This is a genomic window from Pseudomonas sp. URIL14HWK12:I6 (assembly GCF_000514195.1).
GTDB lineage: Bacteria > Pseudomonadota > Gammaproteobacteria > Pseudomonadales > Pseudomonadaceae > Aquipseudomonas > Aquipseudomonas putida_A.
Window position 1 is genome coordinate 168,597 of the sequence record NZ_AZVL01000013.1, and the last position, 44,637, is coordinate 213,233.

Genomic DNA, 44,637 nt, shown 5'->3' on the forward strand with positions numbered 1-44,637 from the left:
GATCCAGTTCGACCAGCGCGCTGCCGTCGTCGCTGCCATCGGCGCCACGGTTGCCGGCGTACTCGGCGGCGATCCGTACCAGTCGCACGGCTTTGCCTTGCAGGGCGTTTTCCACCTGATGGCGCAGATCCGGCTGCGGCTCATCGAGGGTCACGCGCACTTCCAGCCATGGCTGGCGCTGGGTTTCGGCGAGCAGATCGATGTTCGGCAGGTCGGCCAGTTGCAGCAGGATCTCCGCCAGCGGCGCCGGGCCGATGCGTTGCAGGTTGACCGAGCGCGGGATCAGTTTCGGTTCGACGCTGACCAGGGTTTCGCCATCGAGGGTGACGTCGAGAATCTGGTGCTGATAACCGATCTCCGAAAACGACAACGGAATCGGCGAGCCGCTGTAGCGAATGCGTTCTTCACCGTTGACCTTCTGCGGCTTGTGCAAATGGCCGAGGGCGACGTAGCTGATGCTCGGCCCGAACAGGCTGGCGGGCAGCGCTTCGGCGTTACCGATGATCAGGCTGCGCTCGGAGTCTTCCGAGACCGAGCCGCCAGCCATGTGCGCGTGGCTGATGGCGACCAGCGCCTGACCGGGTTTGCGCTTGGCGTTGGCCGCTTCGATCAGCCATTCATGCACCTGACCGATGCCGCGCAAATAGTTGTCGCCCAGATGCGCACCGGTCACCTCGGCTGGACGCAGGAATGGCAGCGCCAGGCACCAAGCGGCGATTTCGCCTTGGGCATTCGGCAGTGGCAGCAGCAGCCGTTCGGCGTCGAGCTGGCCGTCATCCAGCCACAACACCCGCCCCAGCGCATGGGTGCGCAAGCGGCGCATCAACGGCGCCGGCAGTTCGATGCGCGAGCCGGAATCGTGGTTGCCGGCAATCATCACGATGGTCAGCAACGGCTGCTGCTCGTGAGCGCTGACGATGAAGTCGTAGAGGCGTTCCTGGGCTTTGACCGGCGGATTGACCGTGTCAAAGATGTCCCCGGCAATCAGCAGCACATCCGGCTGCGCCAGTTGCAGTTGGCGCAGCAGCCATTCGAGAAAGCACGCATGCTCGAAATCGCGCTCCTGGCCGTGCAGGTTTTGCCCAAGGTGCCAGTCGGAGGTGTGGAACAGACGCAAGGTGGACTCCGCTACATAAACAGGTGATGGCCGCGGGGAAATGATGGGCGGCTAAAGAGGGGGGAGTTTACTGGCAAACGGGCGGACTTGCCCAAAGGCTTGAGAGATCAGGAGGTCGTGGCGGATGCCGTCTGTCGCTACTGTCAGATCTGACAGTAGCTGGCCGGCAGCTTCGGGTGATGGGATACCGCAGTCGCCAAGGCGTGAGGCCGGGGCTTTCAGTCACTTGAGGATTTGCTTGTATGAAAACGCAATCACCAACAGCCTCTACGTCTTCTGATCCAGGCGTGAGCGCGCTCAAGCCCATAAGGATCACCAAACTCAAGACTCCCGTGCAGGGCTATGACGGTGGTTTGCCGGTGGCCGCCGTGGAGGGAGGCGTCGAATTTCTGGTTCCTCCCTGGCTGGTTATGGAGGCGGGTGATCTGCTTGAGGTGTTCTGGGGCGACCTGCAGGCGCCGGTCTGGAGTAAAGACATCGAGCCGGAAGATGAAAACGAACTCATCAAAGGGGTTATCGATGAGGGGCATATCCGCAGAGGGGAGGCCTATCCGGTTTTTTATCGAGTGACCCGGCCGTTTCAGGAACCTGAGTCAACACCGCTGCAAAGGTTCTTCGTCAAACTGGATCGCCCCGGCGGCTTCGATGACGACCAGTCAACGCCCGGCAACCAGAACCTGTGCTACCACATTCTCCAAAGCATCATCGACAACGGCGTCGGCCCCGGGGAGGCCGCGGCGGGTGTGCCGATCACGATCCTGCCGTACCCCTTCATGCGTATCAACGACCGTGTCAAAGTGGCGTGGGGCAGCGTAGAGAAAAACGTCCTTGTCGAGCAAAAACATATTGGCGACCCTGACGACCCTGACTACAGCCCGCTGGTCGTGACCATCGATCAAGCACTGATCGAGGAGGCGGGCGACAGCGCCGGGGTGATCGTGGTGTACCAGGTGATCGATGAGTGTGGCAATTATCCGGATCCACGGTCACCGTGGTCGGCGGAAACCCGCATCTTGGTGGATCTGAAAGGAAGTCGTCTGGATGCGCCTATCGTGCTGGAGGCCGATCCTGTCAGCAATGTCATCGATCTCGACGAGTTGCAAGATGACGATGTGAACGTTCTGGTCAATACCCCCGCTAGCGTCTTCAAGTTGCAGGACATTGTCGCATTGACCTGGCAAGGCACTAACGCCGAGGGCGCGCCGATCAATCATGGCCCGCTGGAGTTGCCGGTGACGCGAGTCGGCGTTGCGCTGACGTTCACTGTCCCGAACGACAAGGTGTGGGCCATCGCCAAAGGCCGGGCCAGTGTCTCTTACGTACTCAAGCGAACAGGCGAGGCTGATCGGCCGTCGAAGAGTGTCGGTATCTCGGTAGAGGGGGAGGCCATCCGTCTGCCGGCTCCTACGGTGGATGAAGCCCCCGCCGGTACGCTGGACCCGAACGAGCATTGGGCCACCGTGCGCATTCCATGGTTTGCGGGACGCGCCGCCAGTGACCTGTTGACGCTGATCTGGGAGGCCACGCGTCCCGGCGGCGGCATCGTCTATTACGAAGACCCGCGCCCGGTTGGCGATGTGCCGGATGACGAGCCGGTGTTGCGCAATGTCTCGAACGCGGAGATCCAGCGTTTCGACGGCTTGCAGGTCTCGGTGTTTTACACCGTTGCCAATGATGATGAGGCGACACTCAACGTGCGCGAGTCGTTGCGGTTCGAGATGCAGGTGGGCGAAGTGCAACCGCTGTTCGTGACGCCGCGCGTGGAGGAGGCGGTGCCTGGCACGTCGTTGATCGATCCGGAAGCCGTCCCGCCGTTGGGCTGTAAATTGATTGTGCCGTATCTGCAGACACAGCCCGAAGACCTGGTGAATTATCGCTGGCGCGGTACGGGCGGTAACGGCAGCACCAGTGGTTCACTGCGTCTTACAGCGCAAACTGCGGGTAAGGAAGTGCCGTTCACGGTGCCGAAACAGTTTGTGACCAACAACCTCAATCGCCGGATCGTCATCGACTATTTCATCGTGCGTGACGGCAAGACCCTGGGTTACTCCTTTCCACTGACCTTGCGGGTCGGCAATACCCTGCTGGATTTCGATCCGCCCTCAATTGACGACGCGCGCGGCGACCAGATTGATGCGAGCGCGGTGCCAGCGGTAGGTGCAACCGTGCGTCTGGCTGCGGCGTATGGCCTGAGGGCGGGCGACAGCGGCGAGATCCGCTGGATCGGCGTTGCCGGCGGCGGCACGGCCATCGTGCCGTTTCGCGTGGAAAGCGGAGAAGCGGGGCGCGACAAACTGGTCAGCGTGCCGCAGTCGGTGGTGTTGGCCAACGTCGGGCGGGAGATCTCGCTGGACTGCACCGTGGTGCGTCAGGCCGGTGGTCGCCAGTATTCGCGCGTGGCGGTTTATGACGTGCGTGCATCGCTGGGGACAGGCCGGTTGCTGGTGATGGGCGCGCGCTCGCGGGGTAATTACCAGATGTATGGCGGCGGGACTGCGTGGTTGACCGCGCTGGATGCAACCACCCGGCAGCCGGTCAAGGCCTGGTGGCGGTATAACGGCGAGGAGGGCGAGGTCAGTGGCACGACGTTCCGTGACACTCGACCGGATCGGCTGCTGCATGTGCGGATCAGTGATGATCAGGTGACAATCAATCCGCAGAACCTGTGCGGGAACGGGAATTTTATAGCCAGCCAAGAAGAAAATAGCGCCGCCTTTGCGGCGCGCACCGAACGTGGAGCCCTGGTGGCATGGGGTAAGCCTGCCCGTGGTGGGGATCTGGGGGATTCGTTACCGGCCATTTCTGATGCCATATCGCTGAGTGCTTGCGGTTATGCCTTTGCGGCACGACAGGCCTCGGGTGCGGTAGTGGCTTGGGGGCTGAGTGGAAACGGAGGAGAGGTGTCGGAACCCATCAGTCCTTTGCGGGATATCGTAGCGGTAAGCGGCAACGGTTATGCGTTTGTCGCGCTACGTCGTGATGGGAGTCTGGTGGCGTGGGGAAGCCCTACTTGGGGTGCAGCACTTCCAGAGCCGGTAGCTGCACTGAGGGATGTCGTCAGAGTGATTGGCAACCTCCACGCCTTTGCTGCGCTTCGGGCTAATGGTTCGGTGGTGGCTTGGGGGCACCAAACCCATGGAGGTAATGTGCCTGCGGCCATCGCGGCGTTGATTGACGTTGTTGATGTAGTCGCTACCGACTACGCCTTTGCAGCCCTGCGTGCCAATGGTGCTGTAGTTGCATGGGGAGACTACGGTTACGGGGGATCCGTGCCTGGCAGGATCAAACTGCTTACAGACATTGTGGAACTGAGTGGGGCCGAAGCAGCCTTTGCCGCACGACGCAGCAATGGAAGCGTTGTTGCTTGGGGGTACCCTTCAGCTGGCGCAAGCGTTCCTGCGCCGATCGCCTTATTGACAGACATCCGCACGGTAACGGGTAACGAATGGATCATTCGTTGCACTGCTCGGCAGCGGGCGTGTCGTGGGATGGGGACGTCAGGCAATCCCAACACCGATTGCATTACTGGCTGACGTCGTACAGGTGGTATGCGGGGGAGTTGCTTTTGCTGCGCTGCGAGCCAACGGCACCGTTGTAGCCTGGGGGACCGCTGATCGAGGTGGTGAGATCCCGGATTACATTGCCGCAAGACTGGTCAACGTCCGCGCCATTTATGGCAACACCCATGCCTTCGCCGCACTGACCTCCAGCGGCGAGGTCGTGACCTGGGGCCGTGGCCCGGCCGGCGGTAACAGCGATGCCGTCGCCGACCAGCTCAACGGCAAAATCTTCTACGAAGCTACAGCGCTGTCCCGTGGTTTGGGAATGCGTGAGACACGACTGCTTGAAGCGGCGGAAAGTGAACAAACCTCATAACACCGTCAACGCCTGAAAGATCGCAGCCTGCGGCAGCGCCTACACGGACTAAATATAGGAGCTGCCGCAGGCTGCGATCTTTTGCTTTTTACTTCGGATAAAGCGGCGGCAACCCACTGTCACCCACCGGATCCTGCACCCGCTCCGCCGCCGGAATGGTACGAATCGCCCGCCACAAATCCTCACCCTGCCAATGCTGCCCCGTCTCGCTGTACAGCGCGCCATTGAGCCCATCCAGCGCGTCCGACAACGGCACAAACCGCGCCGCCATATCGGCCAGTGTCTCCGGCTGCTGCCGCGCCCATGCATCCAGTGCCTGCCGGGTCGCTTGCGGATCATTCGCCTGGCACGCCCGTTTGATGTCGTCCAGCAAGGTGCGCGGGCTCGGCCCGGTTTGTGCGGCGCGATGCACCGCCGGTTGCCAGCGCGCGCGCCACCACAGGCCGAAGCCGAGCAGGGTAGTGCAGGCGAGGATCAAGGTGCTGAGTTTCCACCACCACAACACATCATTATCGGCGGCGTTCGCTTGTAATGTGCCGGCCGGGGTGTCGACCTGCAGGCTCGGGTTGTTCGCCACTTGCAGGGTGCGCGCCGGCAGGCTGGTGTGTTCCAGATGATCTTCGAAGGTGTTCCACCAGATCACGTCGACGGTCGGCAACTCGATCGCGCCGCTGCGGCTGGGCACCAGCGCTTCGCGTTCTTCACGGCTGCCGATCAGGCCGCGCTCGCCGCTCTGGTTGCTCAGCACCGGTTGATCCGGGTAGCGGCGCAGGCCATTGGCTTCGGTACCGGGCAGGGCCGGCAACTGCGAACTGGCCAGGCCTTCGGCTTTCAGGGTCAGGCTGCGGGTCAGGGAGTCGCCGACCTGAAGATGATCCGGCTCCGGGTTCCAGCTTTCGCTCAGGCTCAGGCTGCGTGCGGGCAACCACGGCGCATCGGCCGGGTAGGTCAGCGGTTTCGGTTTGACCGTCAGCGGAATCTCTGAGGAGCTGACGTGCAGCAGCTTGCCCGGTTTCGGGCCCTGCGCGGTCGCGTCCTGAGCGGGTTGGGTATCGACCAGTGTGGCGCTGAAGGTCTGCGGGGCGATGGTCAGCAAACCGCTGTGCTGCGGGTAGATCGCATAGCGCATCTCGATCACGCCATGGCGCACGCCGTTGATGTCTTTCTCGTAGGTGCGGGTGTCGCCCAGTTGCTCGATACGCGCGTCGGCGATCTGCAGCGGGGTCAGGCTGCTGTCGTCGTACAGCGACACCGAATGGTAGATGCGCAGGGTCAGGATCGCCTGGGCCTGCACGTAAACGCTGGACTGGTCGAGACTGGCCTCGATGAACACCGGGTCCAGGTTGTTTTTCTCTTCGCGGGTGTCGCTCTCGACCACTTGCACGGTGATCGGCTGGCTCTGCACCTCACCCAGTTGCAGCGGTGGAATGACCACGCTGCCATTCTCTTTCGGCAGCAGGGTGATGATCCAGCGCGTGGTGGCGCGGCTGTCGCCATTGAGGGTGTTCAACTGGTTGACCTGACGTGTGCCGCGCACCTCGAACAGCGGTTCCAGCGGGGTCAGGTCGGGTTTGCCGAACTGCGTGACATCACTGGTTTCAAGAGTGAGTTCGACCGTCTCGCCGGAGTTCAGGCGACTGCGATCCACGCTGGCCGTCAGCTCGGCCGCCTGGGCGGTGGCCGTGCAGAGCAGCAGGGGCAGCAAGAGAGCGGTGAAACGGGTCATCGAGTTTTTTCCTGATCCTGATGTTGTTGCTGTTCGTACCAGAATTTGCGTCGCAGCAGTTCGCCCGGGTCGTCGGGAATCTTGCCCAGCCATTGTTCCAGTGCCTGACGCTGCTCGCCTTCGAGGTTGTCTTCGCTCGGGCGCAGCGTTGGCACGGTGTCGGTTACTTCCGCGTCATCGCTGCCCGGCACTTCGTTGGGGCCTGGCTGCGGCGGGGTGGTCGGTGGCGGTTCGCTGGCCGACTCGCCGGGCTGGGCCTCGCTCGGGGTGTCACTTTTCACCGCGGGTGGTGGCGCGGTCGCTGGTGGCGATTCATCGCCGGGCACATTCGGCTGCGCCGGTTGTGGCTGTGGTTCGGCCGGTGGCGGGGTGTTCTTCTGCTTGAGCAGATTTTCCACCAGGGCCTTGTTGGTCAGCGCCGGGCGCAAATCCGGTTGCAGTTCCAGCGCCTGTTCATAGGCATCGATCGCCGCTTCCAGCTCACCACTTTTTGCCAGCGCGTTGCCACGATTGTAGTGGGCGCGGGCATCGCTGCCTTCGGCGAAACGCTGAGCGGCGCCACTGTAATCGCCGGCCTCGTACAACGCCACCCCTTGCCACTGATGATCTTCGAAGTGTTCGGCAGCCTCGGCCGGGCGTTTCTGCTTGAGCAAGTGCAGGCCCTGTTGATCGGGGCGCAGCCACAGGTCTTCGAAGTCAAAAGCGTAGCTCGGCTGCGGCAGGCACAGCAGCAATGGCAGGCAGAATAACCATCCACGTCGTCCGGCGCAGGCAGCCAGCAGCAATAGCGGCAATAGCAACCAGTAACCCTGATCGGCCCAGGTGTCGAGGCGCACGGTCTGGCCATCGTCGCGCAGGCTGCGCGGGCCATCGAGCAGGCCGAGGGCGCGCAAATCGGACTCGTCCAGTCGCGCGCTGTGGTACTCGCCGCCGACGCTGGCGAGGAATGCGCCAAGGCCCGGGCTGTCGAGTTGCGGCACGCGAATCGCGCCCTGTTCGTCCTTGAGGAAACTGCCGTCCTCCTGAGCGATCGGCGCGCCTTCAGCGGTGCCGATGCCGAGCATCAGCAGTTGCGCCGATTGCTCGCCGAGGGCGCGGCGGATGCCTTGGCGTTCTTCTTCGGTCAGCGAGGAGCCGATCAGCAGAATCCGTCCCTGACCGAGGGCGCCTTGCTTGAGCAAGGCCAATGCTTTGCTCACGCCGAGATCAGCGCGATGGCCGCTTTCCGGCATCAACGAGGGCTTGAGGGCGTCGAGCAGATTGCGACTGGTCGCCAGGTCATCCGACAGCGGCACCAGCGTGTGCGCGCTGCCGGCGTAGACGACGATCGCGGTCTGCGCATCGCTGCGCGCCTGCAACAAGTCAAACAGCTTGCGCCGGGCCTGTTCCAGTCGCGTTGGCGGCGAGTCGGTGGCGAGCATTTCCGGGGTCAGCTCCAGCACCACCACCAATGGATCGGCAGGTTTCTGGCTGGTCTGCTCGACGCGTTCCCAGCTGGGGCCGAGCAGGGCGACGATGGTCAGCAGCCACGCCACGCCGAGGGCGACCCACGGCAGTTTGCTGGTGCGCCCATTGCCTCCGCTGAGCAGCGTCGAGTGGAACGCCGGCGGCAGAATCATCTGCCAGCGTCCGGCGCGTTTCTGCCGGTGCCAGAGTTGCCAGATCAGCCAGCCGAGCAGCGGCAGGAGCAGCAGCCACCAAGGGCGGAACCAGTGCGGCCAGAGCGCGATCATCGGCGCCTCCGCAGACGCAGGCGCTTGAGACGCTCGCGCCAGTCAGGCAACGGACTTTGCAGATACAGCTCCTTGGTAAACAGGCGTTGCAGCGGGTTGTCCGGCCACAATTCGCGGGCGACCAGCAACAGGCTCAGCAGCAGGGCCAACGCCAGCGGCCACTGATACAAGGCTTTGGCAGGGCGCGCCTGGGTCGGTTGCTGGGTCACCGGTTCGAGTTGATCGAGGGTGTCGCGGATCGCTTGCAGCTCTTTGCCGTCGCGGGCGCGGAAGTATTGGCCGCCGGTGGCGTTGGCGATCGCTTTGAGGGCCGGCTCGTCGAGGTCCAGGCTCGGATTGACCCCAAGCAGGCCGGTGCTGCCACTGTCTTCGGGGTCGGCGCCGATGCCGATCGGGTAGATTTTCACCCCTTCGCTGGCGGCCAGTTTCGCCGCAGTCAACGGATCGATTTCGCCACCGTTGTTGGCGCCGTCGGTGACCAGAATCAATACCCGGCTTTGCGCCGGACGCATGCGCAAGCGCTTCAGCGCCAGACCGATCGCATCGCCGATGGCGGTGTTCTTGCCAGCGATGCCGATGCGCGCTTCATCGAGCCAGACGCGCACGGTATGCCGGTCGAACGTCAGCGGTGCCTGCAGATAGGCCTGACTGCCGAACAGGATCAGACCGACGCGGTCGCCATCACGGCTTTCAAGGAAATCCCCGAGCAGATGCTGAACCAGCGACAAGCGACTGACGTCTTCGTCCTGCCACTGCATGTCGGGAAAGTCCATCGAGCCGGACACGTCCACCGCCACCAGCAGATCGCGGCCGCTGGCGGCAATCGGCAACGGTTCGCCGAGCCATTGCGGACGCGCCGCGGCGCTCAGCAGCAACAGCCACAGCAGCAGGAACGGTGCTTGCTGGCGCCACGCCGGCAGGTTGGCGCGGGCCCGGCGCCGTGCCAGACCTTCGAGGTCGGAGAGGAAACTCACGCGCAGCGCCGGCTCGCCGCTGTCGGCCACCGGCAGCACCAGACGCATCAGCCACGGCAGCGGCAGCAGCACGAAGATCCACGGCCAGGCGAACTCAAACATGCTTGCGAATCCAGGTGTCGACGGCTTGGGTCAGGCCGGCGATGGCTTTGTCGTCGAGTTTGCATTCGGGTTTATAGGCGCCTTCGACCAGCACCATCCAGCGCGTCAGGCCGGCGGCCGGGCAACGGTTGTCGAGAAACGCCAGCCATTTGCGGCCATTGAGCGTGTGGCTCTGGCTGTAGGGGTAGTGGTTGCGGCACAGGCGTTTGAGCAGACCGTTGAGCTGCTGCAGCCAGGCCCCGGCCGGTGCGCCGTCGTAGGGTTTGGGCATCTGCGCCAGTTCGGCCAGTGCGGCGATGCGCACGGGGTCGAGCGGTTGTTCGGCGCGCACGATCGGGCGTTTCTTGATCGGAATGAAGCGGCGCAAACGCCACACGGCGAAGCCCAGCAGCGGCAGCAATAACAGCAGCAGCCACCAGCCCGGCGCCGGTGGCCAGAAGTCGATCGGCGGCGGGGAAATCAGCGGTTGCAGTTGTTCGAGGCCGTTCATCGACTGCTCCCCGGGCGCTGCGGATTGAGGAACTCGCGCATCTGCTCGACCATTTCGCTTTGCGTGCTCAACGGCATCAACAACACCCGCAGTTTTTGCGCGAGCAATTCCCAGCGGGCGATGCGTGCTTCGGCCTGAGCGCGATAGGTCTGGCGCAGCTCGAAATTGAGCGTGTCGAGTTCCAGTTGTGCGCCTCTTTCCGCGAATCTCAGCAGCCCGGCGGCAGGCAGGGCGTGGTCCAGCGGATCGGACAGCGGCAACAACAACAGATCGCAATGACGCGACAGCAGGCTTAGTTGCTGCTCGGCGCTGTCGGACAGCGCGCGCTCGTCGCAGATCACGATCACCAGGCTGCCCGGGCGCAACACCTCACGCGCCCGGCGCAGCGCCACGCCGAGGGCATCGCGGTCCGGTTCGCGTTCGCTGTGCAGCGACTGATTGACTTTCACCAGGCGGTTGAGCAATTGCAGCAGGCTCTGCTTGCTGCGACGCGGTTTGATTTCGTAATGCTCGTTGTCGCCGAACACCAGCCCGCCGACCCGGTCGTTGTGCCCCAGCGCGGCCCAGCCGATCAACGCCGCCGCTTGCGCTGCGAGCACTGACTTGAACATCAGCCCGGAGCCGAAAAACAGCCGCGTGCTTTGCTCGACCATGATAAAAATCGGTCGCTCGCGTTCTTCATGGAACAGCTTGGTGTGCGGCTCCTGCGTGCGCGCGGTCACGCGCCAGTCGATGGTGCGCACGTCGTCGCCGGCCTGATAGACCCGCACCTGATCGAAGTCCACGCCACGCCCACGGAATTTCGAGTGATGCAGACCGATCAGCGGACTGCGCTGACTGGGTGTGGAAAACAGCTGCACTTCGCGCACACGGTGGCGCATCTCGATCAGATCGGTGAGGCTGATGCGGATGCCCGGTTCGGACGGCAGGGGGGCGTTCATGGGGGTCAAGCGACGGCTACGACGTCGAGAATCCGCTGCACCACCCGATCCTGATCGATGCCGGCGGCTTCGGCTTCAAACGACAGAATGATGCGGTGACGCAACACGTCGAACAGCACCGCCTGAATGTCTTCCGGGCTGACGAAGTCGCGCCCGGCCAGCCAGGCGTGGGCCCGGGCGCAGCGGTCGAGGGCGATCGAGCCACGTGGACTGGCGCCATAGGCGATCCACTCGGCCATTTCCGGGTCGAACTTGGCCGGGGTGCGCGTGGCCATGACCAGTTGCACCAGATATTCCTCCACGGCGTCGGCCATGTACAGACCGAGGATTTCCTTGCGCGCGGCGAAAATCGCCTGCTGGCTGACTCGGCGTTCCGGTTTGGTTTCGCCGTTGAGCGCTTCGCCACGGGCCTGCTGCAGGATCCGGCGTTCGACGGCGGCGTCCGGGAAACCGATTTTCACGTGCATCAGGAAACGGTCGAGCTGCGCTTCGGGCAACGGGTAGGTGCCTTCCTGCTCGATCGGGTTCTGCGTGGCCATCACCAGAAACAGCGGCGACAGCTCGTAAGTGCTGCGCCCGACGCTGACCTGACGCTCGGCCATGGCCTCGAGCAGCGCCGATTGCACCTTGGCCGGGGCCCGGTTGATTTCGTCCGCCAGCACCAGGTTGTGGAAGATCGGCCCTTGCTGGAACACGAAACTGCCGGTTTCCGGACGATAGATCTCGGTGCCGGTGATGTCGGCCGGCAGCAGATCCGGGGTGAACTGGATGCGATGGAACTGGGCTTCGATGCCCTCGGCGAGTTCTTTGATCGCTTTGGTCTTGGCCAGACCCGGAGCGCCCTCGACCAGCATATGGCCGTCGGCGAGCAGGGCGATGAGCAAACGCTCGATGAGTTTTTCCTGGCCGAGAATCTGCGTTGAAAGAAAGGTTCGCAGCGCCAGCAGCGCTTCACGATGTTCCATCGGTGACTGTTCCTGGAAAGGGTGGCCGCAGGCGTTCGGATAACGCCGGGGCTGGGGGCGTTACTTTAATCCATCGAGGGGGGCGGCGACTAACGGCATTTTGCGCAAAGTGCGGGAAATGACTGGGGGATTTGTTGGAATTTTGTAGCCGGAGAAAGGTGCAGTGTTCTTTCGGACGCCTTCGCGAGCAGGCTCGCTCCCACATTTGAACGGCGTACACCCGTCAAAGTGGGAGCGAGCCTGCTCGCGAAGGGGGCAGTCCAGACAACGTCAAATTTCGCCTCATCGCTGGCAAGCCAGCTCCCACGGGTATCAGAAGTGCGAATGCGATTTGTGCAACACATCGGCCACTGTGGGAGCTGGCTTGCCAGCGATGAGGCCAGTCCAGTCAGCATCAAATCTGGCTGATATACGTTCCGGTGCCATCCAGGATGTTCTTCAGGGTTTCTTCAACTTCAGCCAGATCAACCATGTCCGGGTTGAAGGTGATCTCCAGCACATCATCGCCATTCAACGCATCGGCATCTGCCGCAGCGATTTCGATCTTCAGCAGGGTCTTGGACAGGGTGACTTTCACGCCGTCGAGCGTCGAAGGCTCGCCATCCAGGGTGATCTCCAGCTCGTCCTCGTCCGGGTAGCGGCTCATCAGAAACATGTCGCCCTTGTCGCTATGGCAGCAGAGCATGGCCATGTTGTCTTCTTCGTCGTCGCACGGGTTGACGATCAGTAGGGCGGTGGTCATTTGCATGGGGGAATTCCTGGCCGACGGGCGCTAAGTGCAATCGAAAGCGCGATTTTGCCAGCCTTGGCGCATTTGCGCTGCTCTCTTGCGTGGGTTGCTTTATTGACGACTGCAACAAGAGGGTGCGTGAAACCTGGCGGAATCAATGAAAAAGGAAAATTCCGACAGATGAATTCTGGGTTGAGGGTTGAAATTTCCGAGGACGCCGCAGGGAAAATTACTTGTTTGAACTTGGCAGCCATTTTCTGCTTTTTCGCTTGTTTTATCGCCACGATTGTCATTATTTTGCGGTTCGAACGCAAAGGAGTGCGTCATCTCAAACCGAAAAAGGGACCTCTTTCAATGCATCCGTATTTCGAACGCGCTGAGGAAATTGCACACCTGTCCGACGATCAGATTGAGCAGATTTATCAGCGATATCTGGACGGGGAAAAAAGCGCTGCGCTTCTGGTCGAGTATCAGATCCCTGCCACTGTCCGCAGCTTGCTCAAGGTTTTGCCGCCGATTGTCAGTCAGGATCTGAAGTGCCCTTATTGCGATGTGCCGATGTGGGTACGTCGGCACGCCCGGGGCACTCCGGTCTCGCAGCGTCATCCTTACAAATGCATACGGTGCGAGCACCGATACTCAGCATCCGCCCGCCATGGCCGACGCATGGCGTGTACTTGCCAGGCATGTTGCCAGGTTCATCAGCAACAATTGGCGGCGCAGGCCGAGCGTGATCGACGCGAACTTGAATCGCGCTTCGGTGTACCGAGTCCCGCGGTGCCGTATTCGACCCTTGGGTTTGTGCAGAAACTGACGTTGCTGGCCTTGCTTGACGATGGCAATGGCAGCCATCCCGAATGGATCGCGCCGTTGAGCGCGACATCCCGAAGCGAACATCTGGCACCGAGCGTCGAGGCCAGCGAGGAAAGATTGAAGAGTCTGCACGAGGCTGGCGTGTTAACGGTCGCGACGAGCTCTGATATCAGGGCCTTCGATCGCACTGAGGGTTGCAGTATCAGTGACTATTCTGCAGTGCGCTGGCAGCCTAATGTGGCACTCGGCGGAGTTGCGCGCTGTAATCGGGAAAGCCTGTACCTGACGCTATATCAGGAGTTATCCGGCGAGATTCAGGTCGCCTGGAAGAGCGAACTCTACGGGCTGATTTTCGATCTGGCCCGAGAAGAATCGCTTCAATACATCCGTGTGCTGGCCAACGAAGTCAGTTTTTCGTTCACGGCCGAGGCGCGTGCCGAAACGGTTGTGGGGCAACTCCTGCAGGATTTTTCCGTAAGCCAGCTCTACTACTTCGCCCGCCTGGCAGTAAAAAACGCTGCGCACTTCTACGCCACCGACAACTCCAAAGGTCGCAATCACGCGTCCAACACCATCCCGCGCAACATGCTCGGGACCGCTCAGGATGCCCTGACTCGGAACTGGCGCAAAAACGCACACCGTGATTCGCGGGTACCGCAATCGGCGTTGCATCGGCTGTTGTACGACGTAGTGCTCAAGGACAGCGGTGCCGGGTTTTCCAAGTCGCCGGGAATGTATTGGCGCGATGAACTGGTGCCGCAGTTCTTCTCCCGTGCAGCTTTTGACAGCGATCTGCTCGGTCATTTGAGGCTGTTTTGCCGAGAGTGTGACTCCAGCAATATCGACGCCAGCATGGATAAACTGGTCCTGAAAACCCTGTGTTACGACTGTGCCACGGTTAGTAAATTCAGGGCGTTCGAGGAGCTGCCTGACTGATGTTAATGGGGGCTGTAAACAGCTCAGGAAAAAGGGAAGGCATAGCGCTCAATGAGAGTGGCGGCGTTCCCTTTTTTCCTTCCAGTTCTTGATCAGCAAGTACGGAAAGTAAAAAAAGATTCGATGGATCAGAAATGGGATGACAAAGAAGAGTATCAACATGCCTGAAGAGAATATCGAGTAAAACAATATGTTTTGTCCAAACAGGTTTCCATATTTTCCGGTGCCTTTTCCAAGATCTGTTTCGGTTAAATAAAAAGCTAATATAAAAAACATAATCATAAAGGCTGTAAAGAATATTCCGGTGATGAATCGAGTTAAAATCCTGTTTTTGTACTGGGCCGGGTCAATCTTCATTGTTTTGTAAGTTTTGTAGAATAGAATTGGCGCAAATATTGGCCCAACAGTCGCTACATAGTTTGCGGTTGCTTTGGAGCTGAAGGGGAATAAGGAAGACCAGAATCCGCTCAAGCCGAAAAGCTGGTTGTCCAGGAAGTCGTTGATGGCAAAATCCAGGCTGCTTTGCGGGAGTGCAGGAAGAAGAAGGTTTATAAAAAAGATCGGCGCGCAGAAAAGGGAAATCAATAATGGAGGTACAGTCAGTTCAGGCGGGTTTTTATTCATCTTGGTGTTCTCCAGTAGGCTGGCTGTGTTGTCTGTTTAACAGAGCCAGCCGGAAGGCTGGCCCGTTACAGATGTTTGCTATCCGTTTGAGGACGCGCTATTGAACTGATCAAGAATCAGTGTATTTATTTTTTCCACGTTATCAGCGCTCAAGAAGGCTGCTGCCAAGGCAATCAATAAGCCGACTACCACGATGCCGGGTACGGTGGTGAGCAGGGCTGGGGAAAAGCTGGCGGCGGTCACTGCCAGTAGTGCGCCTGCCCCCATACCAGCCGCAATACTCTCAAGCTCCAGCATCAACGGTTTCCAATTGCCTTCTTGGAAACCAATCGCAGTTTTCTCGATCACCGAGTGCACCTGCACGATTTTTCCGGTTACGCCAAATCCTTTGGCGAGCCGATTGACACTGTCCATGTAGGTCGCCTTGTCCAGCGCGTTCAGTGCGTCGACAACCGCACGGGTATCCTGCGGGCTGAGCCTTGCATTCGGGTTGGTTCGCACCTGCTCGAACGTTCGCAGCGCCTCGTTGTAGCTCCTGATCTTTTTCCCTGATACATCCTTTTGAAGATCCATCACCACTTGATGCAGCTTGACGCCGTATTTCTCGAGGATGAATTTGTTCGCGTCGGCGACGTAAGCCACCGCGCGTTTGTAGTCATCAATACGTTTGGCCTCCGCTTCGGCAGCGATCCGCTGTTTTTCTTCCTCCAGTCGCAGAGCAGCCTGAAGCGCCTGCTCTTGTCTTTGCGCCTCTTCAGCTTGTCGCGCCGCTTCGGCGGCCTGCTGTTGGGCGAGGGCCTCGGCCTGTCGCCGAGCTATTTCGGCATACAGTCTGGTCTGGCGGTCTTGAAGATTTGCGATTTGTTCGTTCAGAAGCATGGCGTCGTAAGTGGCTTGTAACTTCGCATATTGTTGCGACGTTTTAATATCCCTTAATTTTTGCTGCAGCTCGGTGTTTTTTTGAAAAAGTAATTCATTGACAATATTGGTGGCTTTGTTTAGCCATGTATCGGGAGTAGGGTGGGTCAGCGGTGGGTGCCTGCTGTCTATAATATTCAACTCAGTTTGCAAGCCTTGCTCTAAATTGTGCTTTTTTTCAGATAGTCACTTTCTATCGCCAGTGTGAGCCCATGCATCGGGTTGCCCAGCGGATAGTTCTTGAGAATATCTCCGCGAATGCTGCCAGGGTTCAAATTGATAATTTCCCAAGGGCCATCGCCGTAGATTATCGTTGTCGGAAGTTCAAGTTTTCGCATGTGCTGATTCCTTTCTTTGATGGAGACCCGTTCCGTGGGTCAGGTTGACAAATGATGTCTGGTTTTTTATGGGGTGCGCTTATATAGATAGCACTGCAGATTTTTGCGTTCAAATCGTGCTGTAGGAATTCGGTCTTCAAATTATGTGAGACATTTCTTGTCAGTTTGTAAGCATTCTTTAGTGTGTTTCTACTTGTTGTTTTTATTGGTTTTTTTAGTGCGAACAATCGAAGGCTGTGTAAGCTCTGGCTGGGTGATTTTCCAAGGAGGAAAGGTGTGGCAGGAACGAATTTCAGGTAATCGGTCATTTCAGGTGCGCTTGCCTGTTGAACGGCCACCTGAAGCGCGAGAATTCTCTTTCGCTGCTAATGTTTACCGGTGCGCGGGCCCGCGTTTACGTGCCAATGACCGAATATGTCGCAGCACCGCAAGCAGACACATTGTCGCACCCATTAAGCTGCGCAACGGATGAGCACCCGTAAAGACATTGTCGGCGGCCTCGACAGTCGTTTTTGCAGATGCCCATTCAATGGAAGGTGAATGTGACCTGAGTGTCTCGTCCAGCTTCACCCACCTGTCCCCCTGTTTCCTCTGCCCGAGAATCAGGAACAGGGCGACACAAGCCCCGAAAGGGGTGTTGCACGCGACGCTTTCCATCAATAACAAGCTTAAGCGGAGTACCACAGATGGCGTTCTTCACCGCAGCCAGCAAAGCCGACTTCCAGCACCAACTGCAAGCGGCACTGGCGCAGCACATCAGTGAACAGGCACTGCCACAAGTGGCGCTGTTCGCTGAACAATTCTTCGGCATCATTTCCCTGGACGAGCTGACTCAACGTCGCCTCTCCGACCTCGCTGGCTGTACTCTTTCCGCGTGGCGCCTGCTTGAGCGCTTCGATCACGCGCAACCGCAAGTGCGCGTCTACAACCCCGATTACGAGCGTCATGGCTGGCAGTCGACCCACACCGCGGTCGAAGTCCTGCACCATGACCTGCCATTTCTGGTCGACTCGGTCCGCACCGAGCTGAACCGCCGCGGCTACAGCATCCACACCCTGCAGACCACCGTGCTCAGCGTACGTCGTGGCAGCAAGGGCGAGCTGCTGGAAATCCTGCCCAAGGGCAGCACTGGCGAAGGCGTGCTGCACGAGTCGCTGATGTACCTGGAAATCGACCGCTGCGCCAACGCGGCCGAACTGAATGTGCTGAGCAAAGAACTGGAGCAGGTGCTCGGTGAAGTGCGCGTCGCGGTCGCTGATTTCGAGCCGATGAAGGCCAAGGTGCAGGAGATCCTCACCAAGCTCGATCACAGCGCATTCGCCGTCGATGCCGACGAAAAGACCGAAATCAAGAGCTTCCTGGAATGGCTGGTGGGCAACCACTTCACCTTCCTCGGCTACGAAGAGTTCACCGTTGTCGATCAGGCCGATGGCGGCCATATCGAATACGACCAGAATTCCTTCCTCGGTCTGACCAAACTGCTGCGCACCGGTCTGACCAACGAAGACCGGCACATCGAAGACTACGCGGTGAACTACCTGCGCGAACCGACCCTGCTGTCGTTCGCTAAGGCTGCGCACCCGAGCCGCGTACACCGTCCGGCCTACCCGGACTACGTGTCGATCCGTGAAATCGACGCCGACGGTAAAGTCATCAAGGAACACCGCTTCATGGGCCTGTACACCTCCTCGGTGTATGGCGAGAGCGTGCGGGTCATTCCGTTCATCCGTCGCAAGGTCGAAGAAATCGAACGCCGCTCCGGCTTCCAGTCCAAGGCTCACCTGGGCAAGGAACTGGCGCAGGTACTCGAAGTGCTGCCGCGTGACGACCTGTTCCAGACCCCGGTCGACGAACTGTTCAGCACCGTGATGTCGATCGTGCAGATCCAGGAACGCAACAAGATCCGCGTGTTCCTGCGCAAAGACCCGTACGGTCGCTTCTGCTACTGCCTGGCCTACGTGCCGCGCGACATCTATTCCACCGAAGTGCGCCAGAAGATCCAGCAAGTCCTGATGGAGCGCCTGAAGGCTACCGACTGCGAGTTCTGGACCTTCTTCTCCGAGTCCGTACTGGCTCGCGTGCAGTTGATCCTGCGTGTTGATCCGAAGAACCGCATCGACATCGATCCGCTGCTGCTGGAAAAAGAAGTGGTACAGGCCTGCCGCAGCTGGCAGGACGACTACGCCGCACTGACCGTCGAAAGCTTCGGCGAAGCCCACGGCACCAACGTGCTGGCGGATTTTCCGAAAGGCTTCCCGGCGGGTTACCGCGAGCGTTTCGCGGCGCATTCGGCCGTGGTCGACATGCAGCACCTGCTGAGCCTGAACGAAAAAAATCCGCTGGTGATGAGCTTCTATCAGCCGCTGGGCCAGGTTTCCGGTCAGCGCGAGCTGCATTGCAAGCTGTACCACGCCGACACCCCGCTGGCGCTGTCCGACGTATTGCCGATTCTGGAAAACCTCGGCCTGCGCGTGCTGGGTGAGTTCCCGTACCGTCTGCGTCACACCAATGGCCGCGAGTTCTGGATTCACGACTTCGCGTTCACTGCCGCTGAAGGCCTGGACCTCGACATCCAGCAACTCAACGACACCCTGCAGGACGCGTTCGTCCACATCGTCCGTGGCGATGCCGAGAACGATGCGTTCAACCGTCTGGTGCTGACCGCCGGTCTGCCATGGCGCGACGTGGCGCTGCTGCGTGCCTACGCCCGTTACCTGAAGCAGATTCGTCTGGGCTTCGACTTGGGCTACATCGCCAGCACCCTGAACAACCACACCGACATCGCTCGCGAGCTGACCCGGTTGTTCAAGACCCGTTTCTACCTGGCGCGCAAGCTGGGCAGCGATGATCTGGAAGACAAGCAACAGCGTCTGGAGCAGGCGATTCTGACCGCGCTGGACGACGTTCAGGTGCTCAACGAAGACCGCATCCTGCGTCGTTACCTGGACCTGATCAAAGCCACTCTGCGTACCAACTTCTATCAGACTGACGCCAACGGCCAGAACAAGTCGTACTTCAGCTTCAAGTTCAACCCGCACGCGATCCCTGAGCTGCCGAAGCCGGTACCGAAGTTCGAAATCTTCGTCTACTCGCCACGCGTCGAAGGCGTGCACCTGCGCTTCGGCAACGTGGCGCGCGGTGGTCTGCGCTGGTCCGACCGTGAAGAAGACTTCCGTACCGAAGTGCTTGGCCTGGTAAAAGCCCAGCAAGTGAAGAACTCGGTCATCGTGCCGGTGGGCGCGAAGGGCGGCTTCCTGCCGCGTCGCCTGCCACTGGGCGGCAGCCGTGACGAGATCGCGGCCGAGGGCATCGCCTGCTACCGCATCTTCATTTCCGGTCTACTGGACATCACCGACAACCTGAAAGACGGCGCGCTGGTGCCGCCGGCCAACGTCGTGCGTCATGACGACGATGACCCGTACCTGGTGGTGGCAGCGGACAAGGGCACTGCGACCTTCTCCGACATCGCCAACGGCATCGCCATCGACTACGGCTTCTGGCTGGGTGACGCGTTCGCCTCCGGTGGTTCCGCCGGTTACGACCACAAGAAAATGGGCATCACCGCCAAGGGCGCGTGGGTCGGCGTACAGCGCCACTTCCGCGAGCGCGGCATCAATGTCCAGGAAGACAGCATCACTGTGGTCGGCGTGGGTGACATGGCCGGTGACGTATTCGGCAACGGCCTGTTGATGTCCGACAAGCTGCAACTGGTTGCCGCGTTCAACCACATGCACATCTTCATCGATCCGAACCCGAACCCGGCGACCAGCTTCGTCGAGCGTCAGCGCATGTTCGACCTGCCGCGTTCGGCCTGGACCGACTACGACACCAGCATCATGTCCGAAGGCGGCGGCATCTTCTCGCGCAGCGCGAAGAGCATCGCCATCTCGCCGCAGATGAAAGAACGCTTCGACATCAAGGCCGACAAGCTGACCCCGACCGAACTGCTGAACGCCTTGCTCAAGGCACCGGTGGATCTGCTGTGGAACGGCGGTATCGGTACTTACGTCAAGGCCAGCAGCGAAAGCCATGCCGACGTCGGCGACAAGGCCAACGACGCACTGCGCGTGAACGGCAACGAGCTGCGCTGCAAAGTCGTGGGCGAGGGCGGTAACCTCGGCATGACCCAACTGGGTCGTGTGGAATTCGGTCTGAATGGCGGCGGCTCCAACACCGACTTCATCGACAACGCCGGTGGCGTGGACTGCTCCGACCACGAAGTGAACATCAAGATCCTGCTGAACGAAGTGGTTCAGGCCGGCGACATGACCGACAAGCAACGCAACCAGTTGCTGGCGAGCATGACCGACGAAGTCGGTGGTCTGGTGCTCGGCAACAACTACAAGCAGACCCAGGCCCTGTCCCTGGCGGCGCGTCGTGCCTACGAGCGCATTGCCGAGTACAAGCGTCTGATGAGCGATCTGGAAGGCCGTGGCAAGCTGGACCGTGCCATCGAGTTCCTGCCGACCGAAGAGCAGATCAACGAGCGCGTTGCGGCAGGCCATGGCCTGACCCGTCCCGAGCTGTCGGTGCTGATCTCGTACAGCAAGATCGACCTCAAGGAACAGCTGCTGAACTCGCTGGTGCCGGACGACGACTACCTGACCCGCGACATGGAAACGGCGTTCCCGCCGACCCTGGTCAGCAAGTTCTCCGAAGCCATGCGTCGTCACCGTCTGAAGCGCGAGATCGTCAGCACCCAGATCGCCAACGATCTGGTCAACCACATGGGCATCACCTTCGTTCAGCGACTCAAAGAGTCGACCGGCATGAGTCCGGCGAACGTGGCTGGCGCCTACGTGATCGTGCGTGACATCTTCCACCTCCCGCACTGGTTCCGTCAGATCGAAGCGCTCGACTATCAGGTCTCCGCTGACGTGCAACTGGAGCTGATGGACGAGCTGATGCGTCTGGGCCGCCGTGCTACCCGCTGGTTCCTGCGTGCCCGTCGCAACGAGCAGAACGCTGCCCGTGACGTCGCGCACTTTGGTCCGCACCTCAAGGAGCTGGGGCTGAAGCTCGACGAACTGCTGAGCGGCGAAATCCGTGAAAACTGGCAGGCGCGTTATCAGGCTTACGTCGCGGCCGGTGTGCCGGAGTTGCTGGCGCGTATGGTGGCGGGTACCTCGCACCTGTACACCCTGCTGCCGATCATCGAAGCGTCCGACGTCACTGGTCAGGATCCGGCTGAAGTGGCCAAGGCCTACTTCGCCGTGGGCAGTGCGCTGGACATCACCTGGTACCTGCAACAGATCAGCGCGCTGCCGGTTGAAAACAACTGGCAGGCCCTGGCCCGTGAAGCGTTCCGTGACGATGTGGACTGGCAGCAACGTGCGATCACCATCTCTGTCCTGCAACAGGGCGACGGCACTCAGGACGTGGAAGCACGCCTGGCGCTGTGGATGGCACAGCACGAAAGCATGATCGAGCGCTGGCGCGCCATGCTGGTGGAAATCCGTGCTGCGAGCGGCACTGACTACGCCATGTATGCAGTAGCCAACCGTGAACTGCTTGACCTCGCGTTGAGCGGTCAGGCGGTAGTGCCTGCGACTGCTGCGAATGCCGAGCTTGAACTGGCCTGAGTAGTGGTTGAATGAAGAAGCCCCGGTGTCGTGAGATGCCGGGGCTTTTTTGTGTCTGTTGGTTTTGTGGTGGTCGGGCTGGCCCCTTCGCGAGCAGGCTCGCTCCCACATTTGAAATGCATTCCCCCTGTGGGAGCGGGCTTGCTCGCGAAGAGGCTCTCTGGATCAATACAACTTATGTGCTTGTTTGTTATCCAGCATCGACACTTTATCTGTCGGTCTGGTCAATAAATTACTCAGCGACTGATCAAACTTCTGCAACGCCCGAACTTGCACCTCCTGCTGTTGATTAATATCAGCGACGATCTCTTCCGAACGTTTGAAGTCCGCCCAAACCGGTGTCAGTTCTTTGGCCTCCGAACCTTTCGCCGTACCGATGTAATTCAACTTCGCATCATAAAAATCCGCACTCACATCAGCCTTGATGTCGGAACTGCGCGAGGTGATCAACTGGCTGTGGGTGTCGACGATCGCCACCACATCGGGGTGCGCCGCGCGCAGGCTCTGCATGTCCGGGTACACCGTGACCGAACCGAACTGCCGTTGCAGCGAGGCCTTGACCCAGTCCACGGCCATGTCCGGTTTCGAGGTGTTGACGTAGGCGTCGTGGATCGGCTGCACCAGCAGGCTCTGGCCGAAACCGGTGCCGGCGTTGGCCTGATAGTCACGCAGATATTCACGGTTGGTCTGGGTACTCGGGCTGTAGACCACGCCCAGTGACACGCCGGGACCGCTTTTCACCTGCGCGGCGCTGCTACGGCCGACCGGTTGGGTGAACAGGGTATCGAGGGACGACACCGCTTTCGACGCGGTGGGTACTGAACAGGCGGACAAGGCTAAAACCGATATCGCCAAGGTACTGGCAAAAGCAAGTTTCATGATGAGTCTCCCGTGAAGCAACTTCAGTCGGAAAGTCAGAATTGTCGCGGCTGTGGGTGACGGGCGCACGACAGTTGATTCAGACTAAACCCGCCAACCTGTAAATAAGCTGACAATTTTTCCAGTTATGGCGATGCATTAGTTTTATTGGCTTTAAGGCAAATCGGTTAATTGCCTCGGGAAATAAAAAGGCGAAAAACGGTGTTTTGCGCCTTTTTATTTATGGCTGTGCAAACAACCATCAGTTTTTCAAGGGGATCAATACTTGCTCGTCCGGGGCCAACACCATGAACACCAGCAACTTCGCCGGTTTGCTGTTGCTGGCGTTTTTTGACACCAGGTGTTCTGAGCCGGCCGGTTCGTACCAGAACTGGCCTTTCTTGTAGGTGATCGCCTGTTCGCCCTTGACCTGGGAAATCACTTCGCCTTCGAGCACGTAGGCCATGGCGGTGCCGTCGTGTTTGTGGGCGATCGAGGACTGGCCGGGTTTGTAGTCGACTTCGATCATCATGGCTTTCTTGCCGGGGGCGTTTTTCAGCATCTGGTCTTGCAGGACGGTGACTTTCTCGGATGGGTCGTGAGCCAGGGCGGCGGCAGACATGGACAGGGCGATAACGGCGGTGAAGAGGTGCAGGGCTTTCATGTTCGATCACCAGTTGGGGAGGGGTGGTGACCACAGTAGTCTGCGGAGTGGGGTATTCAAACGGCCAATATTCGGGAAGATCGGGTGACCAATCCGTCGTTCGGCGGTGCAGCTGAATACGTCTTCGCGAGCAAGCTCGCTCCCACAGTTGAATGCATTCCAATGTGGGAGCGGGCTTGCTCGCGAAGGCGTCCGGTCAGACGATGGGGAAACTGTTGAAGTCCACACTATTGGCCAAGCGGCTATCAATAAGGTCTATAAACCCCTGCGCCTCGGGCCGGTTGAAGTGCGCCTGCATCGCCGCTTCCGACTGCCAGCGCGCACTCACCGTCCAGCGCTGGCTGTCCTCGGGGCAGCGGTCGACCATATAGGCGTCGCAGCCCGGTGTCTGACGCAAGGTGTCTACGATCTTCTGCAACTGCCGACCGAGCTCTTCCGAACGGCCGGCGGCGGCGCGCACCTGGACGGTGTTGATCACTTCGTTGGACATTGCTCACACTCCTGAATCAGGCCGGACGAATCCTGCTCATTGAGGGATAACGCCCATGCAGAATAGGCCTGCACCTGCTGATCACCAATAACCAATCGGCGGTTAATCGCCCAGACCAATCATTCACGCCAGTTGTTGCAGAATGTCGCGCAGGCGATCCAGAGCGGTGTCGATATCGAGGGTTTCAATGGCGCCGAAGCCGAAGTACAGGCCGCTCTTCACCGGCTGTTGATAATGGAAAATGTCGATGGAATACAGCCCGACCTCGACTTTTTTCGCCAGTTCGATCACCAGCGCCAGGTCGATCGGCACCTTGCACAGTACTGCCATGTGGAACCCGGCACTGGGCGGTATCGCCTCCAGCCACGGCGCCAGATCCGTGGCCATGCGCGCCAGAATCCGCTCGCGGCGCTGGGCATAAATCGTGTGACAGCGGCGGATGTGCTTGAGCAGGCAACCTTCGGCGATGAACTTGGCCAGCGCCCATTGCGGCAGGGTCGAGGCGTGCAGGTCGGTGAGTTGTTTGGCGCGGATCACCGCCTCGAGAATCGCCGGCGGCAGGATCGCGTAACCCAGGCGCAACTCCGGCAGCAGGGTCTTGGAGAAGGTGCCGACGTAGGCAACGATGCCGCGCTGATCGAGGCTGAACAGTGAGTCCGTAGGCCGCCCTTCGTAGCGGAACTCGCTGTCGTAGTCGTCCTCGATGATGATCGCGCCTAGCTCATAAGCCCTGGCGAGTAAGGCCTCGCGGCGCGCCTGGCTCATCGGCATGCCCAGCGGGAACTGGTGCGACGGCGTGACATAAATCATCCGCGTGCCCTCGGGAATCTGCTCGACCACAATCCCCTCGGCATCCACCGGGATTCCGACCACCTCGGCGCCGTGGGTGCCGAACAGCAGGCGCGCGGGCGGATAACCCGGGTCTTCCATCGCCACTCGACTACCGGGGCTGATCAGCACGCGGGTGATCAAGTCCAGCGCCTGTTGCGCGCCGTTGCACACCACGATGTCCTCGTCCTGACAGTTGATCCCGCGCGAAAACGCGATGTGCCGGGCAATCGCATTGCGCAGCGCCGGCAGGCCTTCAGGCACGCTGTAGAAACCTTTGGAGCCGGCCATCTGGCGCATCGCGTGCGACACGCAACGGCGCCAGTCGTCATGCGGGAACTGGCCCTTGCTGGTGGCGCCGCCGATGAAGTCGTAGCGCAGCGAGCCTTCCAGCGACGGGTGGCGCAGGAACACCGGCAGATTACGCCAGCGCTCGATCACCTCGGCGCTGGCCAGTTCGGTGTGGCTTTGCTTGCGCTGAATCTGCGCCGGGCGCGCATTGACGTACGTGCCTTTGCCGATCACCCCGGTGAGAAAGTTTTCGTAAGTAAGCTGCGCGTAGGTGTCGGAAATGGTCTTGCGCGAGATCCCCAGTTGCTCGGCCAGCAGACGGCTGGGCGGCAACTGCGTGCCGGCGGCCAGGCGCCCGGACTCGATGGCGCCGCGCAGTTGCTTGTACAACTGACCGGCCAGATCCTTGCGGCCATTGATCACGACGTGAAGTTCCATACCGACGCGGCTCCGGAGGGCGATTGAAGTGTCGGCCAGATTACCGCTGTTGCGTGATGGGCAGTAGTTGCCTACCCGAAAAACTCCAAATTGGTCACTAACCCATGTGGGAGCGAGCCTGCTCGCGAATGCGGTGTGTCATTCAAAAATGGGCTGACTGACCTGACGCCTTCGCGAGCAGGCTCGCTCCCACAGGGGATCTGTGTGGAGGTTGAGGGCAGTGGTGTAGCGATATTCCGTGGAATTGGGGCTGTAACGCCGGCAGTTCTGCGCTTACCGTGAACTCATCATTCCGCTTCCCGAGACCTGCCCATGTCCCCGCGTCTGGACTACTACAACGCATCGCCCAAGGCGATGAAAGCGATGATCGCCATGGAGGCGCTGACCAGCGACCTGAGCATCGAGGCGCCGCTGTTGCAACTGATCAGGATTCGCGCTTCGCAGCTCAACGGCTGCGCGTTCTGCACCGACATGCACTCGGTGGACGCGCGGCGGGCCGGGGAGAGTGATCGGCGTTTGTATGCGATCGCGGTGTGGCGCGACAGCGGCTTTTTCAATCCGCGTGAGCGGGCGGCGTTGGCCTGGGCCGAGGCGGTGACGCTGTTGGCCGAAAGTCATGTGCCGGACGATGTTTATCAGTTGGCCAAAGCGCAATTCAGTGAGGCTGAACTGGTGGATCTGACCATGGCCGTGACCACCATCAATAGCTGGAATCGTCTGGCCGTGAGCTTTCGCCAAACCCCGAGCGATTGACGTGCATACCCTGTAATTGGGGTATTTCTAGTGATTGAGGTATTCCTTGTGGTGAGGGGATTCATCCCCGATGGCCTGCGCAGCAGGCCCAAAACTATCCGCCGCGGGTCCTTCAGATAAACCGAGTCAGCGGGATTGACGACTGCTGCGCAGCCGATCGGGGATAAATCCCCTCGCCACAGGTGTGTTTCCCCTTCCTCTAAGTGTGTGAGTTTCTTAGCCTCAGGTGTTTGATTCATTTATTGGTTAATGGGGATGTTCCGTTATTGGCGGGTGGGCGTTGTGGTTTGACTGAGGTGCCGAAGGTGTTGCCCATGCGTGTTCCAGTTGCGGCCGGGGTTGCGAGGCCAACCTGATTTGGTGGCCGTTTGTTCACGGGAACGTTCATTGCTTCCTGATTTTTCTGCGCTGCGGCAGCACCCTCGGGATTGTTGCCCATCTGCTGACTCAGACAATCATAATTCGGCGCCTTGTAGCCGCCCACCGTCACCTCCACACAGCCCAACGGTTGTTCGGCGTGGGCGCTGGCGAAAGCGCTCAGCAGCAGCCCGCCGAGGGCGAATTTCCACAGTGATTTCATGCAAGCCTCCTGGCCGGCCCGAAGCGGCCGTTCTCTGATTGCAGTCTAGTGCAAGCCTTGCGCGAATCCCGTGATGGTTTTTTTGCACCGCCCGTCACACCAGATTCATAAACAGCCATCAGGATGACGGTTTTCAGGGGTACGTCAGCCGTGCAGCGAGGCAGTTCCAGGGACGGTCTTCAGCGTTCAGCGACTCTCGTGCGCCGGGTGAGTCTGGGGCTGCTGCTTGGCTGGTTCAGCGGCGGGGCGACAGCCGAACCGGTGCCGGCGGACTTGCGTATGACGCTGCACATTCCGGCGCAGGATCTGGCCCGGGCGCTGGATCAGTACAGCCACGCCACGGGCGTTGCGGTGCTGGTCGACAGCCAGTTGAGTCGCGGCCGGCGCTCGTTGGCGGTCGATGGCGAATACACCGCTGCTGACGCCTTGCGCCGCTTGCTCGGCGGCAGCGGTCTGATGGCGCGGTATGCCCGCGACGATGCGTTCACCCTGCAAGTGGCGCAGGTCGAAGACGTGCCATCGGCCCAGGACAAAACCACCCCGGCCAGCGCCGCCGTGAGTCGCAGTTACGCCACCGCGGTGCAAGCGGCGATCGAGCGCAACCTGTGCCGTTCGCCACTGACCCGTCCGGGCAGTTATCGCGCGGTGTTGCAGGTCTGGGTCGGGCGCGACGGCGTGGTGCAGCACAACCGGTTGGTCACCACCACCGGTGATGAACGGCGCGATACCGCGCTGGTGGAGAGCTTTCGCAATCTCAGGATCGACCGGCCGACGCCCAGCGCGTTGCGTCAGCCGGTCACGTTGCTGTTGTTACCGGAGTCGTCAGGGAAACGCATGGAATGCACCAAATGGGAAGGAGTTTCCGGGGGATGAAAGACACCGGACAAGGTTCGATGGTCCAGCTGTTCCTGACGTCCTACGAGGACTTTCGGGTGCGCTTGCGACGCCGTCTCGGCTCGGAAGACCTGGCCAACGACGTGCTGCACGAAACCTACCTGCGGGTCGACCGCATGGAGACGCCGCCGAACCTGCTGCGGCCCAACGCCTACCTCTATCGCATGGCCCTGAACATCGCCGCCGACCGCCGTCAGGCCGATGCGCGCCTGCTTACCGGCGAGGAAGTCGAAGAGCTGCTGCAAATCGGCGACGAGGCGCTGGATCCGGCGCGAGTGGTCGGTGGGCAAAAGGAAATCCAGTCGCTGCTCAGCGCCCTCTACGAACTGCCAGCGCGGCGTCGCAGAATCTTCATCGCCGCGCGGCTGGAGGAGGCGCCACACCTGGAAATCTCCCAGCGTTTCGGCATCTCCACGCGCATGGTCGAGAAGGAAATCAAAGCTGCATTGGGCTTCTGCGCGGCGAAACTGGAAAGAAAAGTGTTTCAGCGGTTCGGTCGCGGGGCCGGAAAACCGTCTTCTGAATAGTGCCCGATCAATTCGTTGAGAATCTGCGCGTTTGAACATCTTTCGACTGACACCTGCCGAGCCATCGGCGGCCGAGAATCTGCACAGCGAAGCCCACGACTGGTTGGTCCTGCTGACCTCCGGCCGCGCCACCGTGGCCGACGCCCGCGCCTTGCGCGACTGGTGCGCGCAGAGCGCCGAACATGCCCGCGCTTTCGAAGAGGCCAAGGTGTTGTGGCACAACCTGCAGCCTGCCGCTGAAATGCTGCAGTCGCCTCGGCGCTTCGGCCGGCGCGCGTTTCTCGGTGGCGCCATCGCTGCATCGGCGGCGTTCATGCTGGTGCGCGGGACGATTCCCGGTGGCTTTGGTGGCCTCGGCGCCGATTACATCACTGAAGTCGGCGAGCAGCGCCGGGTCGAACCGGCCGATGGCGTGAGCCTGGAACTGAATACACAAACCCGCATTAACCAGCGCTCCGGCGATGACGGCGTGCAGGGTTTCGAACTGGTCAGCGGCGAAGTCGAAGTACAGACCGCGCGGTTGCCACTGGCGATGCAGGCCGGGGGCGGGTGGTTGCGGGCGAGTCAGGCGCGGTTCAACCTGCGTAACACCGATCAGCAAGTCTGCGTGACCTGCCTGGATGGTTCGGTGGACGTCAATGTCGATGGCCGCAGTCTGCGTTTGCAGCCGGGTGAGCAACTGACCTATGACGGGCAACAGGTGGGCGCGGTGCAGAGCGTCGACACCGCAGCAGTGATGAACTGGCGCCAACAGGTACTGGTATTCAACGGCGCGACCCTCAGCCAGATGATCGACGAGATCAACCGCTACCGCCCCGGCATGTTGCTGCTGCTCAACCGCGAACTCGGCCAACGCCGCGTCCAGGCCCGCTTCAGCCTCGACCAACTCGCCGGCGTCGCCCTGCTGATCCGCGACGCCTACGGCGTCAAATGCACCGAACTCCCCGGCGGCGTCGTCGTCCTCAGCTAACCCAATCCCACCACTCCCTGTGGGAGCGAGCTTGCTCGCGAAGGCGGCCTTCCAGCCAACTCATCTCTCTCAGACTGCATACCATCCACTTGTAGGAGTGAGCCTGCTCGCGATGACGGCCCGACAGCCGACCAATATCTACCGGCTTGTGGGAGCTGACCTACCAGCGATGACAGCTCACAAGCCAACCATTCCCCAATTGACCAAACCCAATCCAATTGTGGGAGCGGGCTTGCTCGCGAAGGCGTCCACTCAGCCAAATCATCATCAACTGACCCACCGCATTCGCGAGCAAGCCCGCTCCCACAGTTTTTGCAGTGATTCAGATTATTGCAGCGGCCCCATCACCTGCCGATACCGCTCCACCCCCTGCGCCGTCTCCCGCGTCAACCGAACCTCCAACCCCGACGGATCCTCCCGCCGATTCCCACTCAACTGCCGCCAACCCTTATCCACCTCCCAAACCCGCACCTGCACATCACTCACCCCCTGCAACACCGCCACCCCAGCCCCCGGCGCCGGCAACGGATAACGACTGCGCGCCTCAGCCACCGCCCGATACAACGTATCCCCCTTGACCCACCAACGCACCCGCTGCAAGGCCCCAGGCTGATCCGCCGCACTACGAATGATATCCAGCCGAAACCCCTTGCTATCACTGCTCCGCACCGTCAGCGCAGGCGGCGCGCTCGGCGGCTCATCATCCACGCCAACCTTCTTCGGCTCAGTCAATTCAATCCCCGCACGCATCTCCACATCACGCTGCAACTGATTCAACGCCCGCAACAAACTGTCACTCTGCTCACTGCTCGCCTGCAAATGACTGTCCGCCCGCGTCACACTGTCCAACCCGCGCCAAGCAATCAGACTGACCACCGCCATCAACAGAATCGCGACCATCACCTCGATCAGGGTAAAGCCCCGTTGATCGTTCATTGCACACTGATCCTTCCACTGGCATCACGCAGCACACTCAGCCGATTAAGCCCATCAGACAGGGTCAACTGCAGCGGCGGATTGATCCACTCGGCGTTAAGCACCACCTTCTGCTTCGGCTCCACCCGCACCTCCAGCTTCGGACTCTGCCAGGTGCGCGGCCGCAACTGCGGATCATCCTTGAAATGCTCAAACCCCCGACCACTGTCACTGCGCCGACTGAACCGAAACCCCTTGCCATCACTCACCCAAACAATCGGCCGACCATCCGCCCGCGCCTCCGCCTGCGCCACCTGCAGCAACTGCGCCACCCGCTCGGCGTCCTTGCGCAGCAATTGCAGCGGATCCGGCTTGATACTCAGGCTGATCGCCGCACTGGCGATGCCGATGATCACCAGCACCACCATCAGCTCAATCAGCGTAAAGCCCTGTTGCTTGCCCACATTCATCGGTTGCGCGCTCCGTTGCGTCCGGCCCCGTCCCAAAAAAACATCCTGCACGGCCAACATGTAAGACGTGTGAAATAAAACCGTGAGAATTGCCGCGTAGCCTGTCAGCAGGGACAAAAAGGAGATTCAGCCCGTGATGCTCACCACCCGCATATCCCCCCCGCAAACCGTCCAGGCCCTCGCACTGCTCGCCGCCCTGGTCGGCGTCGCGACCTGGTCGTCGCTACTCCTGACCTCCGCCGAATCCCACACCCCTCCGGCGCCACCGCAAATGCTCGCGGCGCGCAGTGACAGCCCGGCGTTGCAGTGGTTTTCCAACCAGACGGCGCCGGTGGACATCAAGGTGAGCGGGGTGATGGCGGGGAGTCGGGGGGCGGTGGCGATTTTGAGTTTGAACGATGGACCGCCGAGGAGTTTTTTGCAGGGGGAGAGGGTGGGGCCTGGGGTGAAGTTGGTGGCTGTGGAGGGGGATGGGGTGGTGATTGAGCAGGGGGGGGAGAGGGTGCGGTTGGGGGTGGAGAGGTTGGGGGAGGGGGTGGAGATGCCTAGGTTGGTTAGGCCGTGAGTTGTTGGGGGGGGGGGCAGTAATCGGCGTTTCGATAGAGGTAGATACTGTATTTCGTTGGGAGGGTGAAAAAGCCAATCCTCGCAAATTCTCTTGTGAAAGAGATAGGTAAGGATGAAGTAAAGGAGAGTTGGATTTCTATATCTCTAAGCATCGTTGATGCTGGCTTGATGCTTTAAGCTGCTTGTGTTAAAAAATGCCGCCCGCCCAAGGCTCGCATTTCTGAGGCGTAAACGCCTCAGCTTGTAGCGCTTAGTACTTTGACTCTTCGAGTCTGTTTGTCGCCAAATTATCGCGTTGGCGATGTTGGAGCCTTGGGTGTGGCTCCATTTTTGTATCGTATGAAAAAAAGTAGAAGGGAATTTACGCGTATGGTGTCGCTGAATTTTTACTTAAAAGAACAGGCGGCAGAATACAAGGTTTTAAGTAATAAACACATGGCGCAGATTTTGGGAGTTAAAACTTCTGTACTGGCGTACTATGCGTATTATTTGCCAGATAATAAAAAATATAACTCTTTTAATATAGCGAAGCGTGGCGGTGGTTTTCGATTGATTGAGGCGCCGAATAAGCGTCTAAAAGATCTTCAAAGGATCATCGCTGAATACTTAGGGGGTTACTACAAGCCCCGGGCTTGTGTTTTTGCGTATGTGGGGAAACGTGGAATTGTCGAGCATGCAAGTGTGCATGTATGCCAGCGTTGGTTGCTTCGGTTGGATCTTAAAGATTTTTTCCATTCGATAACTGCGCCTAGACTGGCAGGGCTCTTAAGCGCGCCTCCTTTCCTGCTAGCACCCGGTGTAGCACGTACCATCAGTTTTATTTGCACTAAAGATGGTCGTCTTACTCAGGGTGCCCCCGTGAGTCCGGTGATTAGTAATATTATATGTCGCGGTCTAGATTATAGTTTAAAGACGTATGCGGCTAAAAATAAATGTTATTATACGCGTTATGCTGATGATATATTTTTTTCAAATAATGGTGCTGTATTCCCTTCTTCACTAGCTCGCAAAGATGAAGCTGGTACAGTGATTCTGGGGGATGAGTTAAAAGACATCATAAAAGCTTCGGGTTTTTTGATTAACGATAACAAAACCTTTTTGAGAAGTAGGGCGGAGCGCCAAATCGTTACCGGAGTGGTTGTAAATAAGAAGTCTAACGTTCCAAGAGAATATATACGTCAGATTAAGTCGGCGCTCCACTCTTGGAAAAAGTTTGGCTTGGAGTCCGCTGAGAATTATTGGAGTGAGAAGATTGATAAACGTAATCGTTGGAATGGCGCATCAATCAGTTTCAAACTGGCGTTACGTGGGCAGATAAATCATGTTGGGCACGTTAAGGGATATTCTGACTCGGTCTATTTGATGTTGGCGCGTAAACTCAGTCAGCTTGACAATACTTTCAATTTTGATGAGAGATCAATTGCCGAATCAATTGCCGAAGAGGTTCATGTCTTTTGTGAGGGTGAATCAGATATTTTGCATTTGAGGCATGCATTTCAATGCTTGAAATCAGAATATCCTTCGTTGAATTTGATATTCAAGTTGCCAGGAATTGGGAAGGGTGATGGAAGCTCTGTGTTGAAAAATTTCTGCGATATGGTAAAGAACCATACACAGCGCCATCTCACAATTTGCCTGTTTGATCGAGACGAGCCAAATATTATTCGTGAGATGTCTGGTTCTGCTGTTCCATATAAGGATTATGGGGGGAATGTATTTAGCCTTGTCATGCCCTCGCCGGATTTTAGGAATGAAAATATCTGTATAGAGTTTTTATATAAAGACGTGGATTTGTTGCGGCAAGACACTCAAGGGCGAAGACTGTATTTGGGTGAAGAGTTCGACCAAAATAGTCGATTTAAGGGACAGGGAACAATTTTTAAGAAAATCCCTAAAAGCTCCCTCATTCTGGATTCAGATATCATAGATTATCAAACCGGAAATAATGTCGCCTTGAGCAAGGTTAAGTTTGCTGAATATATCTCAAATGGTGTTGCACCTTTTGATTCTGTTGATGTTTCAGCTTTTAGTGTGATATTTAATCAGATTGCCGCTATTAGGGATTCGTATATGAGTCTAGGCGTATAATGAAGAGCTAACTTTCTAGAAAATTAGGGGTTTGTTTAATAAATAATAGATGTTCCCGTTTTTTGCGTGTGTCATAATTGAGTGGCCTCAATTATTAGAAAGTGTGGGCGCTCTAAGTAATTGTTCGAATACCCTCAACGAAGGGGGGATTTATTTCCCGATAATACACCAGTCCCCTTTATTGTCCTCGCCTGCCTAAGCGCACGAGAACTGATCGAGTATTTCCGCTCTGCGTGATGATCGCTGTGTTGAATTGAAGTACAGCGGTGTTGGCTATGAGCAGTCGGCAAGGCATTTGCCGGCTTATCTATCATCGCGCAGAACAGATATTATCGGAGTTTGACTTCACGAGGATCACTGCTGTCTATTTTTTTCTGCCAACAGTCTGATTCTTGAACATAAGACCTTCCGCGTCCGATTTTTCAATTGGATATGCTTTCCAGTGGTACTCGGTATACCGGCATCCCTTCGCGGGGAGTGAGATTCGTTGCTGGCCATGTAAACCCAGCTCTTTCCCCAACAGTTGCCGTCGTAACTGATTCGTCCTCGACTTTTATAGACGTTATAATGCTTTCGTCGTATACCATTCCTGACATTAACGCAATTTTATCGCCTATTTTCACAGAGCTTTTTGTGAGGTGAACTCCAATTCGACCCGAGAAAACCTTTCCGATGGTGCCGATTTCCTCGTAATGGGATGGGATCATCTTAATCCGGCCCTTTCTGTAAAAAACATCCATAACAAATTTGGACGGCCAGTTGTGTTTTCGCATTCCGTTTAGAAGGTTGTATAAGTCAAAGCTGGTCATGAGACCAAGATCTGTATCATTTGAAATGTCAATTATTTCTTGACGAAATGCTTGATTGTCGCGGGATAGAGGAGGGAGATGCCTGTAGTGGTTTATAATGGAGAGGCCCTGAACATCTGTACGATTCATCTCTTTCATGTTTATCAGTGCGTGCTTGTTGGCTTGTGTACTGTCGCTATCGCTTGGGGCACCTCCGACTCCTTTTATGTCAACAATCAGAAGAGGACTTCGGTCTTCAATGCGCAGATCCTCTCGCCGCGCCTTATTCTCGGCGTCTCGAATTAGATCCATGTCAATCACTTTCTGGAAGCCAATTTCTTTCATGGCTTTCTTAACAGCCAAAACTAGCTGGTCACCTGTACCGTCCAATAGACTATGGATCCATCCATGCTCTACCTTGTATTGATCGATCTCTGCATCAAGAGTCGCTAGATTTTTTTCGGCTTCTTTTTTGACCCTGGTTTTTTCAGATTCCAACTCGGTAATTCGCGATAGTTCATATTCTTTACTATGCACCCAAGAACGTTTTTCTACTTCGGGAAAAAGATGAGGTAGCATGGCGGGGAGAACACTACCTAATAATTCAGCTAAAAATACTCCTTTGTCCTTTATCTGAGGTAGTACCAAGATTGTACCGTCGCCATCGCTTCCAATTGCTGCCACTGGGCGCCGAAATTTGCTTTCAGCTAAAACTTTCCATTTTTCTTGATAATATCCAAAGCCTAGGGTGCAGGTGTGTCGAGCACCGTTTAAATGTCTTTCAATCAAAGCTCCTATTGAGGACTTATCAACAACAGTGATGTTTTCTCCTTCGTCGGCAGTTATTTGGAAGGTACGGAATGCTGATAACATGCTCCAGATATTTTGTTCTATTTTTGAATTTAAATGCAGGTTGTCTCGAATAATTCTTGCGTGGCACGCATCGGCTGGGCTCAACTTGTCAGCGAAGACTACACAAATGCCACCCGATTTAACAATTCGATCCAAATCCTCTTGGAGTTTAATAGAACCTAATAACCTCGAATCTAGATGTCCATGATCTAATTTGGCCCACATATCCTCATGACGCTCGGGGATTAAAGAAGTAGGTGGAGATTTTGTTGAGAGTTCTTTTACGCTTAAATCTATGATGACAATGTCTGACTCTTCATGGTCGTTAATGACGAAGCATGGTGTGATCTTTTGCCATTGAGGACTTTTTACAACTTCAAATACCTTCCCAAGTGAACCATGTTTCACATCAAGCCATTTTTCCTCAATAACCAGTCTATCTGGCTGAGGGATGTCGATCATGTAGATTTTTGGTTTTGAGAACTTAAATTTTTCATTGATGATTGCGTAGCTGGGTGAAAGCTGCGATTCTATATTTATATCCGGGGGGCGGGTTTCTTGGACCTCTTCAGTCAAGTTGGTTGGCTTGGCAGTTGCAGGAGTGCTACTGACCTTTTTTTGGAGTTTTTTTAACAGTTTGAACATTGAAGCTTTTCCCTGCTTGCTCTTGATAGTCTGAGCAGAGCCGTCCTCAACCATCTGAGCTGTCAATGTGTGCATCTGAATGGGTGCTGGTCGGTTTGCCGCTGTCAATATTACCTTCAATTCGCAGGTTTTGTATCAACCTTTGCGGTGCTGAAAAGGGAGCGAATTTATTTGCACAGGAGGGTTTCTGATAGAGTCCGCACTCGTTCAATCCGCTGACAGGGAGTCAAGCACATGGCAAAGCCTGCCGCACAAATCACTGATCCAACCTCCTGCCCGATGCCCGGGCATGGCCCAAAAGCCATCTCATCAGGATCTCCCGACGTGTTCTTCGACGGCCTCGCTGCCGCCCGTAAAGGAGATACCTGTACCTGTGGAAGTGCTCTTGTTTCGGGTGTTTCCGCTACGGTGTTCATCAATGGCAAAAACGCTGCTCTGATCGATACCACGGGTTCGCACGGCGACGTTGTGATTGGTGGTTCGGGGACAGCCATCATCGGGGATTCGCATACCCCGGCACCTTTCATTCCTCCTTTACCTCTCGCCATTCAGAAACGATTCGGGCAGTCGTTCAGTGTTACCGACAGTGAGACGGGTAAGCCGTTGGCGTTTCGTGACTACGTTGCGACGGTCAATGGCGTCGAGGCCAAAGGCGTCACCGATGCTGATGGCATCGCACACATCAAAACGCCGACGTCCAATGCCCAAATCTCACTTCACATCACGTTCAATGTCCCAGCTCGAACGCTTCATGAATTTTCGGAGAAACAGTCATGGCCGCCAGTTTTGCGACACAGGCAACTGCTCAGGAGATTAAGCCAGGCGAGTTCATGTGCCCTATACCGGTGGCTGTGAATGATCGAGCGGCTACTCGTGAGGCGATAATCAAACGGGTTCGGGATTTGGAGGTCACGTTTGTCGAGCGCTCGTCCTGGAAAGCGATGAATGGCAAGAAGGACATGGTCAAGGATTGGGACTACACCATGATCGCTTTGCACCACGCGGGCCGCAGCCATAGCTGCACTCCGGGTGCGGAGCAGATGAAAGGACAAATGGGGACAGATTTATTTTCGAAAGATAAATCCGTCTCTATTTGTCTTGTGCGTTTTTCCAAATGACTCTGAGTTCATATAGGGGCTGGAGTACAAATTATTACACGATCAAGGTCGTAAAGATCAGCCTCTGTAGATACCTTGTTCTTTTCAAGCAGCACCTGCTTCATCCAAGGTTCTAGTCTTTTGATTTTTCTGGTGAGTTCTTCCCTGCTTTTTTTACCAGGTGGGTTTTCATACACGGAGAGCGCGCACCCGGAGTAACCAGCAAGGGCTTCGTTAACAAAATTATTATCTTGACGTTGTTTGTATGCGGTATAGCTAGCGTAAGCGCTCAACGCGATTGCTAGTGTGCAAACAACTGGTAAACTGATAAGTAATATCTTCGAAGATAGATCGGGATAAGCTTGGGCCATCGCCCTCTTGCTCATGAATTTCGTGATTAGTTTTCCATCAACGAGAACTTGGTCCACGGAAAAGTTTTCGTCCACATTAAAAAGCTCTATTTCGATGCTCTCGTTGGGGGGAGTGTCGTAAAATACGAATTCATTGTTTTCACTGTCGTGCTCCCATTTTACAGGTACGCTCCGGCGTCCATAGGAGACCTTGGGTCTAAATTTAAAGCTACCGCTGTACAGAACTCGAAATTCAGCCTTTGAAACACCTGAGTAGTTGTACACGACCAAAGCAGAGCCGGTGATAGTGCTATCGAATTTTGCTTGCTCATCGCTAATTGCTTCCAATATCTCCTCAGGAAGAGAAAACCCATAGGGTCCAATAAACTTCCAGCCAACAGCCTCCGGTAGTTTTTCTCCCAGATTTACCATTGCAAGTAACTGATCAATCACGACGAGATCCTTTTAAGTCAGAAGATATATGCGATGCTCTTACAAGCTAGAGTCAGGAACTTAGAGCAACGCCTGTGTTTTTATCGGCGGGAGCGGTGAAAATCTTAAAGGCACGCAGTTGAGCTAATCGCTCACGCCGACGTTTAAAAATACATTTCCAGATACTCACTCAGGCTACACATCCTTGCGCCTTTGCCTACAGCTACGCCAGAATCCGCCGGCTTGTGCGCCTTGGGGGCGGGTTCTATTGTGGTTCGGTCGCTGAATGTTCAGTGACCGGGTTTAGCAGCTCGCCAATTTTCAAGGCACGCAGGTTCCGCCATAACGTTATGGTGGCTTTGCGTGGGGCACTTCGGTGCGCCGGGATCCTTGAGCCTGGTCTGCTAACCCGCGTAAAGCCGCCACCTCTTCGTTTAGCAGCGATGGCTGTCGGCTCCATTTCTCAAGGAGCTTCACCATGATCAAACCTACACCCAACCCACCCGAAACCGCGTCGGTTTCCCCCTACGAATCCATCGATTCCAAAAAACTCCACGAAGCTGCCGACCGCGCGCTCGACCATTACCTCTGTCCGCCCGGTTCCACGCCGCCGCCACGTAAACACCGTGGGATGTATGCGGTGACGGCGGACAACAAAACCGAAGAGCTGCTGGTGGATGCCAGTGAAACACTCGCTTCGGCCAAAACTCTCGCGCAGAACATCGCCAGCTTGTTGCCGGTGTCGCAGCGTCACGCGCTGGCGGGGATTGCGCAGTTGATTATGCTCGGGGAGTTGGCGGTGAATCGGGCTTTGGATAATTTGCAGTTGCCGGGGTGATGCGGGTGTCGGGATCACCTGGTGTTCATTCTGGCGCCTTCGCGAGCAGGCTCGCTCCCACAGGGTTTTATGTTGGTCGAAGATTTTTCGTACGACGTTGGAGTCTGGGGGAAGTTGGCTTGTCGGCGATGTGATGGTGCATGCGCACATTCCGTTGCCTGAGATGTTTGTGTAGGAGCTGCCGGAGGCTCGGGCCGCGATCGGACGATCTTTTCATTTTGGTTTTAAAAGATCAAAGTCAAAAGATCGCAGCCTTCGGCAGCTCCTACAGGGGGCGGTTCAGTAGGGTTTCCAGGCGGGCCAGGGGTGGGGCGTCCTGGTTGCGGTTGAAGACCTGGATGCCGACCTTGAGCAATCGGCCGTTTTCGGCTGTGGCGATTACCTGCTCACACCGCAACAACAACCGCCCTTGATCACAATCAACAGCTTTCACACCGGTCGGCAATCGACCTTCCAGCCGCAACTCCGCCATGCGTGTCTGCGCCGCAATCATCGCCACCGAGCGATCCCGCAGAACTCCGCTGCTTTGGGTCATCAACCCCGCCACGCGCACAGCCGCCGACATCGCCACGGCAATGATCGCCAGCGCCACCAGTACTTCAATCAGGGTGAATCCGTTTTCTCGGGAGCGCGTAGGCATATAAGGCCCAAAACCCAAACTCAGCCCTCGACCCTAACCCCCCGTCCTTGACGGCTTGACGACGAAAACTCCCGAGGATTTTCAACATCCCTGACATATCTTCTTGCAACACTGCGCGTCGAATCGAATCAAGCCAAGGGAATGTCGAGATGGATATCGCGCAGTTCAAACAGCCCGGACGACCGAGCCGGATGCCCCGTGGGCAGCAGGGTTTTACCCTGATCGAGATCATGGTGGTGGTGGTGATTCTCGGGATTCTGGCGGCGATGGTGGTGCCTAAGGTGCTCGACCGGCCGGATCAGGCGCGGGCCACGGCGGCCAAGCAGGATATTGGCGGTTTGATGCAGGCGCTGAAGTTGTATCGCCTCGATCACGGTACTTATCCGAGCCAGAGTCAGGGTTTGAAAGTGCTGGTGGAGCGGCCGGCGGATGCGAAGAACAGCAACTGGCGTTCGTACCTGGAGCGTTTGCCGAATGACCCGTGGGGTCGTCCTTATCAATACCTCAACCCCGGCGCGAATGGCGAGATCGATATCTTTTCCCTCGGTGCCGACGGTCAGCCTGACGGCGACGGTGTGAATGCCGATATCGGTTCCTGGCAGCTGTAAGGCCGGTGATGAATAGCCAATCGAACCAGCAGGGGATGGCGATCATCAGTGCGCTGTTGATTGCGGCGGTGGTCGCGGTGATTGCGGCGGGGATGTTGACCCGGCAGAGCGTTTCGACCCGCGCGCTGGAGGCGGATCAGCAGCGCGTGCAGGGGCGCTGGGTGTTGCACGGCGGTCTGGAGATCAGCCGACAATTGCTCTGGGATGCGCGGCAGCGTGATCCGTTGACCCGGCTCGATCAGCCATGGGCGCAGCGCTTGAATGCGCAGGGTTTCGACGGGCGGCTGGAGGATGAGCAGGGCAAGTTCAACCTGCGCAATCTGGTGGCCAACGAGCATGTCGATGAGGCGCAGGTGCAGGCGTTTCAGCGGTTGTGCGAGTTGATCGGCATCAGCGCCGGGTTGAGTCAGCGCATCAGTCAGCGGGTGATCGGCTCTTATCCGTATCTGTTGAATCCGCAGATTGCCGAAAACACCGCGAGCAAAAACGCCTTTGACAGTGGCCGCGCCACGTCGCCGAATGCGTCGCGCAAGCCGCAGAATCCGAAGTTGCCGATGCTGCGCAGTGTGGATGATCTGCGCAGCGTCGAGGGTGTGAATGAGGCGGTCATCGGCAAACTGGCGCCGTACCTGACGGTGATTCCGGCGACCACCTGGCTCAATGGCAATACCGCCACTGCGCCGGTGTTGGCCGCGTATGTGCCGGGGTTGTCGCTGGAGCGGGCGCAGGCGCTGATCAATGAGCGCGATGCCGGGCGCTGGTTCATCAACCGTGGCGATTTTGTCAACCGCTTGCGCATGCCGAATCTGGAGCTGACCAGCGTCAAGGTCGGCATCACCAGCGACTGGTTTCGCCTGCGTGGCGAGGCGCGGCGTGATCAGCGTCGGGTCAGCCTCGATGCGTTGTTGCACCGCAGCGAGGATCGTCTGCCGCAAGTGATCTGGTCGCGGGTGGGCGTATGAGTCAGTTGCGTGTGAGTTTGCCGCCACTGGCGGGGTTGAGTCTCGACAGTGAAATGGACTGCGCGTGGCTGGATCGGCAGGGGCAGGTCATTCGTGAGCAGCGCCAGACTTTTAGCCAACTCGGGCAGTCAGCGAAGCAGCCAGCGCTGAGCGCTTTTCTGCACCCGGCGGACAGTCTGTTGGCGAGCATCGAATTGCCGCCGCTGCCAGCGAACAAGACCGCAGCGGCGGTGCAATGCGCGGCGCAGGCCTTGATGCTCGGCGACTGCAATGACATGCACATCGCTCACAGTTCGCGGGATGAAGCGGGGCAGGTGCAGATTGCCTGGGCGCCGCGTCAACGCTTGCAGCATCTGGGGCAATTGCTGAAGCAGGCCGGGCTGAATCTGCGCGGTCTGTACCCGGCGGCGTACCGCTTGCCGGTGCTGCCGGGCACGGTGGCTTGTCGGCAGGACGGCCATTTGTTGCTGCGCGAAAGCGTGCAGGTGGCGCGGGTGCAGCCGCTGTTCGACGAGGAGATTGGCGATTGGCTGCTGAGCTGCGGCACGCCGCTGCACTGGATCGGTTCGACGCCACCGCCGGATGCGCAATTGCCGATGGCCGAGGCGCAACGCTGGACCGGGCCGTTGCCCGGTTGGGGCCTGCAGGGTGCGGTGCAACAGCAGCGCAGCGAGCATCGCGGTTGGGGCCGGGCGCTGGGGCTGTGCGGATTGGCGGTGGCGGTGTGGGTCATCGGCTTGAACCTGTATGCCGCCCGCGAAGCCAGTCAGGGCCAGCAGCTCAAGGCGCAGATGGCGCAACGGGTGAAGCAGGTCTTTCCCGAGTTGCCGGTGATCCTCAATCCGCTGCAGCAGGCGCGTCAGCAATTGGCGGCGCGGCAGAAGGGCGCGGCGGAGGATCCGGCGCAACCGTTCAATCGGCTGGTGTTGCAGGCCGGCAGTGGCATGCCGTTCATGGCCGGCACGGTCGAGCGCCTGACGTTTGTCGATGGCACCTTGCAGTTGAGTCTGCTGGCCGATGCCCGGCGCGGCGCCAATGACAAGGACAAGGATTGGCAAGCCGCATTGGCCCAAGTCGGGATCAGTGCGACGGCTGATGATGAAGGCTGGCTGCTGCGCCCGAGCGACGAAGTCACCACTCCCGATGAAAGCACCGACGACAGCGGAGCAGAAGATGAATAAGGCATCGCTCGCGTTGTACCGCGCCCGCTGGCAGGGTTTCAGCGCGCAGCTTCAGGCGCGTTGGCAAGCGCTTGCCCTGCGCGAAAAACGCATGGTCGGCGGCATGGCGGTGGTGCTGCTGTCGCTGTTGGTGTGGGTCGCGCTGATCCAGCCGCCGCTGAAAAAAATCACTTACTGGCAAAGCGAAACGCCGAAGTTGCGCGCGCAGACTGAAGCGCTGGAAGTGCTGTTGCGCGAGGTCAGCGTGCGCCCGGACGGGCAGAGCCTGGCGCAGTCTCTTGAACAGACGCTGCAGGCCAGCGGCCTGGCCGGGCACTACCAGTTGCAGGCCGGGGAGACTGGCGCCTGGCAGCTGACGTTCGACGCGGCGCCGGCCGATGCAGTGCTCGACTGGCTGTTGAGCAACCCGGCACAACTTTCTCTGCAAGTGGTCGAGGCCCGTCTGCAACGCGCCGACAACGCTTCGACCGAAGTCACTGCCGGCACATTGTCAGGCACCGTTCGCATGGATCAGGCGCTGGGCGCTAAGGAAGCTTCATGAAGGGGTCAGGATCCAAACCGGCACGTCTGGCGTTGCCGATGCTGCTGATGGCGTTGAGCGCGTGCAGCAACACCACCACGCCGCCGAATCAGCCGCCGTTGCTGGTGGACAGCGAACTCGGCCGCCCATTGGCCAACACCCAGCGCAGCGGTGATGCGCTGCTCGACCGTCAACGCGCCCAGGCACAAACCGCGCCGCAACCACGGCAGATGCACAACATCACCGAGCGCGCACGCAGTGGCGGCGCCCCACGCGGTAGCACACTGCCGAGCAATCCGCTGGGCGAGCAGCCGGTGACGCTGAATTTTGTCGATGCCGATATTCAAGCGGTGGTGCGCGCGTTGTCGCGTTCAACCGGCCAGCAGTTTCTGGTCGATCCTCGGGTCAAGGGCAGCCTGACGCTGGTCTCGGAAGGTCAGGTACCGGCACGCCAGGCTTATGACATGTTGCTCGCGGCGTTGCGCATGCAGGGTTTCAGCGTGGTCGATGTCGGCGGCGTCGCCCAGGTGGTGCCGGAAGCCGATGCGAAACTGCTCGGCGGGCCGATCTACAGCCCGGACAAACCCGCCGGCAACGGCATGCTCACGCGCACCTTTCGCCTGCAATACGAAAACGCGGTGAACCTGATTCCGGTGCTGCGCCCGATCGTCTCGCCGAACAACCCGATCAATGCCTACCCCGGCAACAACACCATCGTGGTTACCGATTACGCCGAGAACCTGACCCGCGTCGCCCAGTTGATCCAGACCATCGACACCCCGAGCGCGATCGACACCGACGTGGTGCAGATTCAGAACGGCATCGCCGCCGACATCGCGCCGATGGTCGCCGATCTGCTCGACGCGCCGGGCAACGATCCGACGCAGAAAATCGCGGTGATCGGCGACCCGCGCTCCAACACCATCATCATCCGCGCCGGCAGCCCCGAGCGCACCGAGCTGGCGCGCAATCTGATCTACAAACTCGACAACGCGCAGAGCAATCCGAGCAACCTGCACGTGGTTTATTTACGTAACGCGCAAGCGGCGAAACTGGCGCAGGCCTTGCGCGGACTGCTCACCGGCGAGAGCGACAGCGGCAACAGCGACAGTGCGCGCTCGGTGCTCAGTGCCATGGGCAGCAACGGCAACAACAATGGCGGATCGAGTGCGCAGAGCGGCACGCAAACCAGTGGCAACACTTCGACCACGTCGAGCACGGGCAGTACTGGCGGCAGTTATGCCCAGGGCAGCAGTTCGACCGGCAGCGGCGGCAGTCAGGCCAGTGAGCAGAACGTTGCGTTCAGCGCTGGCGGGGTGACGATTCAGGCTGATGCGACCACCAACACCTTGCTGATTTCTGCGCCGGAGCCGTTGTATCGCAACCTGCGCGAGGTCATCGATTTGCTCGACCAGCGCCGCGCACAAGTGGTGATCGAAAGCCTGATTGTTGAAGTTGGCGAGGACGATGCCAGCGAATTCGGCGTGCAGTGGCAGACCGGCAATCTCGGCGGCAAAGGCGTGATCGGCGGGGCGAATCTTGGCGGTTCGGGGATCAACCTCAACGGCAAGACCAGTCTCGATGTGCTGCCCCAGGGTTTGAACCTCGGTTACGTCAACGGCACGGTGGACATCCCCGGCATCGGCAAGATCCTCGACCTGAAAGTCTTGGCCCGAGCCTTGAAGAGCAAGGGCGGCACCAACGTGCTATCGACGCCGAACCTGCTGACACTCGATAACGAAGCGGCGAGCATTTTTGTCGGCCAGACCATTCCGTTTGTCAGCGGCAGCTACGTGACTGGTGGCGGCGGGACCAGCAACAACCCGTTCCAGACCGTGACCCGTGAAGAGGTGGGTTTGAAGCTCAACGTGCGGCCGCAGATTTCCGAGGGCGGGACGGTCAAGCTTGATATCTATCAGGAGGTCAGCAGCATCGACGAACGCGCGTCGGCCAGCGCGACGTCGGCGGGGATCGTGACCAACAAGCGCGCGATCGACACCAGCATCCTGCTCGACGACGGCCAGATCATGGTCCTCGGCGGCTTGCTGCAGGACGGCTACAGCCAGAGCAACGAAGCGGTGCCTTGGCTGGGGACGTTGCCGGGGATCGGAGCACTGTTTCGCAACGAACGCCGGGCGATCACCAAGACCAACCTGATGGTGTTCCTGCGCCCGTACATCATCCGTGACAGCGAAGCGGGGCGCAGCATCACCCTCAACCGCTACGACTTCATGCGCCACGCCCAGGGCGGGCTGCAACCGGAACGCAGCTGGGCGATGCCGGACATGCAGGCGCCGCAGTTGCCAACGGCGGCGCAGGGGGTGCCGAGTCCGGTTCCGGCTTCGGGACCTCGCGCGACGATCAAAGCGGTGCCGATCGAAGGGAGTACACGCTTTTGAATCCGACCCTCAATCTGAGAAGTAAACCTGTGGTGAGGGGATTTATCCCCGATGGGCAGCGAAGCGGCCCCAAAACCTATGCACGCGGTCAGTCAGATGTATTCGGATATCAGGTTTCGGGGCTGCT

The 44,637-nt window shown here is 58.5% G+C and carries 38 protein-coding genes and 1 pseudogene (1 of these 39 cut by a window edge); 18 read left to right on the top strand and 21 right to left on the bottom strand.

What is annotated here, in order from left to right; genetic code table 11:
* Nucleotides 1–1,117 carry the 5' portion of an exonuclease SbcCD subunit D C-terminal domain-containing protein gene (locus H043_RS0118470; RefSeq protein ID WP_027613090.1) on the bottom strand. 128 nt of this gene lie to the left of the window's left edge, so only the first 1,117 of its 1,245 coding nucleotides appear in the window; the start codon lies at nt 1,115–1,117; its stop codon lies off the left edge, out of view.
* A gap of 242 nt (nt 1,118–1,359) precedes the next feature.
* Between H043_RS0118470 and H043_RS29205 the strand changes: the two genes are divergently transcribed.
* Both H043_RS29205 and H043_RS0118480 read left to right on the top strand, forming a co-directional pair.
* Nucleotides 1,360–4,650: a hypothetical protein gene (locus tag H043_RS29205; RefSeq protein WP_155953500.1), complete on the top strand. Its 3,291-nt coding sequence runs from the start codon at nt 1,360–1,362 to the stop codon at nt 4,648–4,650.
* Nucleotides 4,651–4,660: 10 nt separating this feature from the next.
* Nucleotides 4,661–4,993: a hypothetical protein gene (locus tag H043_RS0118480; RefSeq protein ID WP_027613091.1), complete on the top strand. Its 333-nt coding sequence runs from the start codon at nt 4,661–4,663 to the stop codon at nt 4,991–4,993.
* 88 nt (nt 4,994–5,081) lie between these two features.
* Here H043_RS0118480 and H043_RS0118485 read toward each other — a convergent pair whose 3' ends face one another.
* From H043_RS0118485 to H043_RS0118515, 7 genes are all read right to left on the bottom strand, one after another.
* Nucleotides 5,082–6,719 (bottom strand): BatD family protein, encoded by a 1,638-nt coding sequence (locus H043_RS0118485; RefSeq protein ID WP_027613092.1) that lies wholly within the window; start codon nt 6,717–6,719, stop codon nt 5,082–5,084.
* Entirely contained in the window at nt 6,716–8,452 is a 1,737-nt protein-coding gene (locus tag H043_RS0118490) for a tetratricopeptide repeat protein (RefSeq protein WP_027613093.1), read from the bottom strand. The genes H043_RS0118485 and H043_RS0118490 overlap by 4 nt, the downstream gene beginning before the upstream one ends.
* Nucleotides 8,449–9,528: a VWA domain-containing protein gene (locus H043_RS0118495; RefSeq protein WP_027613094.1), complete on the bottom strand. Its 1,080-nt coding sequence runs from the start codon at nt 9,526–9,528 to the stop codon at nt 8,449–8,451. The genes H043_RS0118490 and H043_RS0118495 overlap by 4 nt, the downstream gene beginning before the upstream one ends.
* Nucleotides 9,521–10,018, bottom strand: a complete 498-nt coding sequence (locus H043_RS0118500; protein WP_027613095.1) for a DUF4381 domain-containing protein — start codon at nt 10,016–10,018, stop codon at nt 9,521–9,523. The genes H043_RS0118495 and H043_RS0118500 overlap by 8 nt, the downstream gene beginning before the upstream one ends.
* A complete protein-coding gene (locus tag H043_RS0118505) occupies nt 10,015–10,959 on the bottom strand; it encodes a DUF58 domain-containing protein (RefSeq protein ID WP_027613096.1) in 945 nt (314 codons plus the stop codon). Before H043_RS0118505 ends, H043_RS0118500 begins: the two co-directional genes overlap by 4 nt.
* Nucleotides 10,960–10,964: 5 nt before the next feature.
* Nucleotides 10,965–11,924, bottom strand: a complete 960-nt coding sequence (locus H043_RS0118510; RefSeq protein WP_003218556.1) for a MoxR family ATPase — start codon at nt 11,922–11,924, stop codon at nt 10,965–10,967.
* A gap of 394 nt (nt 11,925–12,318) precedes the next feature.
* Entirely contained in the window at nt 12,319–12,672 is a 354-nt protein-coding gene (locus H043_RS0118515; RefSeq protein ID WP_011334588.1) for a hypothetical protein, read from the bottom strand.
* A 120-nt stretch (nt 12,673–12,792) separates the two neighbouring features.
* Between H043_RS0118515 and H043_RS0118520 the strand changes: the two genes are divergently transcribed.
* On the top strand, nt 12,793–14,403 hold the full coding sequence (locus tag H043_RS0118520) for a hypothetical protein (RefSeq protein WP_256214322.1): 1,611 nt from the start codon (nt 12,793–12,795) through the stop codon (nt 14,401–14,403).
* A 48-nt stretch (nt 14,404–14,451) separates the two neighbouring features.
* On the opposite strand, the gene cui is transcribed toward H043_RS0118520, so the two are convergent.
* The 3 genes from cui to H043_RS30295 form a co-directional block, all read right to left on the bottom strand.
* Entirely contained in the window at nt 14,452–15,027 is a 576-nt protein-coding gene (gene cui, locus H043_RS0118525; RefSeq protein WP_027613098.1) for a colicin immunity protein Cui, read from the bottom strand.
* A gap of 78 nt (nt 15,028–15,105) precedes the next feature.
* Nucleotides 15,106–16,098, bottom strand: coding sequence for a colicin-like pore-forming protein (locus H043_RS0118530; protein WP_027613099.1), 993 nt, complete (start codon nt 16,096–16,098; stop codon nt 15,106–15,108).
* 8 nt (nt 16,099–16,106) lie between these two features.
* Complete coding sequence (locus H043_RS30295; protein WP_155953501.1) at nt 16,107–16,283, bottom strand: hypothetical protein; 177 nt, start codon at nt 16,281–16,283, stop codon at nt 16,107–16,109.
* Nucleotides 16,284–16,969: 686 nt separating this feature from the next.
* On the opposite strand from H043_RS30295, the gene H043_RS0118540 reads away from it, so the two are divergent.
* A complete protein-coding gene (locus tag H043_RS0118540; protein WP_027613100.1) occupies nt 16,970–21,865 on the top strand; it encodes an NAD-glutamate dehydrogenase in 4,896 nt (1,631 codons plus the stop codon).
* A 165-nt stretch (nt 21,866–22,030) separates the two neighbouring features.
* Here the strand turns inward: H043_RS0118540 and H043_RS0118545 are convergent, their stop codons facing one another.
* The 4 genes from H043_RS0118545 to H043_RS0118560 form a co-directional block, all read right to left on the bottom strand.
* Nucleotides 22,031–22,744, bottom strand: coding sequence for a hypothetical protein (locus H043_RS0118545; protein ID WP_027613101.1), 714 nt, complete (start codon nt 22,742–22,744; stop codon nt 22,031–22,033).
* 241 nt (nt 22,745–22,985) lie between these two features.
* Nucleotides 22,986–23,387: a cupin domain-containing protein gene (locus H043_RS0118550; protein WP_027613102.1), complete on the bottom strand. Its 402-nt coding sequence runs from the start codon at nt 23,385–23,387 to the stop codon at nt 22,986–22,988.
* A 196-nt stretch (nt 23,388–23,583) separates the two neighbouring features.
* Complete coding sequence (locus H043_RS0118555) at nt 23,584–23,877, bottom strand: putative quinol monooxygenase (protein ID WP_003225668.1); 294 nt, start codon at nt 23,875–23,877, stop codon at nt 23,584–23,586.
* Between the two features lie 123 nt (nt 23,878–24,000).
* Nucleotides 24,001–25,434 (bottom strand): PLP-dependent aminotransferase family protein, encoded by a 1,434-nt coding sequence (locus tag H043_RS0118560; protein ID WP_027613103.1) that lies wholly within the window; start codon nt 25,432–25,434, stop codon nt 24,001–24,003.
* Nucleotides 25,435–25,746: 312 nt separating this feature from the next.
* Here H043_RS0118560 and H043_RS0118565 point away from each other — a divergent pair, with 312 nt between their 5' ends.
* Nucleotides 25,747–26,187 carry a carboxymuconolactone decarboxylase family protein gene (locus H043_RS0118565; protein WP_027613104.1) on the top strand — a complete coding sequence of 147 codons (441 nt, stop codon included), beginning with the start codon at nt 25,747–25,749 and terminating at the stop codon, nt 26,185–26,187.
* A gap of 235 nt (nt 26,188–26,422) precedes the next feature.
* Here the strand turns inward: H043_RS0118565 and H043_RS0118570 are convergent, their stop codons facing one another.
* Nucleotides 26,423–26,767, bottom strand: a complete 345-nt coding sequence (locus tag H043_RS0118570) for a hypothetical protein (protein ID WP_027613105.1) — start codon at nt 26,765–26,767, stop codon at nt 26,423–26,425.
* Nucleotides 26,768–26,974: 207 nt separating this feature from the next.
* Between H043_RS0118570 and H043_RS0118575 the strand changes: the two genes are divergently transcribed.
* The 3 genes from H043_RS0118575 to H043_RS0118585 are packed head-to-tail and all read left to right on the top strand — an operon-like array spanning nt 26,975 to nt 29,158.
* Nucleotides 26,975–27,640, top strand: a complete 666-nt coding sequence (locus tag H043_RS0118575) for a secretin and TonB N-terminal domain-containing protein (RefSeq protein WP_256214325.1) — start codon at nt 26,975–26,977, stop codon at nt 27,638–27,640.
* Entirely contained in the window at nt 27,637–28,188 is a 552-nt protein-coding gene (locus H043_RS0118580) for an RNA polymerase sigma factor (protein WP_027613107.1), read from the top strand. The genes H043_RS0118575 and H043_RS0118580 overlap by 4 nt, the downstream gene beginning before the upstream one ends.
* Nucleotides 28,189–28,219: 31 nt before the next feature.
* On the top strand, nt 28,220–29,158 hold the full coding sequence (locus H043_RS0118585; RefSeq protein ID WP_027613108.1) for a FecR domain-containing protein: 939 nt from the start codon (nt 28,220–28,222) through the stop codon (nt 29,156–29,158).
* A 327-nt stretch (nt 29,159–29,485) separates the two neighbouring features.
* Here H043_RS0118585 and H043_RS0118590 read toward each other — a convergent pair whose 3' ends face one another.
* Complete coding sequence (locus H043_RS0118590; protein ID WP_027613109.1) at nt 29,486–30,094, bottom strand: prepilin-type N-terminal cleavage/methylation domain-containing protein; 609 nt, start codon at nt 30,092–30,094, stop codon at nt 29,486–29,488.
* Nucleotides 30,091–30,543: a type II secretion system minor pseudopilin GspH gene (gene gspH / locus H043_RS0118595; RefSeq protein ID WP_027613110.1), complete on the bottom strand. Its 453-nt coding sequence runs from the start codon at nt 30,541–30,543 to the stop codon at nt 30,091–30,093. The genes H043_RS0118590 and gspH overlap by 4 nt, the downstream gene beginning before the upstream one ends.
* Before the next feature lie 136 nt (nt 30,544–30,679).
* On the opposite strand from gspH, the gene H043_RS0118600 reads away from it, so the two are divergent.
* Together H043_RS0118600 and H043_RS0118605 are read left to right on the top strand one after the other, a co-directional pair.
* The gene (locus tag H043_RS0118600; protein ID WP_049827912.1) at nt 30,680–31,108 is read left to right on the top strand and encodes a type II secretion system protein N; all 429 of its coding nucleotides are present in this window, start codon (nt 30,680–30,682) and stop codon (nt 31,106–31,108) included.
* A 320-nt stretch (nt 31,109–31,428) separates the two neighbouring features.
* Nucleotides 31,429–33,198 (top strand): reverse transcriptase domain-containing protein, encoded by a 1,770-nt coding sequence (locus H043_RS0118605; RefSeq protein WP_256214326.1) that lies wholly within the window; start codon nt 31,429–31,431, stop codon nt 33,196–33,198.
* A 422-nt stretch (nt 33,199–33,620) separates the two neighbouring features.
* On the opposite strand, the gene H043_RS0118610 is transcribed toward H043_RS0118605, so the two are convergent.
* Nucleotides 33,621–35,483, bottom strand: a complete 1,863-nt coding sequence (locus H043_RS0118610; RefSeq protein ID WP_155953502.1) for a hypothetical protein — start codon at nt 35,481–35,483, stop codon at nt 33,621–33,623.
* A gap of 234 nt (nt 35,484–35,717) precedes the next feature.
* On the opposite strand from H043_RS0118610, the pseudogene H043_RS30735 reads away from it, so the two are divergent.
* Both H043_RS30735 and H043_RS30740 read left to right on the top strand, forming a co-directional pair.
* Nucleotides 35,718–36,251 (top strand): annotated as a pseudogene (locus H043_RS30735) (PAAR domain-containing protein); the annotation flags it as partial.
* Nucleotides 36,252–36,424: 173 nt separating this feature from the next.
* On the top strand, nt 36,425–36,601 hold the full coding sequence (locus H043_RS30740; RefSeq protein WP_256214329.1) for a hypothetical protein: 177 nt from the start codon (nt 36,425–36,427) through the stop codon (nt 36,599–36,601).
* Nucleotides 36,602–36,609: 8 nt separating this feature from the next.
* Here H043_RS30740 and H043_RS0118620 read toward each other — a convergent pair whose 3' ends face one another.
* Entirely contained in the window at nt 36,610–37,383 is a 774-nt protein-coding gene (locus tag H043_RS0118620; protein ID WP_027613115.1) for a hypothetical protein, read from the bottom strand.
* A gap of 457 nt (nt 37,384–37,840) precedes the next feature.
* On the opposite strand from H043_RS0118620, the gene H043_RS0118625 reads away from it, so the two are divergent.
* On the top strand, nt 37,841–38,200 hold the full coding sequence (locus tag H043_RS0118625) for a hypothetical protein (RefSeq protein ID WP_007968533.1): 360 nt from the start codon (nt 37,841–37,843) through the stop codon (nt 38,198–38,200).
* A 265-nt stretch (nt 38,201–38,465) separates the two neighbouring features.
* Here the strand turns inward: H043_RS0118625 and gspI are convergent, their stop codons facing one another.
* Nucleotides 38,466–38,840 (bottom strand): type II secretion system minor pseudopilin GspI, encoded by a 375-nt coding sequence (gspI, locus tag H043_RS0118630; protein WP_027613116.1) that lies wholly within the window; start codon nt 38,838–38,840, stop codon nt 38,466–38,468.
* A 149-nt stretch (nt 38,841–38,989) separates the two neighbouring features.
* Between gspI and gspG the strand changes: the two genes are divergently transcribed.
* The 5 genes from gspG to gspD are packed head-to-tail and all read left to right on the top strand — an operon-like array spanning nt 38,990 to nt 44,510.
* Entirely contained in the window at nt 38,990–39,448 is a 459-nt protein-coding gene (gene gspG, locus H043_RS0118635) for a type II secretion system major pseudopilin GspG (protein WP_027613117.1), read from the top strand.
* A gap of 8 nt (nt 39,449–39,456) precedes the next feature.
* Entirely contained in the window at nt 39,457–40,410 is a 954-nt protein-coding gene (gene gspK, locus H043_RS0118640) for a type II secretion system minor pseudopilin GspK (protein WP_027613118.1), read from the top strand.
* Entirely contained in the window at nt 40,407–41,591 is a 1,185-nt protein-coding gene (gene gspL, locus H043_RS0118645) for a type II secretion system protein GspL (protein WP_027613119.1), read from the top strand. The genes gspK and gspL overlap by 4 nt, the downstream gene beginning before the upstream one ends.
* A complete protein-coding gene (gene gspM, locus H043_RS0118650; RefSeq protein WP_027613120.1) occupies nt 41,584–42,132 on the top strand; it encodes a type II secretion system protein GspM in 549 nt (182 codons plus the stop codon). Before gspL ends, gspM begins: the two co-directional genes overlap by 8 nt.
* Nucleotides 42,129–44,510 (top strand): type II secretion system secretin GspD, encoded by a 2,382-nt coding sequence (gene gspD / locus H043_RS0118655; RefSeq protein ID WP_027613121.1) that lies wholly within the window; start codon nt 42,129–42,131, stop codon nt 44,508–44,510. The genes gspM and gspD overlap by 4 nt, the downstream gene beginning before the upstream one ends.
* The last annotated feature ends 127 nt before the right edge of the window (nt 44,511–44,637 follow it).

Coding starts and splice junctions, on each gene's coding strand:
- H043_RS29205 (WP_155953500.1), top strand. CDS start 1,360: ATGAAAACGCAATCACCAACAGCCTCTACGTCTTCTGATCCAGGCGTG.
- H043_RS0118485 (WP_027613092.1), bottom strand. CDS start 6,719: ATGACCCGTTTCACCGCTCTCTTGCTGCCCCTGCTGCTCTGCACGGCC.
- H043_RS0118490 (WP_027613093.1), bottom strand. CDS start 8,452: ATGATCGCGCTCTGGCCGCACTGGTTCCGCCCTTGGTGGCTGCTGCTC.
- H043_RS0118495 (WP_027613094.1), bottom strand. CDS start 9,528: ATGTTTGAGTTCGCCTGGCCGTGGATCTTCGTGCTGCTGCCGCTGCCG.
- H043_RS0118500 (WP_027613095.1), bottom strand. CDS start 10,018: ATGAACGGCCTCGAACAACTGCAACCGCTGATTTCCCCGCCGCCGATC.
- H043_RS0118505 (WP_027613096.1), bottom strand. CDS start 10,959: ATGAACGCCCCCCTGCCGTCCGAACCGGGCATCCGCATCAGCCTCACC.
- H043_RS0118510 (WP_003218556.1), bottom strand. CDS start 11,924: ATGGAACATCGTGAAGCGCTGCTGGCGCTGCGAACCTTTCTTTCAACG.
- H043_RS0118515 (WP_011334588.1), bottom strand. CDS start 12,672: ATGCAAATGACCACCGCCCTACTGATCGTCAACCCGTGCGACGACGAA.
- cui (WP_027613098.1), bottom strand. CDS start 15,027: ATGAATAAAAACCCGCCTGAACTGACTGTACCTCCATTATTGATTTCC.
- H043_RS30295 (WP_155953501.1), bottom strand. CDS start 16,283: ATGCGAAAACTTGAACTTCCGACAACGATAATCTACGGCGATGGCCCT.
- H043_RS0118540 (WP_027613100.1), top strand. CDS start 16,970: ATGGCGTTCTTCACCGCAGCCAGCAAAGCCGACTTCCAGCACCAACTG.
- H043_RS0118545 (WP_027613101.1), bottom strand. CDS start 22,744: ATGAAACTTGCTTTTGCCAGTACCTTGGCGATATCGGTTTTAGCCTTG.
- H043_RS0118550 (WP_027613102.1), bottom strand. CDS start 23,387: ATGAAAGCCCTGCACCTCTTCACCGCCGTTATCGCCCTGTCCATGTCT.
- H043_RS0118555 (WP_003225668.1), bottom strand. CDS start 23,877: ATGTCCAACGAAGTGATCAACACCGTCCAGGTGCGCGCCGCCGCCGGC.
- H043_RS0118560 (WP_027613103.1), bottom strand. CDS start 25,434: ATGGAACTTCACGTCGTGATCAATGGCCGCAAGGATCTGGCCGGTCAG.
- H043_RS0118565 (WP_027613104.1), top strand. CDS start 25,747: ATGTCCCCGCGTCTGGACTACTACAACGCATCGCCCAAGGCGATGAAA.
- H043_RS0118570 (WP_027613105.1), bottom strand. CDS start 26,767: ATGAAATCACTGTGGAAATTCGCCCTCGGCGGGCTGCTGCTGAGCGCT.
- H043_RS0118580 (WP_027613107.1), top strand. CDS start 27,637: ATGAAAGACACCGGACAAGGTTCGATGGTCCAGCTGTTCCTGACGTCC.
- H043_RS0118590 (WP_027613109.1), bottom strand. CDS start 30,094: ATGAACGATCAACGGGGCTTTACCCTGATCGAGGTGATGGTCGCGATT.
- gspH (WP_027613110.1), bottom strand. CDS start 30,543: ATGAATGTGGGCAAGCAACAGGGCTTTACGCTGATTGAGCTGATGGTG.
- H043_RS0118600 (WP_049827912.1), top strand. CDS start 30,680: ATGCTCACCACCCGCATATCCCCCCCGCAAACCGTCCAGGCCCTCGCA.
- H043_RS0118610 (WP_155953502.1), bottom strand. CDS start 35,483: ATGTTCAAACTGTTAAAAAAACTCCAAAAAAAGGTCAGTAGCACTCCT.
- H043_RS30740 (WP_256214329.1), top strand. CDS start 36,425: ATGAATGGCAAGAAGGACATGGTCAAGGATTGGGACTACACCATGATC.
- H043_RS0118625 (WP_007968533.1), top strand. CDS start 37,841: ATGATCAAACCTACACCCAACCCACCCGAAACCGCGTCGGTTTCCCCC.
- gspI (WP_027613116.1), bottom strand. CDS start 38,840: ATGCCTACGCGCTCCCGAGAAAACGGATTCACCCTGATTGAAGTACTG.
- gspG (WP_027613117.1), top strand. CDS start 38,990: ATGGATATCGCGCAGTTCAAACAGCCCGGACGACCGAGCCGGATGCCC.
- gspK (WP_027613118.1), top strand. CDS start 39,457: ATGAATAGCCAATCGAACCAGCAGGGGATGGCGATCATCAGTGCGCTG.
- gspL (WP_027613119.1), top strand. CDS start 40,407: ATGAGTCAGTTGCGTGTGAGTTTGCCGCCACTGGCGGGGTTGAGTCTC.
- gspM (WP_027613120.1), top strand. CDS start 41,584: ATGAATAAGGCATCGCTCGCGTTGTACCGCGCCCGCTGGCAGGGTTTC.
- gspD (WP_027613121.1), top strand. CDS start 42,129: ATGAAGGGGTCAGGATCCAAACCGGCACGTCTGGCGTTGCCGATGCTG.